This window comes from Sphaerisporangium sp. NPDC005289 (assembly GCF_040607455.1).
Lineage (GTDB): Bacteria > Actinomycetota > Actinomycetes > Streptosporangiales > Streptosporangiaceae > Sphaerisporangium > Sphaerisporangium rhizosphaerae.
This window is the reverse complement of record NZ_JBEXGS010000025.1, coordinates 1-57,671: the sequence shown is the minus strand read 5'-3', so window position 1 is coordinate 57,671 and position 57,671 is coordinate 1. Positions and strand designations below refer to the sequence as shown.

Genomic DNA, 57,671 nt, shown 5'->3' with positions numbered 1-57,671 from the left:
GACCGTCATCTTCCCGGCGCTGGTGGACGGCTGGAGCAGGAACCTGGTCACCCGGCGGGCGCAGGAGCACCTCCAGCGGCAGGTGAAGGACCCGGAGTTGCGGGCCAAGCTGACGCCCGGCTATCCCATCGGCTGCAAGCGCATCGTCATCGACAACGACTTCTACCCGGCGCTGACCCGCGCCAATGTGGACCTGGTCACCGACCCGATCACCCGGGTCGTCCCTGCCGGCGTCGAGACGGCCGGCGGCCGGGTGCGCGAGGCCGACACGCTGATCTTCGCCACCGGGTTCCACGCGACCGACTTCCTGGCCCCGATCGAGATCACCGGACGGGACGGCCACCGGCTGGCCGAGACGTGGAAGGGCGGCGCGGAGGCGTACCTGGGCATCGCCATGCCGCGCTTCCCCAACCTGTTCCTGCTGTACGGGCCGAACACCAACCTCGGCCACAACTCGATCATCCTCATGATCGAGTCGCAGGTCCGGTACATCATGGGCTGCCTGACGCTGCTGCGGGCGCACGGCCCGATGGAGGTCCGGCAGGCCGCCATGGACGCCTGGCGCCGGGCGCTCGACACCGCCATGGAGCGCACGGTGTGGCAGGCGAGCTGCCACAGCTGGTACAAGAACGACGCGGGCCGGGTGACCAACAACTGGCCGCGGCCGACCACCGTGTACCGCCGCATCACCCGCGCGCCGCGCCGCGAGGCGTACCGCTTCGGGTGACCCTCGCCGGGTCCCGTCCGCGGATCCGGGAAGGCGTCGAACGCCGCCCGGGAGGTCGCCGCCGGCCGGCCGCGACTCCGGGGAGGTTCGTCCGGCCGGCGCCGTCCCTCCCGGCCCAGGTCATCTCCTCGTCCGGCCCCTGAACACCGGTGGTACCGGCGTGCGTATACCGTCGGAGCGAGGAGCGCGAGGGAGCGGCGCCGGCGCCGGGGAGGATCCACGTGTACGCAGACCTGCATCGGGACGCCATCGTGGCGGACACCCACAACGACCTGCTGATGACCGTCTCCGCGCGGCCCCCGGAGACGTGGGCGTCGTTCTTCCGCGAGCAGTGGCTGCCGCAGCTTCGCGAGGGCGGCGTGGACGTGCAGGTGCTGCCGGCCTTCATCGACGTGCACTTCCGCCCCGAGGGCGCGCTCCGGCAGACCCTGCGCATGATCGAGTGCGCCCACGTCCTGGCCGAGGGCAACGGCGACGAGGTGCGCGTCTGCCTCGACGGGAGCGAGATCGACCAGGCGCTCGCCGAAGGCAAGATCGCCCTGGTCATCGCCCTGGAGAGCATGCCCGGCCTGGACGCCAGCGTGGAGCTGCTGCCCACTCTGCACCGCCTCGGCGTCCGGGTGGCGTCCATCGCCCACTGGGGACGCACGCCGCTCGCCGACGGCAGCGGCGAGGACGACACCGAGAGCCGCCTGACCAGCCACGGCGTCGCGGTGCTGCGCGAGATGGAACGGCTGGGCATGGTGTTCGACGTCTCGCACCTGGGCGCGTCCGGCGTGGCGCACGTCCTGGAGATCGCCACCCGCCCGGTGATCGCGACGCACTCCTCCGCCCGCGTGCTGCGCGACCACCACCGCAACCTGACCGACGAGCAGCTGCGCGCGGTCGCCGCGGGCGGCGGGGTGGTCTGCGTCAACTTCCTGGCCGCGTTCCTGTCGGACCGGCCGGAGGGGTACACGATCGAACGCCTCGCCGATCACATCCTGCACATCGCGGACGTCGCCGGCGTCGACCACGTCGGCCTCGGCCCCGACTTCATGCGCGAGGTGCTGCTGGACGTGACCCCGCCCTGCGAGTCGTACAGCACGACGGGGCTGGACACCATGGCGACCATCCCCGGCCTGGACGGGCCGCGGGGCATGCCGCTGGTCACGCGGGAGCTGCTCCGGCGCGGGGTGGCCGAGCAGGACATTCGCAAGATCCTCGGCGGCAACGTCATGCGCCTGTTCCGCGCCGAGCTCGGCCGCCCGGCGGAGCACGCTCCCGGCGTGCCGGCGGCGGCCGGCGAGGCGCGCGCGCCGGGCGCGCCCGTGCCGCAGCGCGGGCCGGTGGCGGCCGGCGCCTCCGAGCACAGCCGGTGAACCAGGCCGGGAAGCCCGCAGACTCCTCCTCCGGGCGGGGCGACGCGGCCACCGGCCGGTTCGAGACGGCGGCCCGGCGGGCGGGCGTCCAGGTGCGCGAACTGCGGGAGATCGCCGAGTTCGAGCAGGTCGTCGAGCTGTACGACGGCATCTGGGAGACCGAGCCCGGCCACGCCCCGATCAACGTCGAGCTGCTGATCGCCTTCGCCCACAGCGGCAACTACGTGAGCGGTGCGTTCGCGGACGGCGGGCTGGTGGGCGCGAGCGTCGGCTTCTTCGCGGCCCCCTCCGGCCGGGCCCTGCACTCCCACGTCACCGGCTGCGCCCGCAGCCGGGGCATCGGGTTCGCCCTCAAGCTCCACCAGCGGGCCTGGGGCCTGACGCGCGGCCTCGGCGTGATCTCCTGGACCTACGACCCGCTGGTGCGCCGCAACGCGCACTTCAACCTCACCAAGCTCGGCGCCCGCCCGGAGCGCTACCTGGAGTCCTTCTACGGGGCCATGGGGGACGCCATCAACGCCGGCGACGAGTCCGATCGACTGCTCGCGGTGTGGCCGCTGGACGATCCGCGCGTCGAGGCCGCCTGCTCGGGCGCGGCGCGGCCGGTGGCCGTGCCCGGCGGCGCGGTGGTGGCGCTGGCGGAGGAGGACGGCCGCCCGGCGCGGGGCTCCACGGACGGCCGGACGCTGCTGGTGGGCACGCCGAGGGACATCGAGACGCTCCGGCCCCGCGACCCGGCGACGGCCAGGGCATGGCGGCACGCCGTCCGCGACGTGCTCGGCGGGCTGCTGGAGGACGGCGCCCAGGTGACCGGGTTCACCGCCGGGGGCCACTACATCGTGGAACGATCGTGAGGCGCGCGGCGCCGTCGTGCAACCGGTCGCCGAAGCCGCGGCGTCGTCGTGGAACGATCGTGACGTGCCGCGGCGCCGTCGCGCAGGGGTGTGTGGACGTGGGGGAGCGGACGTGAAGATCACTGGAGTGGAGCTGCGCAGGGTGGCGATGCCGCTGGTCGCGCCGTTCCGCACGTCGTTCGGCACCGAGACCGAGCGTGACGTGCTGCTGGTCAGGGTGGTCACTCCTGAGGGCGAGGGGTGGGGCGAGTGCGTGGCGATGTCCGATCCGCTCTACTCCTCCGAGTACGTCGACGGGGCCGCCGAGGTCCTGCGGCGCTTCCTGGTGCCCGCGCTCGCCGCGCTGCCCGGCGCCGGCGCCCACGCCGCCGAGCGGGCGCTGGCGCCGTTCAAAGGCCACCGCATGGCCAAGGCCGCCCTGCTGACGGCCGTGCTGGACGCCGAGCTGCGTGCCACGGGCACCTCGTTCGCCGACTTCCTCGGCGCCGCCCGCGACCGGGTGCCGTGCGGGGTATCCGTCGGCATCATGGACTCGGTCCCCCGGCTGCTCGACGCGGTGGCCGGGTACGTGGACGAGGGCTATGTGCGCGTGAAGCTCAAGATCGAGCCCGGCTGGGACGTGGAACCGGTACGGGCGGTGCGCGAGCGGTTCGGGGACGACCTGCTGCTCCAGGTGGACGCCAACGCCGCCTACACCCTGGCCGACGCCCCGCACTTGGCCCGGCTGGACGAGTTCGGCCTGCTGCTGGTCGAGCAGCCGCTGCCCGAGGACGACCTGGTGCAGCACGCGGCCCTGGCCCGGCGGCTGCGCACGCCGGTCTGCCTGGACGAGTCGATCGAGTCGGCGCGCGACGCCGCCGCCGCCATCTCGCTCGGCGCGTGCTCGATCATCAACGTCAAGCCGGGGCGGGTGGGCGGCTATCTGGAGGCCCGCCGCATCCACGACCTGTGCCGGGCGAACGGCGTCGCGGTGTGGTGCGGCGGCATGCTGGAGACGGGCCTCGGCCGGGCGGCCAACCTCGCGCTGGCCGCGCTGCCGGGCTTCACGCTGCCCGGCGACACCTCCGGCTCCCGCCGCTACTACGCCACCGACGTCACCGAGCCGTTCGTCCTGGACGGCGGCCACCTGGCCGTCCCCACCGGGCCCGGCCTGGGCGTGGACCCGCTGCCGGACGTCCTCGCCGAGGTCACCACCTCCACGCAGTGGCTTCCCGTCTGACCCCGGCCACGCCGCGCCCGATCCGCGAGCGGGTCCAGATCGACGTGCGCCGCCTCGCGGTCCGGCTGCGGCCCGCGGGCGTCGGGCGGGCCGGTGACGGGGAGTAACGTCGTGGACCGATCTTGCACCATGGAGGCACGACCATGACGCCCTTCACCCTTCCGCCCGCCGTCCTGCGGGCGGTGGACGCCGCCAACGCCGGCGACATCGAGGACTTCCTCGGCTCCTTCGCCGAGGACGGCGCCGTCGACGACTGGGGGCGGGTGTTCCGCGGCCCCGCGGCCATCCGCGGCTGGAGCGACAAGGAGTTCATCGGCGTCCGGGTGAGCCTGACCGTCACGGGCGTGCGCCAGAACGGCGACACGGTGGTCGTGTCGGCCATGGTCGGCGGCGACGGCTTCAACGGCCCCTCTGACTTCGCCTTCACCGTCGAGGCCGACCGCATCTCCCTCATGCGCATCACCGGCTGAGGACGACCGCGTCTCCCTCATGCGCATCACCGCCTGAGGCCGGCCGCCTCCCCTGCCGTCGTGACGGCCCCGCCCGGCGGGAAGGAGATCGACAGTTCCAGGCCGCCGTCCGGGTTGGGGGTGGCGCGGACGGCGGCGCCGTGCGCCTTGGCGATCGAGGCGACGATCGACAGGCCGAGGCCGCTGCCCTGTTCGCGGGTCGTGTGCAGGCGCCGGAAGGGCGCGAAGAGGTCGCCGAGACGTTCCGGCGGCACCTCGGGGCCGGTGTTGCGGACGGTGAGGACTCCTCGGGAGAGCGTGATCGCGACCGTTCCGCCGGGGTGGTTGTAGCGGACGGCGTTGTCGACCAGATTGGTGACCAGCCGGGTCAGCAGCACCGGGTCCCCGTCGACGACCAGCGGCTCCACGTGCGCCGTGACGCTCACCTCGCCGGTGCCGGCCTCGGCCGCGATCAGCCGCGTCACCTCGTCCAGGGCGACCGGCCCGGCGCCGTCCAGGCCGTGTTCCGCCTGGGCGAGCACCAGCAGGGCGTCGATGAGGTTCTCGGAGCGGCGGTTGTGGAGCAGGAGGGTGTCGCGGATCTCGCCGACGTCCTCGGGCAGGCCGATCTCGATCGCCGCCCGCTGGACGGCCAGCGGGGTCCGCAGCTCGTGGGAGGCGTTGGCGATGAACCGGCGCTGCGCCTCGACGGAGCGTTCGAGCCGGTCGAGCATCGCGTCGAAGGTGTCGGCCAGCTCCTTCAGCTCGTCCTTCGGCCCGGTGAGCGCGATGCGTTCGTGCAGGTTCGACGCCGACAGCCGGCGGGCGGTGGCGGTGATCCTGTGGACGGGCCGCAGGACGCGCCCGGCGACCAGCCACCCGACGATGACCGACACCAGCGCCAGCGCGCCGGCCAAGAGCGTGGCCATCTCCCACTGGTAGCCGACCACGTCCTCCACCAGCCCGGGGATCGGGTCCGGCGGTCCCTGCGGCACCAGGCGCGCCACCGGCCCGCCCGGCGCCGGCGGCGCGCCCGGCGCCACGGGGAGCCGCGCGATGTGTGACCGCAGCGCCTGGCTCACCAGCACGTTGACCGTGACCAGCAGCACCACCGAGGTGAGCAGGAACAGCCCCGAGTAGATCAGCGTGAGCCGCACCCGCACCGTCGCCGCGGCCGGCGACCTGACCGGGGTCACGGCATCCGCCCCGTTCGTCACCCTCGCGTACGGCCTGTCCGTCGCCGCGGCGGAGGGCCGGCGCGCGGTCACAGCAGGTATCCGGCGCCGGGGACCGTCTGGATGCACGGCGGGTCGCCCAGCTTGGCGCGCAGGCGGCTGACCACGACCCGCACGACGGTGGTGAAGGGGTCGGCGTTCTCGTCCCACGCCTCCTCGAGCAGCCGTTCGGAGCTCACGACCGCGCCGTCGGCCCTCATCAGCACCTCAAGGACGGCGAACTCCTTGAGCGACAGGCGCAGATGGCGGCCGTCCCGCGAGGCCTGCACCCGGTGGGCGTCCAGCACGATGCCGTGCCGGCTCAGCACGGGCGGGACCGGCGACCTGCTGCGCCGTCCCAGCGCCTGCACGCGCGCGACCAGCTCGGCGTAGTCGAACGGCTTGGGCAGGTAGTCGTCGGCCCCCATGCCGAGGCCCTCGACCCGCTCCGGCACCGACGCCGCGGCCGTCATCATCAGGATCCGCGTGCGGCTCCCCCGCGCGACCAGCTCGCGACACACCTCGTCGCCGTGCATCTCCGGCAGGTCCCGGTCGAGCACGAGGACGTCGTAGTCGTGCACCGCCAGCCGTTCGGCCGCGGCGGCTCCGTCGTACACCACGTCGACGGCCATCGCGTGGCGGCGCAGCCCCGTCGCCACGAGATCGGCGAGGTCGCGTTCGTCCTCCACCACCAGCACCCGCATGCCGTTGTTGGTACCCGATCCGGGGTAACAGCGGCGTTAACGATTCCGTTCATGGCCGCGCAACCCGCCTGCGGCGACGCTGGCCGCCATGAACACAACCCTGTGCGCCGCCGTGCTGGCCGCGGCCTGCTCCGTGTCCGCCCCCGCCGCGGCCGCGCCGCCCCACCCGAAGCCGACGGCCCCGCCGGCCCCCGCCGCCGCCGTCCTGGTGAAGCCGACCTCCGCGCCGGCTCCCCATCTGAAGCCGGCGACCTCACCGGCCCCGCACCTGAAGCCGGCGGCCCCGGCGGCCCCGGCGGCTCCCCTTGCCGCGACACCCGCCGCGACCCCCGCCGCGGGCGCCGGGTGCGTCCCCGCCACGGCGCCCCCGCAGGAACCCCTGCCGCCGACCACGGTCAACACGCTCCGGCAGGCGTACCACTGCGTGCTGGACAACTACTACAGCGGCCCGGTCATCGACCCCGGGACGCTGCTGAAGAACGCCCTCGCGGCCTACACCCAGGACCTGCAGCGGCGCGGCGCCGACCGCGCCGACCTGCGGCTACCGGCGCTGACCGGCGAGCGCGACGCCGACTGGACCGCCTTCGCGAAGGTCCTGGGCGCAGGCGACCCCGCCGCGGTGCGAGCCGCGATCACCGGCATGGTCGCCGGGCTGCAGGACGATCACGCCCGCGTGATGTGGCCCACCCCGCCCCCGGCGGGCGGCCCGGCCGGGACGGGCATCGTGGGCGCGTCGGCGCTGCGGGGGCCGCAGCTCGACCCGGCGGCCCGGCCGCCGATGTTCATCACCCGCGTCCTGCCGGACAGCCCCGCCGCCAAGGCCGGCGTGCGGCCCGGCGACATCGTGCTGAAGGCCAACGGCATGCCCCCGTTCGTCGGGACGAAGCCGAACCAGTCCATCATCGACGCCATCACCTCCCCGGTGCTGCGGCTGACCCTCAAGCGGCCGACCACGGGACGGGTCCGCACGGTCGAGGTGCACGAGGGGCCGGTCAGGGAGCCGTCCCGGGAGGTGACGTCCAAGGCGCTCCCCGGCGGGGTCGCCTACGTCCAGTTGCCCGCCTTCGCCGACGGCGCCGCCGACAAGGTCATCGCCGCCTCGCGGGAGGCGCGCAGGGCGGTGGTGCTGGACCTGCGCGGCAACGGCGGCGGGTCGCCCCGGGAGGTGACGCGCCTGCTCGGCGCCTTCGCCCACGGCAAGGTGACCAGCTACTTCTGCCCGCTCGTAGGCGAGTGCGCGCCCAACCGCACCGACGACACCGTCCCGCTGCTCGGCCTGCGCCTGGTCGTGCTCACCGACCGCGGATGCGCCTCCGCCTGCGAGGACTTCAGCGCGGCGGTCAAGGACAACGGCATCGGCACCCTCATCGGGACGCGCACCGCCGGAGCGGTCTCCGGCCCGGCACGCGGATACCTCCTCGACGACGGCGGCGTCGTGCTCCTGCCGCAGGTCCGGCACCTCGGGCCCGCCCGCGAGATCATCGACACGATCGGCGTGCCGGTCGACCACTATGTCCCGCTGACCGCCCTGGACGTCGCCACGGGACGCGACCCGGCCCTGGCCAAGGCGCTCGCCCTCCTGTGAGCACCCCGCACCCGCCCCGGCGGGCCCGGACGGCCGTCCGTCTCCAGAGGCGGGGATGGCCACGGAGGCCGCGTGGCGTCCGTCCGCGGGCGAGGGACGGCCACGGAGGCCGCGTGGCGGCCGTGCGGGGCGGCCCGCGCGGGGCGGCCCGCGCGGGTCAGCCCGCGGACGGCCTGCGGCGGTGCTTCGGGATCACGGAGACCGCCGCGAGCGCGATGGCCGCGTGGACCAGCGACAGCACCAGCAGGAAGAGCAGCCCGACCGGCCACAGGCCCTGGCTCCCGCCGTCCATCTCGTCGCGGATGACGACCACGGCGAACCAGGCCAGGAACGGGGCCGGCGCCACCATGCCCCACCAGAACCCCTTGCGCCCGGCCCACCACTCGACGAGCCCCGTGAGCAGCGCGAGCAGGAGGAAGACCGGGATCAGGTAGGGAGAGTCCATCAGGTCGGGGGAGGCGCTCGCCGAGACCTGGGGGGAGGTCGCCAGGGACGCCGCCACGCCCGCGGCTCCGGCGGCCACCAGGACCAGCACCGACAAGACGGTACCGACCGGTCGAGACGGCATGGCTCCCCCTTCATCCCGGCGGACATCGCACCGACCACGGCAGGAAGGTACGGGACGCATCCTCCCCCACCAGGACATCGCGATCAATCGCTCGTGACCATGATCCTTTCTCACCCGGGCCGCGTCCGGCCGAGGTGGTGAGGGTCAGCGGCCGTCGAGGTAGGCGTCGCGGACGCGGGAGCGGGAGAGCTTGCCGGTGGGGGTGCGGGGCAGTTCGTCGCGGTACTCGATGACCCGGGGGTGCTTGAAGCGGGCGATGCGCGGCTCGCAGTGGGCCAGCAGCTCGGCGGTCAGCTCCGGGCCGGTGGGTGTGCCGGGGGCGGGCTGGACCAGCGCGACGGCCTTCTGCCCCCACTCCTGGTCCGGGACGCCGACCACGGCGACGTCCGCGACGGCGGGGTGCTCCAGCAGCGCGGCCTCGACCTCGGCGGGGTAGATGTTCACCCCGCCCGAGATGATCAGATCGGTGCGGCGGTCGCACAGGAACAGGTAGCCGTCCTGGTCGAGGTAGCCGATGTCGCCGGGCGCGTACCACTCTCCGCGCCTGCTCGCGGCGGTCCGGGCGGGGTCCTTGCGGTACTGGAAGGCCCCCAGGGAGGAGGAGAGGTAGATCATGCCGGGCTCGCCGGGTGGCAGCTCGTCACCGTGCTCGTCCAGGACCCGCACCTCGAAGGACGGCGCGGGACGGCCGACGGTGCCCGGGTGGGCCAGCCACTCGCGGGGCTTGACGGCGAAGGCGATGGCGGACTCGGTGGAGCCGTAGTACTCGTAGAGCACCGGCCCCCACCAGTTCATGATCGCCTTCTTGACCGCCACCGGGCAGGCGGCGCCGGTGTGGACCACCTGGCGCAGCGAGGACAGGTCGTACCGCTTCTTGACCTCGTCGGGCAGGCGGAGCATGCGGTGGAACATGGTCGGCACCATCATCGCGTTGGTCACCCGGTGGCGCTCGATCAGCTCCAGGATGACCACCGGGTCGAACCGGGGGGCGATGACCACGGTGTGCCCGAGGTGGAGGGCGATCTGGGTGTGCGCGCACGGCGCCGAGTGGTACATCGGCGAGGTGACCAGGTGGACCTCGTCGCCGGGCCGCAGGTCGCAGACCTCGCCGACGAAGAACCTGGTGCCCGGGACGGACCGCTCGGGCGGGGAGGCCGGCAGCGGCCGCTGCACGCCCTTGGGGAAGCCGGTGGTGCCCGAGGTGTACCACATGACCGAACCGCTCGACCGGTCCGGCGGCGGACCGGCCGGCATGCCCTCGGCCAGGCCGGCGCACCCTGCGAAGGTCGCCTCGGCCGCGATCCCGGCGGCGGCGCAGGCGTCCTTGACGGTGCCCGCGAGCGCGCCGTCGGCGGTGTCGCCGTGGACGACGACGCGGGCGTCGCAGTCGCCGAGGATGTAGGCGATCTCGGCCGCGGTCAGGTGCCAGTTGACGGGCACGTAGTACAGGCCGATCTGCCCGATCGCCAGCAGCATGACCACGGCGTCGATCCCGTTCGGCAGCACGCCCGCCACGACGTCGCCCTTGACCAGGCCGTGGGCCCGCAACCCGTGGGAGACCTGGTTCGCGCGGGCCAGCAGCTCGCCGTAGGTGGTGACCGCGCCGTCGGCGTCGACGACGGCGCTGCGGCCGGGGTCGGCGGCGGCGATCGCGTAGAAGCCGGGCAGCTCGCTGATGTCCATGGGCGCTCCTCGTCGCGGGCGGTGGTCGAGGCGTGCGGCCGGTCCGCCCTCCCCGCTCCCCGTGCCGGGACGGTCGGCCGAGGCGCGGAGCCGGCTCAGATACTCCGTCCCCAGAACATTGCTCTCCTGAACCCCCGGAGCCCGTTGTACAGAACATCGCTCGGTCCGGTGGGACGCCGCAGACAGATCACCGCGCGACTCCGGCTCGGTGAGCGAAACGTCCAACCCGGCTTGCGCCCGTCGCCCAGACGGGCACGATGCGGAGACGTGAGCGACACGACCCCTTCCCCCGGCCTCTCCGGTTCCCCCGACACCTCTGGTCCTCCCGGCGCCTCCGGCGACCTGCTCGACGGCCGCGCCTTCGCCATGGTCAGCTCGACCGCGAGCGAGGTGAACGCCGACGAGCCCACGCGCTTCCACTACCGGGAGGCCAACGGGGTCATCTGGGGCGGCTACACCGGCGACACCGTCATCCACGGCCGCTTCGTCGGCACCCGGGACGACGACCGGATCGAGCTCACCTACGCGCACGCGCTCAAGGCCGGCGGCAGGGCGGCCGGCCGCAGCACCAGCAGGATCGAGTGGCTGCCCGACGGCCGCCTGCGCCTGGTCGAGGAGTTCGCCTTCGACGGCGACGACACCCCGCAGGTCAGCGTCTGCGAGGAGATCCGCCCGGCCTGAGGTCAGGGGTCCTTGTGGAGGTGGGCGCGGCCTTCGGCGGCGCCCACGAAGCGCATCTTGCCGAGGGGGACGTTCGACGAAGGCTGCGGGGCCGGGTCGGCGGCGGGCGGGCGGCGGGGGGCCTGGCGGGGGCGGCCGTCGGAGGGCAGCACGTAGGGCCGCTTGAGCACCTCGTCCAGGATGAAGACGGTCTCGGTGGCCTTGACCGCGGGGATGCTCGCCAGCCGCTCGGTGACCAGCGCGTGCACGGCGGCGACGTCGGGCATCCGCACCTGGATCATCGCGTCGTGCTGCCCGGTGGTGATCGCGCAGTACTCCACCTCGGGCATCTGGGCGAGCTGGGCGCGGAACTGCTTCCACATCTGCTGGCGCACGGTGACGAAGACCAGGGCGGTGATGCCGAGCCCGGCGCGCACGTGGTCGACCTCGGCGGTGAACTTCTTGATCACCCCGTCGGCGCGCAGCGCCTCGAACCTGGTGTAGGCGCTCGCCCTGGAGATCCCGACCCGTTCGGCGAGGGCGGCCACGGAGATGCGGCCGTTCTCCCGCAGCACCTGCAGGATCTTCATGTGGACGGCGTCGAGCTGCAGGCCGATGCCGATCCGTCCAGGGACTCCGGTCCCGGACGGTGGCGTGCTTGACATTTCGGTCATACATCGTTCCCATGCGCTCTATCCGTCTCGGCCCTCTGCCATGAGCTGGACGTTTTATCGGACAATCCTGGACCACACGCTAACAATCGTCTACATAGCCCAATTCCGGAGGACACAGAATGGCGACCCGCTCGCGGCGCCGTACGGCATGGCAGGCGAGGGCGGCTCTGCTGCCGGTCCTGCTCACCGGCGCGCTCTCCCTCGCCGCCTGCTCCGGTGGCAGCACGTCCACCACGTCGTCGCAGGGCGGCGGCGGCACGAGCAAGACCCTGGTGATGGACGCGTCCTTCACTCTCAAGACGGCCGACCCCGGCCGCAACTACGAGCCGACCGGACTGATCATCGGCAAGGCGCTCTACGACACCCTGCTGACCTTCGAGGGCTCGGACGTCACCAAGCCGGTCCCCTCCCTCGCCGAGTCCTACGAGCAGTCCCCGGACGGCAAGACGCTGACGCTGAAGCTGCGCCAGGGCGCCACGTTCTCCGACGGCTCCCCCGTCACCGCCGACGACGTCGTCTTCTCCCTCAACCGCGTCCGCGACCTGAAGGGCAACCCGTCCTTCCTGCTGGACGGCGTCGAGGTGGCCAAGACCGACGAATCGACGGTCACGCTGACCTCCAAGACGCCGCGGCCCGAGCTGCCGTTCATCCTGCCGAACCCGGCGCTGGGCATCCTGAACTCCAAGGTCGTCAAGGAGCACGGCGGCACCGCCGACTCCTCCGACAAGGCCGAGCAGTACCTCAACGGCGCCTCCGCCGGCTCCGGGCCCTACGAGATCGAGTCCTTCAACACCTCCTCGCAGGTGGTGCTGAAGGTCAATCCGAAGTACTGGGGCGCCCGCAAGCCCACCTACACCAAGGTGGTCATCCGCAACGTCGAGTCGGCCACCCAGAAGCTGAACGTCCAGCGGGGCGACAGCCAGGTCGCGCTGGACCTGTCCGGCGACCAGGTCAAGGGCGTCCCCGCGAACCTGCCGACCGTCAAGACCGCCTCGGCCAACGTCGTGTTCCTGCTGGCCAACCAGAACCCCGGCGTCAGCGCGGTCACCAGCAACCCCAAGATCGTCGAGGCCGTCCGCAAGGGCGTCGACTACCAGGGCCTGCTGGAGCTGGCCGGCGAGGGCTCGGTGCAGGCGCCGGGCGTCATCCCGACGATGCTGCTGGGCGCGCTGCCCGCCGACCAGGCGGTCAAGCGGGACGTCGAGGGCGCCAAGGCCGCCGTGGCGGCCAGCGGGGTGAGCAACCCGACGATCAAGCTGGAGTACCCGAGCGACCTCACCCTGCAGGGCCTGTCGTTCCAGCCGTTCGCCGAGCGGATCCAGGCCAACCTCAAGGAGGTCGGCATCACCGTCGAGCTGGCCCCCGGGCCGGTGGCGACCGCGCTGGACAACTACCGCAACGGCAAGGAGGAGCTGGGCCTGTGGTACTGGGGCCCCGACTACCCGGACCCGACGGACTACCTGGCCTTCCTGCCCGGCAAGACGGTCGGCCTGCGCGCCGGCTGGAAGGACGGGGCCGACAAGGACCTGTCGGCCCTGGGCGACAAGGCGGCCTCGACGGTCGGCGACGACACGCGCAAGCAGCTCTACACCGACATCCAGAACAAGCTCAACGCCTCCGGTCCGTTCATCCCGCTGATCCAGCCGAGCCAGAACATCGTGACGGCGGCCTCGGTGACCGGGCTCCAGTTCCACCCGGTGTGGACGGTCGATGTCGCGGCCCTCGGCGCCAAGTGACGACCCGGCGGGCGGCGCGGCGCGAGGCCGTGCCGCCCGGCCGGGCGACCACGACGACGGCGGCGCACGTCCCGGCGACCACGACGGTGGCACCGGTCCGGACGCGCGCGATGACGGCGCGAAGCATGACGACGGCGGCGCCCGCGTGAACGACGGGGGCGGCCCGCGGGCGGGCGGGCGCGGTCGCCGGCGGCATCCCCTGGCGCGGTTCCTGGCCCGCCGGATCGCGGTCGCGGTGCTGCTCGGGTTCGGCATCACGCTGGTCACCTTCGTCCTGACCAACCTGGTCCCCGGCGACCCGGTCACGGCCAACCTCGGCCAGCGGGCCCTCGGCGACCCGGCGATCGTGGCGCAGTTCCGGGCCGAGCACGGCCTGGACAAGCCGCTGCCGGCGCAGTACCTGACCTACCTCGGCGGGCTGCTGCACGGCGACCTCGGGCTGAGCCAGCAGAGCCACCGTCCGGTGCTGGACGACCTGGCGGAGTTCGTGCCGGCGACGATCGAGCTGGCGGGCGGGGCGATCCTGATCTCGCTGGTGGCGGGCGTCGCGTTCGGCGTGGTCGCCGCGCTGCGCCGCGACCGGCTGTCGGACCAGGTGCTGCGCGTGCTGAGCCTGGTCGGCATCTCGGTGCCGACCTTCTGGCTGGCCCTGGTCGCCTTCTACGTGTTCTTCTTCCGGCTGCAGATCACCCCGGGCAGCGGCCGCGTCGCGCCGGACCTCAGCGCGCCGCCGGCCGTCACGGGGCTCTACACGCTCGACGCCGCGATCGCCGGCCAGTGGGACGTGTTCGCCTCGGCCGCGGGGCACCTGATCACCCCGGCGCTGGTGCTGGCCGCCTACACCATCGGCCTGCTGACCCGTTTCACGCGCTCGGCGGTGCTGGAGGTGCTCGGGCAGGACTACGTGCGCGCGGCGCGGGCCAAGGGCCTGCCCGGACGGGTGATCCTTTTCCGGTACGTGCTGCGGTCGGCGCTGGTGCCGATCATCACGGTGGCCGGTCTGGCGTTCGGCAGCCTGCTGTCGGGCACGGTGCTGGTGGAGTCGGTCTTCGCCCGTCCCGGCATCGGCCAGTACGCCTACAAGAGCGCCACGACGCTCGACCTGCCCGCCGTCATGGGCGTCGGCCTGGTGGTCGGCCTGGTGTACGTCCTGATCAACCTGGTGGTCGACGTCCTGTACGGGATCATCGACCCGAGAGTGAGGCTGTCGTGATCGCCCGCGTCCGCCGCGGAGGGGGGCCGGCGTGAGGATCCTTCCCGGCCCGCCGGACAGGAAGGGCGTGCTGGCGCGCCTGCCGGAGGCGTGGCGGCAGCCGCTCGCCGTCGTGGGCGCGGTGGTCGCGCTCGCCTGGCTGGTCGTCGCCGTCGCGGCCCCGCTGCTCGCGCCGCACGACCCGCTGGCGCAGGACCTGCCGAGGCTGGCCTCCCCCGGTCCCGGGCACTGGTTCGGCACCGACCAGCTCGGCCGCGACATCCTGTCCCGGGTCATGTACGGGGCACGGGTGTCCATCCCGCTGACGTTGCTGCTGGTGGTGCTGTCGCTGCTGATCGGCGGCGTCCTCGGCGCCTGCGCCGGATATTTCGGTAGATGGGTCGGCGAGGGGATCATGCGGCTGGCCGACCTGGTCTTCGCCTTCCCCACCGTCATCCTCGCCATGGTCGTCGCCGCCGCCCTCGGCGCCAGCCTCACCAACGCGGTGCTGGCCGTGCTGGTGGTGGCCTGGCCCGCCTACGCCCGGGTGACGCGCGGCCTGGTGCTCGGCATGCGCGAGCGCGAGTTCGTGCTCAGCGGCCGGCTGCTCGGCTTCTCGGCCTGGAAGTCGCTGCGCGTGGACGTGCTGCCCAACGTGACCGGCCCCATCCTGGTGCTGGCGACGCTGGACATCGGCACCGCGCTGCTGCTGCTGTCGGGCCTGTCCTTCCTCGGGCTCGGCGCCAAGCCGCCCTCCCCCGAGTGGGGCGCGATGGTCGCCTCCGGCGTCGAGGTCTTCGACAGCTGGTGGGTCGCGACCTTCCCGGGCCTGGCCATCCTGACCGTGGTGCTCGCCTTCAACTTCCTCGGCGACACGCTGCGCGACGCCCTGGACCCGCGCACGGCGCGCGCCATCAAGGAGCGTGCGCTGTGACCGTGAACGACCGCCCGAACGACCGCGAGGACGCCGCGCCGGTGCTGAGCGTCGAAGGGCTGACCGTCTCGATCGGCGGGCACGAGATCCTGCGCGGGGTGGACCTGCTGCTGCGCCCGGGACGCGTGCACGGGCTGGCCGGCGAGAGCGGCTCGGGCAAGACGATGACCGGGCTGGCCGCGCTCGGGCTGCTGCCGCACGGCGCCCGCGCGGGCGGCCGCGTCGCGCTGGAGGGCCGCGACCTGCTCGCCCTTTCGCAGCGCGACCTGAACGCCGTGCGGGGACGCGACATCGCCATGGTGTTCCAGGACCCGGCGACGAGCCTGCACCCGATGCTGACCGTCGGCCGGCAGATCACCGAGCACATGCGGCACCATCTGCGCCTGGGCAGGGCCGAGGCGCGGGCGCGGGCGGTCGACCTGCTCGGGAAGGTGCGCATCCCCGGTCCGGCGGCGGCCTTCGACCGCTATCCGCACCAGTTCTCCGGCGGCATGCGCCAGCGCGTCGCGATCGCGATCGCCCTGGCCTGTGGCCCGAAGGTGCTGATCGCCGACGAGCCGACCACCGCGCTGGACGTGACCGTCCAGGCGGGCGTGCTGCGCCTGATCAGAAGCCTGTGCGACGACCTCGGGCTCGCCGTGCTGCTGGTGACGCACGACCTCGGCGTCATGTCGGCGGTCGCCGACGACGTCAGCGTGATGCGGGAGGGCCTGGTCCTGGAGACCGGCCCGCGCGGCCGGGTCCTGCGGGAACCGGAGCATCCCTACACCCGGGCGCTACTGGACGCGCTGCCGAGGGAGGAGTCATGAGCATGCTGGACGTGCGGGACCTGGTCGTGGACCACCGGACGCCCGGCAGGCCGGCCGTGCGGGCGGTCGCGGGGGCCAGCCTCAGCGTGGCGGCCGGCGAGGTGGTCGGCCTGGTCGGGGAGTCAGGCTGCGGTAAGTCGACGCTGGCCCGCGCCGTGTGCGGGCTGGTCCCGGCCGGCGGCGGCACCATCGCGTTCGAGGGCGGCCCGGTCACCCCGCTCGGCCTGCGCCGCAGGGACCCGGCGCTCGCCAAGATCCAGATGGTGTTCCAGGACCCCTACGCCTCGCTGAACCCGCGGCGGCGGGTCGGCGCCCAGATCGCCGACGGCCTGGCGGCGGCCGGCGACCGCGAGACCACGCCCGCCGGCATGCTGGAACGGGTCGGCCTGCCCGGGCACATGGCCGAGCGCTACCCGCACGAGTTCTCCGGCGGGCAGCGCCAGCGCATCGCGATCGCCCGGGCGCTGGCGGCCCGCCCGTCGCTGCTCATCGGCGACGAGCCGATCTCGGCGCTGGACGCCTCCGCCCAGGCGCAGGTGGCCACGCTGATGCGCAACCTCGCGGTGGAGTCGGGCGCGGGGCTGCTGTTCATCAGCCACGACCTGTCGGTGGTGCGGCTGATCGCCGACCGCATCGCGGTGATGTACCTGGGGAAGATCGTGGAGACCGGGCCGACCGCCGAGGTCTGGGCCGAGCCCCGCCACCCCTACACCCAGGCGCTGCTGCGGGCCATCCCCGAGCCGGACGGCCTCGGTCGGCTTCCGGAGGAGCTGCCCGGGGACGTGCCCGACCCGGCGGACCCGCCGTCCGGATGCCGCTTCCATCCGCGGTGCCCGGTGGCGATGGACGTGTGCGCCGAGAAGGAGCCGGCGTTCGAGCCGGTGGCGTGCTGGCTGCATCCGCCCGCATGACCGGGGAGGTCATGGAGGCCGTCCTCGCGCGGATGGCCGAGGCGGGCCTGGACGCGCTGGTGCTGCGCCCCTCGCCCGACCTGCGGTACGTCGCCGGGCACGACGCCTCGGGGTTCCTCGTGCTGGTCCCCGGCCTGCCGCCGGGGTTCGCCTCCGACGCCGCCGAGGCGGCCGGGCTGATCCCCGCCTCGGTGTCGCGGGTGGGGGTGGACGCGCAGATGCGGGCGCACGAGCTGTTCGTGCTGCGGGTGGACGCCGACCTGGTGCTGGCCTCGGCGGTGCTGGACCCGCTGCGGATGCGCAAGCGCCCCGAGGAGGTCGCCGCGATCGAACGGGCCGCCGCGGCGGCCGACCGCGTCCTGTCGGCCGCGCGCGAGCCGTCCTGGTTCGGCGCCACCGAGGAGGGCATGGCCCGCCGGCTGGCCGCGGAGGCGGGCGGCGAGGCCCGGGTCTCGGTGGTGGTGGCGGCCGGCGAGAACACGGCGCGGCCGCGGCACGTGCCCTCCGGCCGCGTCATCAACCCCGGCGACGCGGTGGCGGTGCGGGTCACGGCGCGGTCGGGCGGCTACCACGCGCACGCGAGCCGCGCGTTCGTCGTGGCCGAGCCGCCGGAGGACTTCGAGGCGCTGCACGCGGTGCTGCTGTCGGCCCGCGACGCCGCCACCGAAGCCGTGCGGCCGGGCGCGACGGCCGCCGAGGTGGACGCGGCCGCCTGGAGAGTGCTGGACGAGAGCGGGTACGGGCCCTACGTCACGCGGGCGACGGGGCAGGGCGTCGGGCTGGAGCCGCAGGAGGGCCCCTGGCTCACCGCCGCCGACCGCACCGTGCTCGCCCCGGGCATGACCCTGACGGTCGAGCCGGGGATCCAGGTACCCGACCTTTACGGAGCGCGAGTCGGAGACGTAGTGGAATGCACCGAAAGTGGGGTGCGGACGATGAACCACGCACCCCGCACACTACATGTCCTTGATCCATAGTTTGTGTCATCTTGCCCTTTCACTGGCCTGACCTCGAATGATGCGGATTTAGGGTGATCACGAGGCGGACAAGGGGGCTCAGTGAGGCTCTGGCGCGACTGGTCCGTGCGGACCAGGCTGACGTGGGTCGCCAGCGTCATGACGGCCTTGCTATGCGTGGGCGCGAGCGTGCTCGTTTTCATCGGACTGTACCGGCTCGCGGAGTCCCACCAGCGCCAGGAGATCGTGGCGAACCTCATGCACGTCTCCCGCATGCTCCACGAGGGCAGGATGAGGTCCGTCCTCCCGCCTGAGGGCCAGGCATGGCACATCCAGGTCGTGGACAACTCGGGCCGCGTGCTGGCGGCGACCCCCGATCTGCGGGGCCTGCCGCCGATGGCCCGGTTCGTCCCGTCGGAGAAGGCCGTGGTCGCCTTCCAGAGGGTCTGCTCACCGCCGGGATTCCCGGACAGGTGCCCGGACGTCGTGGCGCTGCGCGTCTACCGGCCCGAGGGCGACTACACGATGTACGGCGTCGGGGAGCCCATCCCCTGGTATGTGAACCCTGTCCTGTTCCTGCTGGTCGGCAGCGCCTGCCTCGCGCTGACGGGGGCCACCGCGATCGGGACGCACCGTCTTGTGCGCTGGGCGCTCGCGCCCGTCGAGAACGTGTGCCTCGAGCTGGCCGAGATCACCGTCTCGGATCTCAGCCGCCGGGTGCCGGTCTCCGCGCGCCACGACGAGCTGAGCGCCCTCGCCGTCACCGTCAACCAGACCCTGGACCGCCTGCAGCAGGCGGTCGAGCAACAGCGGCGCTTCGCCTCCGACGCCGGCCACGACCTGCGCAGCCCCATCACCGCCATGCGCACGCAGGTGGAGGAGGCCCTGCTGCACCCGGAGGACGCCGACTGGATGAAGATCGCCGAAGCTCTGGTCTCGAGCCTGGACCGGCTGCAGGCCATCGTCACCGACCTGCTGGTGCTGGCCAAGCTCGACGCCGGTGAGAAGATCTCGCGCAGCTACATCAACCTGGCCGAACTGGTGCGCACCGAGGTCGGCCGCCGCCCCCGGCGCAGGCGCGTCGTGCTGCACCTGCGTCCCGGCGTGGTCGTCAGCGGCGACCGGCTCCAGTTGCTGCGGCTGCTGACCAACCTGCTGGACAACGCCGAGCGGCACGCCACCTCCACGGTGACCGTCATCGTCGAACGTCACAGCGCGACCGCCGAGCTCCAGGTGATCGACGACGGGGAGGGCATCCCTCCCGACAAGCGGGAGCTGGTGTTCCAGCGCTTCACCCGGTTGCCCTCGGGCCGCGAGAAGGACAAGCAGGGCACCGGCCTCGGGCTGGCCATCGCCCGCGACATCGCCCAGCACCACGACGGGACGCTGGTCATCGAGGACTCCCCGGTCGGCACCCGCTTCGTCCTGCGGCTCCCCCTGCTGAGCGGCCCCTGACCCCGCCCCGCCGGCGGCCGCTAGTGCCGGAACACGAAGTAGCTCTGGGTGTCCGACTGCAGATAGCCGTGGAACTTCGGGGCCTTCGCGGCGGCCGCCCTGGTGGCGGTGACGACCGTGACCACCACGTAGTTCCCGGTCTGGCCCCAGCGGATCTTGCCGTAGGCGTAGCTCGCGTGCGTCTGGTCCCGGCGCCATCTCACCGCGTCGGACGAGAGCTTCTGCAGCCGGGCGGCGACCGTCTTGGCGTCCGTCTCGGCGGAGAAGGCCAGCAGGATCTGCACGGCCTTGAGGTTGCCGCCGTAGGCGGAGTAGGCGACCTGGACGGCGCGGTCGCAGCCGTACCTGGCCAGCACGCCCTTGCCGTCGACTGAAGCGCAGCTGTCGTAGTCCCAGCCGCCGACCTTGCGCGCGCTGTACTTGACGCTCCCCAACTTGAAGTTCCAGTCGTCGAACTCCGCGCTGGTGAGCCGGGTCCCCGGCTCGGTCCGGCGCGACGTCGCGGTCTGGCTGGGAGCCGCCGTCGGCTCGCCGGGCTCACTCGCGGGCGACTCCTCGGCGGAGGGGTCGGCGGACGGCGCCACCCGGTCCGTGGGCGGATCGAAGGTCGGCACCTGCACCGCCACGTCGCGCCTGGCCGGCTTGGAGTTGGCGTAGATGACCGCCAGCACGGCCCCGCCGCCCAGCAGTACGACGGTGAAACCGATGATCAGCCCGACGAGCACTCCCTTACCGCTCTTGACGGGCGGCGGCGGCCCCTGGCCCGGCATCGGATATCCCCCGCCCGGATAAGGCCCTCCGCCCGGCATCTGGTACCCCTGCTCGGGATACGGCCTTCCGCCGGGCATCTGGTGCCCTTGATCGGGATACGGCCCTCCGCCCGGCAACTGGCGCCCCTGCTCGGGATACGGCCCTCCGCCGCTCGGCGGGTACCCCGCACCGGGATACGGCGCCCCGCCCTGGGACGCCCCCGCGCCCGGCGGGTACCCCCCGTCGGCGGGCGACCCTCCACCCGGAAAAGGCCCTCCACCTGGATACGGCCCTTCACCTGGATAAGGCCCCCGACCCGGATACGGCCCGCCGGCCTGGGACGTTCCCGCTCCGGACGGGTACCCCCCCTCGATGAGCGTCCTCCCGTCCGAGTACGGCCCCGGGTACGACCCTCCACCCTGGGGCGCTCCACCCTGGGGCGCTCCTCCGCCCTGGGCCATTCCTTCACCCTGGAATGGCCCTGCTCCCGATGGCGGATAACCCTGGCCGGGGTACGGTCCCGCCTCCGGCGGCGGATATCCCGTCCCCGGGTGCGGCTCCGCGCCCGGCGGCGGGTATCCCCCGTGCCCCTGCGGCGCATCGGCCGGCGAGCCGTATCCGGGTGGCGGCGCCGGGGGCCCTCCCATCGGCTGGTACGGGTCCTCATCCCTCGGCTGGGGCTGGGGCGACTGGGGAGGATAAGCCATATTTCCATTGTGGTGCACGTGATCCCATCAGACCCACCAGTACCGGAAATGGCATTGAATACTCGCCAGTAGAGGCTCCAACCCGCCCAAATCACGTCACCGAACGGCCCGGCACAGCGCGGCCGGCGCGGATACGCTCCTGCCCGGAATACTCTGAATACCCCGAAATAGCCTGGCCTGACGCGGTATTGCACGGTATGGCCGGGCCCGTCGCGGTACGCCTAGCCCGACCCCACTCCCGCCGGCGCGATGACCGCGAGCTTGTCCGGATTCATCACCCACAGGAGCCGGTCGATGCCCTCCGAGGAGGCGCTGATGGTCAGGAACGCGGTGACGTTCTCGCCCTGCGAGATCAGCACCGCGGGGCGCCCGTTCGCCTCGATCCACGTGATCTCCGTGCCCGGCCAGAACCTCGGCGCGAACGCGACCATGAACCTCGCGACCCGCGTACGCCCGGCCACGGGCACCCGGGCGACGTTCCGCATGGCCTTCCCGCTGTCGGAGTAGCTGACGACGTCCGCGGCCAGGAGCTCCTCCAGGGCGGCGAGGTCGCCCTTCCGCGCCGCCGCGAGGAACGCCTTCAGCAGCCGCCGGTGCGCGGTCGAGCTGACCGGCTTGCGGCGCTCGGCGGCGAGGTGCTTGCGCGCCCGGCTCACCAACTGCCGGGTGTTCGCCTCGCTGAGCCCGAGGATGCCCGCGATGTCGCCATAGGGGTAGTCGAAGGACTCCCGCAGGACGTACGCCGCCCGTTCCGTGGGCGAGAGCCGCTCCAGGAGGAACAGGACGGCCAGCTCCAGCTCGGCGCCCTGCTCGGCTCCGGTCTCGGGGCCGGAGCCGGTGTCCACCGGTTCGGGCAGCCACGGGCCGACGTAGACCTCGCGCCGCTTGCGAGCGGACATGGCGACGTTGATGGCCAGGCGGGTGGTCGCCGTGGCCAGGAACGCCGCGGGGTCGGCGACGACGTCGCGGTCGGTGGTCTGCCACCGCACCCAGATCTCCTGCACGACGTCCTCGGCCTCCGTGGTGCTGCCGAGCACCCGGTAGGCGATGCCGAACAGCCGGGGACGCAGTCCGGCGAAGACCGAAACGGCCTGGTCGAGCTCACCGGCCGCCCGCGGATCTCCGGACTGCATGATCGTGCTCGCCTCCCCGCTTCCCGTCTCCCCTCCACAAAGCACCCTATAAAGGGCCGACACCGCCACCTCCACCGGAGCCACGCGAACGCCGCCCCCCCTCGACGACACCCGTGCATGCCGACTCACCCCACAGAGAGCCTGGGAGACACCTCGGCCGACCACCAAGCAGATGGGACGAACGGCCACCACCGTCACGGCAGATCAGCAGGCCTCCGGGATCGGCCGCCGAGCGGACGGGACGGACGGCCATCTCCGTCACGGCGGGTCAGCAGGTCCCCGGGGCCGGGCGGGCGGCCAGCGGGAGCCGGAGTACGAAGCGGGCGCCGCCGCCGGGCCCGTCCTCCACATGCAGGGTGCCCTCGTGCGCCCTCGCGATGTCGCGGGCGATGGCCAGGCCGAGACCGGTGCCGCCGGCGTCGCGGCACCGGGCGGCGTCGAGGCGGGCGAAGAGCTCGAACACCCGTTCACGCTCATGGGCGGGGATGCCCGGCCCGTCGTCGGTGACGGTGAGCTCGGCGATGGCGTCGTGCGGGCGGACCTGGACCTGGATCCACCGCCGGGCGTGCTTGCGCGCGTTGTCGAGCAGGTTGGCGAGCAGCCTGCCGAGGTGGGCGGGAACCACGTCCACGGTCACCGCGGCGACGGTGCGCAGCCGGACGTCCGGGCCGCCCTGCCTCGGGACGACCTGGTCGCGGACCGCCGCGGCGAGGTCGACGGGCTGATGGGGGGAGGGCGCCTCCGCCGCCACCCGCGTGAGCAGCAGCAGGTCGCGGACGATCGCCTGGAGCCGGTCGACATCATCGAGCGCCGCCTCCATGAGCGCGGGCAGGTCGGTCTGCTCGGGATGAAGTCCGGCCTCCTCCAGCTTGACCCGCAGCCCGGCGAGGGGCGTGCGGAGCTCATGGGCGGCGTCGGCGGCGAACCGGCGCTGCCGGACGAGGTCCCGCTCGACGGCCGGATCCACACATGTCATGGTCATCATGCACTCCCCCAGAGATCCCGACGATGCCAACGGCCTAGGCGGGCGGTACGGCCCGCAGATCACGGCCTCCCGCCCTTCCGCCCGGGTCGAGTCCCCGCTCGGGTCGGCGCATCATCGGCCGGTCACCCACTGAGACCGAACACCCCCCACATTCGTGACAGCCCCGCCCCCTTCCCAAAGCTTGCGCCCCATCAACCGGCGCGGCTCTTCACCCAGGCATGTGCTGGAGGTGATCGGCGCCGGGTCGGCGAGTCGTGGTACGGCGAGGCCGGCGCCGTCTACGGCGCCGGACCCGTGCGCGTGCGGGGCCGGCGCGCACTCGCTAGGCGAGGTTCGCGGCGTACACCGACACGTCTGTGCCCTCGACCTCCTCCGCGCCCATCGCGCGGGCCAGCTTGCGGTAGCGGTCGGCCTCGTCGTGGCGGCTGCGGCGCTCCAGGGTGCGGGCCAGCACCTCATGCGCCCAGCCGTTGGCCGGGTCGAGCTCCAGCAGGCGACGGAAGCTCTGCTCGGCGCGGCCGAGCTGGGCGCTGTGGAAGTAGGCCCTGCCCAGCAGCTCGACGGCCGCCCGGTTGCCCGGCTCGGCGGCCACCACCGGCGCCAGGATGCGCGCCGCCTCGGCATAGTCCCTGGCCTCGAAGAACAGGCACCCGCGCTGGTACTCCTCGTAGCTCATCGACCTCTCCCCTCGCGGCCCCCGGCGCCTCGCCGGACACCCGACCCCCCACAACGCCCCCACCCCCCTCTCTCTTCCGGGTACGCGACCAGCGCCCGCCCCTTCCGCCGAGCGCTCTGCGGATCAAGGCGGACATGCAAGTCCGAGCAGACTGAGAGCGATGCGCGGGGAACGTGCGATCGGCGCGTTCACCCCCTGTCTCATGGCCACCGACATGTCACGGGCGCGCCTCGGATGATCGCCATCACCCACTCGGAGCCGTCGGCGACCGCAGTCGCCTACTCCTCCCTACAGAACGGATCAGCCGAGTGGGCATCGGATACGATCACCACACTCGCCGCACTGTCGACAGATGGGATGTTGTCTGATGAAGGTGGCAGTTCTCTTAGCCGGGTTCCTGGGTCTGCTCGTCGGAGCGCCGGCCGCCGCGACGGCGGAGACAGGAGCGAGCCCCGGAACGTCCCCGACCTCCGTCTCCGGAACCTTCACCCCCGCGGGCGGGCCGGCTCACCAGGCCTATCCGAGCGAGTTCCCTCTCCCTGACGGCTTCCCGCCCGAGGGCATCGCCATCGGCCCGGGCCCTGTCGCGTACTTCGGCTCCCGCGCGACCGGCGAGATCTACCGGGCGGACCTGCGCACGGGCCAGGGCCGCGTCATCAGCCCCGGCCCGGGCACCCCCTCGCTCGGCCTGAAGATCGACCCGCGCGGCCGGCTGTTCGTCGCCGGCGGCACCGGCGGCGACGCCCGCGTGATCGACACCCGCAGCGGCGCGGTGCTCGCGAGCTACCGCCTGGCCACCGAAGCCTCGTTCGTGAACGACGTCGTGCTCACCCCTGACGCGGCGTACTTCACCGACTCGGTCAACCCGGTGCTGTACAAACTGCCGTTCGGACGCGGCGGAGCGCTGCCGACCGAGGTGGTTCGGGTGCCCCTGACCGGCGACATCGTCTACACGGCCGGCTTCAACGTCAACGGCATCGCCCCCACCCCCGACGGCACGGGCCTGATCATCGTCCAGTCGGGCACCGGCAAGCTGTTCCGCGTCGCCCCCTCGACCGGCGTCGCCACCACGATCGACCTCGGCGGCGAGTCCCTGATCGACGGCGACGGCCTGCTGCTGGACGGCCGCGTCCTGCACGTCGTGCAGAACAGCCTGAACACCGTGACGTCCCTGCTCCTGGACCGGGGCGCCACCTCAGGGAAGGTGGTGCGCAGGCTGGTGGACGACCGCTTCGACATCCCCACCACGATCGCCGCCTTCGGCGACCGCCTCTACCTCCCCAACGGCCGCTTCACCACACCCCCCACCCCCACCACCCCGTACAACGTCGTGGCCGTCGCCCGCACCTGACCCCCCGCACCACCGATGACCCCCCGCACCACCGAGCTCCGGTTCCAGGCGCACCACCCGGCGACCCGTACGCCTGGAACCGGAGTTCGCGCGCAAGCCGCTCGACGGGTGCCCGCTTCCAGCGGAGGCCTTCGGGTCCGGCCCGCTCACGGTGTCGGCGTGCGGAGCGCACGGCCGCCGGCCTGCTCGCCTCCCGCGTTGTCATGCCTGGGAGCGCTTCGCCGCGAAACGGCGTGCCAGTTCCCTGCCGCGTGCCACCTGTACCTTCTTCGCCTGGCTCGTCGCGAATCGCAGCAGCCCGAAGGGCGCCGACAGCCGGTAGTGGTCGACCACCCGGGTTCCACCGGGCACCGGGTCGATGCGGTAGCCGTAGGCCACCCGGACGCCGCCGGGGCTGACCACGTCGCCGGTTATGGCGCCCTCGGCCAGGTGCAGGGTGACCTCGATGACGTTGTCGTGACGCAACGGCCCCAAGGTGAACCGCTCGACCGCCGTGAAGTGCACCGCGTCCGGCCCGCGGCGGACGTCGCGGACCTCGACGACCAGCGGGGACAGGCCAACGTGGTTGTCCGGGTCGGCCAGGTGCTCGAAGACCTCCTCGACGGCCGCGGACAGGATGGTCGTGGTGCTGAACTCGACGCTTTTCATGCGGCATCCCGGTGAACGAGGGTGAATGCGAAGACGGCGTGGCGTTGGTGTCACGCGCGCGGAAGGAGCTGGTCGAGGACGGCGTCGATCTGGACGGCGTCCGGGCCGAGGAGCAGGCAGTCCGTACGCATCCCCTCGATCGTCTGCGACAGGATCGTGGCGGCGACCGAGGGGCGTGGGACGTCCGCGCGCTCGAACTGTTCCCTGAGCAGATCGAGCAGGATCTCCCGCTGCGCGCGGTAGTGCTCGGCGAAGCCCGGGTGATTCGTGGCGTGCGACACGAACGCCATGGCCACGCTCGTCTCGGCGGCGCGCTCCTCATCCAGTGGAAGCAACGCCGTGACGATCGCGGACAGCACCTGACGCGGGGATCGCGTGTCTTCTCCTGACTGGGCCCGGAGCCGGTCGGCGCAGCGCCGGCAGTGGTGTTCCAGCGCGTACAGGAGCATCTCCTCCTTGGTGCTGAAGTGGTGTTGCAGGGTCCCGGTCGTCACCCCGGCCTCGGCGGCGATCTCCCGCATGCCGGGGAACGTGCCGTGGCCGCGCATCAGAAGCCTTCCCACCGCGTCGGCGACCGCGGTGCGGCGCGCATCAGGCATCCACCGTTCTCGCATGCCCACCTCCATTACAATTGTAATGTAGCAGCCGTGGAGCACGCGCCCCGACCACCGCGGACGGGCGATCACCGCCGCGAGTCGTTCAAGCGCCGGACCGGTCGGACGTCGGCGGGCCGGCGAGCGGAAAGTCGTCCCGGCTCGCCGACCGGTGGGCCCTCGGTTTATGGGTATTTATCCCTTTTGGATGGGCGATCAGGGGACATAAGGTCGGGCCGTACATCTGGCCCGATCCACCCCCAGGAGATCATCTTCATGTTGCGCCCGCTCGCCGTCACCGCGCTCGTCGCGTTCTGTGCCGTCGCTCCTCTCACCGGATCGGCTCAGGCGGCCGCGCCGGTGGCGACGACCGTGACCTCCCCGTCGACCGCGGGTTCCGCGACGTCCGGGGCCAGGGTGATCTACGGGTTCGCGTGGGCGGACGGGAAGGGCGTCCTGCGCGTCAGGCCGCTCAAGGCCACCCTCCACACAAAGGGCGGTCCTCCTCGCTACACCTTCGCTCCCATCGCGGGCGCCAAGGAGAAGCGCGTCGCCTACGCGCGTGCCGACGTCCGCAGGGTCACCTCGGCGTGCGGTCTGAAGGAGACCGAGGGCGTCGTCAAGGTCGACGCCAAGGGGCTCGGCACCACCCGCTGCAAGCCCGCCGACCTGACGTTCGCGCTCGGCCTCGGGCCCACGCCGGTCAGGATCTCGCTGGGCGCCACCACGCGCGTCTACGAGGTGCTCGCCATGCCCGGCTCGCCGAAGACCGCCTACGGCACGATCAAGCGGGTGAACGACACGACGGTCATGTTCACCCGGGGCGGGAAGTCGATCAAGCTCGGGTACACGGGGCTGTCGTTCAGCCGCACCACCCGCTCGTGCGGCGCCGCCTGGGCGGCCGACCGCCATAACGCCCAGAAGAACGGCCTCGGCCACAAGTACTGCTCGACGGCGGACTTCACCAAGGCCCTGAGGTCCGCGAAGCGCCCCGTCGCCGCCAGAATCGACTACACGCCACTGAGCGGTCAGCTCAACCAGGTCTGGGAGACCAGCGCGCGTTGACCATGGCCGCCTGACCCGCCGGCGCGGCGGGCAGGACGTCGACCCTGCCCGCCGCGCGGCGGCCTGTCTCGCGGAACTCCGTGGCCGGTGGCCGCGGCTCGCCTACACCCGGCTCCATCGCTGGTTCGCAGCGGAGCCACAGGTCCACAGGATCACCGTGGTGCCGTTGGCGGTGTTGTTGTTGTAGACGTCCAGGCACAGGTTGCTGAACTGCACGCTGCGGATCGTGCCCTCGGCGGTGAGGTTCCACTGCTGGTTGGTTCCGCCGTTGCAGTCCCAGATCTGCACCTTCGTACCGGCCGTGGCTCCGGACGGCGCGTCCAGGCACTTGCCGAGAGCCTGGATGCTCTGCCCGCTGAACGTCCAGCGCTGGTTCGCCTGGCCATTGCAGTCCCAGATGACCGGCTGGGTGCCGTTGGTGGTGCTGCTGTTGGGCACGTCCAGGCAACGACCGGACGCCGCGCTGACCAGCGTGCTCGACGGCGTGCTCGACGGCGTCGGGGACGGGGTGACGGTGCCGCCGCCGCTGACGCGGTACACCACGGTGCCGTGCGCCGGGACGCCGGCCGAGATGGAGCCGGTGCTGCTGGTGGTGGCGTTGGTCCAGGCGTCGGTCAGGGTGAACGAGCTGCCCGACTTGCCGATCGCGGAGGCGGTGGTGGAGATGGTGGTGGTGCTGCCGCTCTGGTTGAACAGGGCGACCGCGACGTCGCCGTTGCTGAGCTTCTTGGCCAGTACGCGGCGGGTGCCGTCATTGCTGATCTGGGTCGCCTGCAGGCCGAGGGTGTCCTGGTTGATCGCGATCAGGTTCGCGTTCTTCAGAATCGTCTGGGTGGCGGAGTCCATGTTGCGCACATCGTTGCCCATGATCAGCGGGGAGGCCATCATCGCCCAGAGGGCGAAGTGGCTGCGCATCTCGGTGTCGGTCATGCCGCCGCGGCCGATCTCCATCATGTCCGGGTCGTTGAACGCCCCCGGCTTGGCGTAGGAGGCGAGCGGGACGGTGACGTTGACGATGTTCTGGATGCCCATCGGGTAGCCGTTGGTCTGACCGGTGTCCCACTTGTTGGTGATGTCCTCGGTGGTGCGCCAGATGTTGGCGACATCGCCCCAGTTGCGGCGCGGCCCGGTCTTGTCGTGCACGCTGTTGGAGTTGATGCTGTAGAGGATCTGCCGCCCGGAGGACGCCAGCGCGTCGCGCATCTTGGCGAACGTGCGCACCTGGTCGTCGATGGTGCCGCTCGGCGAGCACCAGTCGTACTTCAGGTAGTCCACCCCCCAGGCGGCGAACTGCCTGGCGTCTTGGACCTCGTGCCCCTGGGCGCCGGTGGCGCCGGGGTAGCTGTTGAAGTACTGCGCGCAGGTCTTGTCCAGCGGAGCCTGGTAGATGCCGAACTTCAGCCCCTTGCCGTGCAGGTAGTCCCCCAGCGCCTTCATCCCGCTGGGGAACCGCGAGGAGTTGGCCTGCAGGTTCCCGGCGGAGTCACGGGTGGAGTTCATCCAGCAGTCGTCCACCACCACGTACTGGTAACCCAGATCACGCAACCCCGAATTCACGATCGCGTCGGCCATCTGCTTGATCAGCGACTCGCTGATGTTGCACCCGAAGGTGTTCCAACTGTTCCAGCCCATCGGCGGCGTACGCGCCACACCGTTCTCCAGGGCCTGCGCCGGCGCGGCGGCGGTCACGGCCGCGGCACCCGACGCCAGGACCAGGGCCGCGGTGGCGACCGGGGCGAGAATGGCGCGTATCCGTTTGCTGTGCAAAGAGGCTCCTCGGGGGTGCGGGGCGGCCGGTTCGGTCCGGCAGGCTGGACGAGCGCCGTCCGGACCGGCGGCTTTCGGTTGTTAGCGCTAACAACCGATCGCCGGGTGGGTCACGGACGCAAGGGCGTAGGTGGTCCAGTGGAGAGTGCTTCGGCACTGGATCTCTGTCAAGCATGGGACGAGCCGTGATCACGCGAGCTGCGCCGACGCCGCATCCCGTCTGAAAGTTGCAGCCCGGACCCCACGGTGTGCGCGGGACCGCCGCGGTCCACCGGGCGTCGCGGACGAGAGACGCGACCACGATCCCGCCGCGGCCGCCGGCCGATGCCCCGCCGGCGGCCGGAGTGACTCAGTGCTCCGGGAGGGGGAGGTACTCGAACCAGTCGAAGTCGGCGACGTTGCCGGTGGGGTGGTTCTCGCCGCTGAGGTACATGCCGATGTAGGCGCCGATGAAGCCGCCCGCCATGCTGCTGCTGAGCACACGCCCGTCGACCGGCTCGCCGAGCCGGCGCCACTCGCCCGGCCGGGTGCCGTACAGCATCTGGTACTCCTGCCCGTGGGCCTCCACGCCGAGCCACAGCCGGCCCGGGGGCACGTCGGCCTGGACCATGGTGTGGTCCACGCCGTCCTGCCTGCGGATCACCGTCAGGCCGGAGGCCGTCATGACGAGCAGGATGTGGAAGTCGTCGTTCTGCACCAGGGCCAGCCCGGCCCGCTCGCGGTTCTCCGGGACGAACTCCATGGCGGTGTGCACGGCGAAGTGCGCGTGCTCCTGCCGCCGGGCGATGAGGCTGGGGTTGGTGCGCTCGGTGATCGACTCGGGGCGGCCGCGCAGCCGCAGGAAGCCGGGGCGCTCGGTGAGGGTCCAGTACGGCTCGCGGGGCGTGCGCAGGTGGTTCCACTGGGGCATCAGCCGCGGGGTGTCGAAGTTGTCGCAGGCCGGCGGGGCGGGCCAGCGGCAGGGCGGGACGGCGGGGGCGTCCCCGGCGGGCTCGACGAGGCCGGCGACCGGCCAGCCGTCCTCCCAGCGCACCGGGGTCAGGAAGGTCTCCCTGCCGAGGTTGTAGTGGTAGCCGCCGTACGGGCGCATGGCCAGCAGCACCATCCACCAGTCGCCGCCGGGGGTCTGCACGAGGTCACCGTGGCCGGTGCCCACGATCGGGTGGTCGCGGCCGAGGTTGCGGTGGGTCAGGATCGGGTTGCGGGTGCTGCCGGTGTAGGGGCCGGTGACCTTGCCGGCGCGGGCGACGCTGATGGCGTGGTCGTGCTCGGTGCCGCCTTCGGACACCAGCAGGTAGTAGGCCCCGCCGATCTTGTAGAGGTGCGGCCCCTCGGCCCAGACGGCGCCCTTGACGGCGCCGTCCCACAGGATGTGCTCCTCGCCGACGAGCTTCATGCCGTCGAGGTCCAGTTCGCGGAGCCAGACCTCGGTGTGGCCCTCGTGGCGCCGCTGCCGGGCGGGGCGCGCGCCGTGCACCCACGCCCGGCCGTCGTCGTCGAAGAACAGCGACGGGTCGAAGCCCTCGGTCTCGGGCAGCCAGTAGGGCTCGCTCCACGGCCCGGCGGGGTCGGCGGCGGTGACGATGAAGTTGCCCGACTCCATCAGCCCGTCGACCAGCGTGGTGATCATGTAGAAGAGGCCGTCGTGGTGGCGCAGCGTGGGCGCGTAGATGCCTCCGCTGGGCCGTACGCCGTCGAGGGGCAGCTGCGACGCCCGGTCGAGCACGTGACCGAGCTGCCGCCAGTGCACCAGATCCTTGCTGTGGAAGATCGGCACCCCGGGGAACCACTCGAAGCTCGATGTCACCAGGTAGTAGTCCTCGTCCACCCGGCAGATCGAGGGGTCCGGATGGAACCCCGGCAGGATCGGGTTGCTGAAGCGCACCACGGACGGCCTTTCTCGTTGCGATCTGTACGATCCGGGCTACTTGCCCAGTTCGAGCACTCCCCATCCTGCCGTGCTCAGATAGGACCGGCCGGAGGAGTCGTTCCACGTGACGGCGCCGGTGCGGGCGGCCCCTGTCGCGTCGTTGACCTGGACGTCGAACCCCAGCAGGTCCCCCTTCGCGGGGGTGATGGTCGGCAGCGCGATCGACGCCTCGACGACGTACCCGCCGGGCACGACCTTGGCCGCGCTCACCAGGTTGTTCTTCACGCCCGCGGCGTCGAAGGTGCCCCCGATGGTCTGCCGGCCGGAGAAGGAGACGCGGTACTGCCCGTCGTCATCGTCGTATCCCTTGCTCTTGCCGTTGTTCGGGTCGACGAAGATCTCGACGGAGTCCTGCTCCCACGCGTTCTGCGACTCCTCGCTGAGCGCGGGGTCGGTGACACGGGCGAGCACGTACAGGTGCCCGGCGTCCCACAGGGCCCGCACCTTGGCGGTCGCGCCGGAGCCGCCCTGGATCCAGGTGGCGGTGGTGACCTCGGGGGCCCTGGACCAGGCGGCGTCGGCGACGCCGTCGACGACCGGGGTGCCCTTGGCGGCGGTGGTCGGCTTGACCGGCGCGGTCAGCGTCAGCTCGCCCTTCCAGGAGACGTCCTTGCCGCCCTTGGCGTCGTGGGCGACCAGCTCGAACGGCAGCTTCCCGCCGAGCGCGGCGGAGGCGGGGAGCAGCGCCTCGGCGCGGTATCCGCCCGTGAGGGCGGCGGTGCGGTACCAGGAGGCGCGGCCGTCCCGCGCGACCACGCGGGCGGCGCCACCGAGCCGCAGGGTGAGCGTGTCGGCCTTGTCGCAGGTGCGGTCGTCCACCTCGGCGAGCACGGCCAGGCCGGCGGCCGACCAGCGGGCCTGGAAGCGGGCGGCCAGGTCGCCCACCCGGGCGATCGGCGTGTCGGGCAGCAGGTTCCACTGCTGCTCGCGCTCGGCGTCGATCTTCACGCTCGCCTGCGGCGCGTCCAGGCGGCGGGTCAGCGGCGGCAACTGGGCAGGGTCGACGATGCCCCAGTACGCCGGCTTGGCCTGCAGTTCGTCGTCGAACGGCAGCGGCGCGTTGAGCCGGGTGATCGGGAAGGTGGACAGCCAGGTGCCGTCGTCGGCCAGGCCCCAGAGCGTCACCGAGGACAGACGGGCGGCCTGCCGGCGGAAGACGTCGAAGATCTCCTTGTAGCGGTACCCCTGGAGCGCCAGGACCTCCGGCGGGACGGTGGTGTAGGTGGAGACGAAGTCGGTGTAGACGCTCACGTCCAGCTCGGTGACCTGCTGGTCCACGCCGAGCCCGGCGAACAGCTCGATGGTCTTCTCGATCTCGGCGGCGGCGGGCTGCTCGATGTTGACGTGCAGCTGGTGGCCGACGGCGTCGATCGGCACGCCTTCGGCCCTGAGCTTCTTGACCAGGTTGAAGACCGCCTGGCGCTTGCGCGGCAGCTCGGTGTTGTAGTCGTTGAGCACCAGTTTGGCCGCCGGGTCGACCTCGCGGGCGACGCGGAAGGCCGTGCGGATGAAGTCGTAGCCGGTGACCTGGAACCACGGGCTGCGGCGCATGCCGTCGGGCTGGTTCTCGTCCACGACCTCGTTGACGACGTCCCAGGTCTGGATCCTGCCCTTGTAGCGGCCCATCACGGCCCTGATGTGGTTCTCCAGCCGCTTGAGCAGCAGGGCCTTGTCGGCGGGGGTGGCGGTGAGGGGCCGGTCGCCGTCCTTGAACACCCAGTCGGGGGTCTGGCTGTGCCAGGCGAGGGTGTGCCCGCGGAACCGCAGGCCGTGCGCCGCGGCGTAGTCGACCAGGTAGTCGCCGTCTGCGAAGGTGAACTCGCCCTCGCGGGGCTCGGTGGCGTCCCACTTCAGCGCGTTGCCCGGGGTGACGCTGTCGAAGTGCCGGGTCAGCAGTTCCTCATGGCCGCCGAGGGTCTGGGCGCGGGAGATGGCGGCGCCGACCTGGAACGGCAGCGTGTCCTTGACCGCCGGGATGTCGGTCTGGATGGGCTTGGCGGGCACGTACGTCAGTGTGAAGTCGTCGATGTAGAACGGGAAGGTTCCGCTGGACGACTCGACGTAGACGCTGAGGAAGTCCACGTCGTAGGCCAGGGTGTATGAACCTTTCAGCTGCGTCCATCCGCCCGCGGCGATCGCTGTGGGCGCGGCGACCTGGTCGTAGCTCGCCGTCCCGTTCAGCCGGCGTTCGACCGACAGCCCGAGGTCGCCGGCGGTCGTGTCAGGTCCGAGCCGCACCCACACCGACAGCGTGTACTTCGACCCCTTGGTCATCTTGCCCAGGACGCTCCGCGCCGGGCCGTCCCAGGAGGCGCTCCTGGCGGTGGAGAGCAGGGCGGCGGTCCCGCCGTGGGCCTGGTCGGTGGCGACGGTCAGCGTGGCCGAGGCGCGCGGCGACCAGCCCTGGGCGGTGCCGGTCTCGAAGTCGGTGGTCACGCCGGACCGTCCGGGGTCGGTGTCGGCGGTGATGGTGACGTCGTCGAGGTAGAACGAGGCGGTGGCGTCGGAGCTCTCGGCGTACAGCAGCAGGTCGGGCGAGTCGGTGGTGAAGGAGTAGGTGCCGCTGATCTCCACCCAGGCGGCGTCGGTGACGGTGCCCGCGCCGACCCGCTCGTAGGTGGTCGTGCCGCCGTCGGGCGTGCGCTGCACGGTCAGGGCGATGGTGTTCGCGGACGTCCCGGCGGTCAGCCGCGCGTGGGCGGTGACGGAGTAGGTGACCCCCTTCTCCAGGGGCGGGGTGACGGAGGCGCCGTTCCAGGTCTCGGTGCGGCCGGTGGTCAGCAGCGACGCCGAGCCCGAGTGGGCGGCGTCCTGGACGGCCGCGACCGACACCCCCGAGCCGCGCGGCGACCAGCCCTGGGCGGTGCCGTCCTCGAAGTCGTAGCTCGCTATCGTCACCGGCGCCGCGGCCTGTGCCGTCCCGGCCGTGATGCACGGCGACAGGGACAGCGGGAGGCATAACAAGGCGGCCGCCGCCCACGAGCGCGGGAAGCGCATGACTGGTCTCCTCAGGGTCAGGCCGAGTAGGGCCATGGATGGAGCGGGCCGGTCAACAGTGATCGCCGGGGCCGGCGTCGGCCCCGGCGATCATGCGCCGGATATACGGGCGGTCCTGCTTCTGGCGCCTCCCCCGAGGTCAGGTGCCGGAGGAGCGCGGGGAACCGGTCGCAGGAGTACTTCGGGTCGTGGCGGGTCCCGCGGTCAGGCGGCGCCCGAGGTGAGGTTGGCGGTGAGCAGCTCGATGAGCCGGTCGCGCCGCGCGCAGCCGGCCAGGGCGAAGGAGTCGGCCAGGGCGAGCAGCTCGCTGTCGTCCAGGCCGCCGAACAGCGAGGCGTACTCCGGCACCAGCGCCTGGGCGACCAGGATGTGCCGGAGCAGGTCGTCGGTCTGGTAGCGGGCGCCCCACGGGTAGGGCTCCCAGTGCGGGAACTCCTCCTCGACCAGCCGGTGCAGCGGGGCGAGCACGTCGGAGGACTCCTCCATCGTGGAACCCCAGCGGTCGGCGCCCAGCCGCTTCTTCTTGGCCACGAAGTCGCCGAAGCGCCGCAGGTAGGGCCCCTCGGGGTCGGCGTGCACCAGGCCCTGCAAGCCGACGTCCTTGTAGGTCCACAGCGACCAGCCGGCCTGGTAGCCGTCGAAGATCTCCAGCTGGTCGGCCAGGATCTGGTAGCGCTGCGCGTCGATCGCGGGGTCGCCGGTGTAGACCGGGCCGAACTCGCCGACCCACAGCGGGGTGCCGGTCTGCCGCTGGAAGGTGGTGCGCTTCTCGAAGGCCCGTTCCAGCTCGCCGCGGTCCACCCACTCGCCGCGCGTGTACCCCGGGTACGGGCCGCCGTGGGCGAACCCGGCGAGCGCGTAGTCGTGGCAGACGAACACCGTGTTCTCGTACACCTCACGGAAGATCGAGAAGTCGGTGGAGTAGGTGTTGCCGTCCAGGAACAGCACATGGGTGGGGTCCACGGCGCGCAGCGCCTTGACCAGGCGGTCGTAGAACGGCCCGATGACCCGGCCGCCGACGTCGCCGGGCTCGTTGATCGGGTTGTACCCGGCGACCCACGGGTTGTCCTTGTAGCGGTCGGCGATGACCTCCCACAGGTGGACCGCGCGGTCCTGGAAGTGCCGATGCCGCCAGAACGACGCGACGTGGGTGGGATTGTCGGAGTGCCAGTGCTGGTTCTGCGCGCCGGGCAGGGCGTGCAGGTCGATGACGCTGTAGATGCGCCGCTCGGCCAGCAGCCCGATCACGCGGTCGAGGTGGCGGAAGCCGTCCTCGATGATCTCCATCGGCCGGTCGTCGGACTCGAAGTGACGGTAGTTCACCGGAATCCGAACGCAGTTGGCTCCCATGGCGGCGAGCAGGGCGGCGTCGTCGGGGCCGAAGAATGAGGTGAGCAACCGGTCGAAGAACAGCGCCGCCCGCTCCTCCCCCAGCACGTCGCGCACGGCGTCGCGCATGGTCGACTCGTTGGCCGGGTAGCCGGTGATGAAGTTCTCCATGTTCATCCAGCCCCCGAGACCCACTCCGCGCAGCCGCACCGGGGTACCGTCGGCGGCGACTAACTGGGGTCCGGACACACGCAAGGTCATCAGCGCTCCTTCGGAGATGGCCTTATCGGCCGTGGAAGCTCGGTATGTCGTTCGGGTCGGTCACCCCTTCGTCGCTCCCGCGGTGAGTCCGCCGATGAGCTGGCGCTCCGCCACGGCGTAGAACGCGAGGGCGGGCACCATCGCCAGGACGATGTAGGCGAGGATCCGGGCGGTGTCGGCGGAGTACTGCCCGGTGAACTGCTGCACGCCGAGCGGGATGGTCCACCAGTTGGGGTCGTTGAAGATCACCAGCGGCAGGAAGAAGTTGTTCCAGCTCGCCACGACCGCCAGCACCGACACGGTGGCCAGGGCCGGCCGGGCCATCGGCAGCAGGATGCGCCAGAAGAAGCCGAACGAAGTGCAGCCGTCGATCGTCGCGGCCTCCTCCACCTCCCGGGGGATGGTGCGGAAGAAGGCGCGCAGGATGATGATCGTCATGGGCAGCCCGAAGGCGGCCTGCGGCAGGATCACGCCGAAGGGGTTGTCCAGCAGCCCCAGGGTCCGCAGCAGGACGAACAGCGGCAGGATGGCCACGGCGAACGGGAACATCAGCCCCATCGCGAACAGCGTGTACAGGAACTCCCTGCCCCGGAAGGCGAACCGGGCGAACACGTACGCCGCCATGGCCGACAGCCCGACGACGATGAGCGTCGTGGCCACCGCGACGAAGATGCTGTTGACGAGCTGGCGCCAGAACGAGCCGGAGAAGAGCACGTCGGTGTAGTTCTCCGGGACCCAGGGCGAGGGCAGGCCGAAGGGGTTGGTCGAGAGCTGGCCGGTGTCCTTGAACCCGCCGATCACGGCGAACAGCAGCGGTACCACGACGAACGCGCCGAGGATGATCACGACCGTGTGCAGCGAGATGGAGCGGAGCATGCCGAGGCGGGGCCCCGTCCGCTCCCTGGCCTGCGCGGTCATCGCTGGTCTCCCATGGTGGTGATCGCTCCCTGTGTGTCGCGGCGCATGACGAACCGCTGATAGCCGAGCGCGAACACCAGGCTGATCAGGAACATCACGACGCTGATGGCGCTGCCGTAGCCGATCTGGGAGCGCTTGAAGCCGAACTGGAACATCGTGACGGCCATGGTCTCGGAGGAGTGGATGGGCCCGCCGGCGGTGAGCACCCACACCAGGTCGAAGAGCTGGATCGCCCCGATGATGGACAGGAACACGCTGATGCGGATCGTCGGCCCGAGCAGCGGCAAGGTGACGTACCGGAACTGCTTCCAGGGGCCGGCGCCGTCGATCGAGGCCGCCTCGCCGAGCTCCTTGGGGATGGACTGGCGGCCGGCCAAGTAGAGGATCATGTGGAAGCCGAAGTACTTCCAGACCATGACCAGGAACAGCGACATCATGACCGTGTCCGGCTCGGCCAGCCAGCTCGACTCCAGGCTCGAGAGGCCGATGGCGCCGAGGATCTGGTTGGCCAGGCCCGACTCCGGCGACAGGATCATGTTGAACAGCACACCGGTGATCACTTCGGAGAGCACGTACGGGGCGAAGAACAGCAGCCGGTAGAACGCCCGGCCGCGCATCTTCTGGTTGAGCAGCATGGCGATCGCCAGGGCGAGCGGGAGCTGGATCACCAGGGACAGGATGATCAGCACGGCGCCGCGGCGGAGGTCGCCGAGGAAGACGTCGTCGGCGAACATCCGGGTGAAGTTGTCCAGCCCGATCCAGTTCTGCGGCAGTCCGCCGAGCCCGTTCCACTTGTACAGGCTGGTGTACGCGGCCAGCACGATCGGCGCCAGCACCAGCAGCCCGAACAACACGAGCGCCGGCAGCAGGAACAGCGTGATCGTCGCCAGACCCCTGAACCGGCGACGGCGTGCGGAGGGCGCGGAGCCTGGGCCGGCCCGGCGCGGCAGGTCGGCCGCGGCCGCGGGCCTGTCGGTCAGCGCGGGTCGTGTCATCGTCTTCCTCAGCGTGGAGCCCCGGGCGCAGCCCTGGGGAAGAGCGGCGCGGTGCCGCTCGGTGGTCGATGGGGGGCGGGCCGCGGATGGGGGACCACGCGCGCCCGTCCCGGCGCGCGTGGTCCCCCGTCCACCTTCCGGCTACTCGGACTTGGCGGTCTCGGTGACGGCCTGGGTGACCTGCTCGGGGGTCTTGGAGCCGGCGATCAGCGCGGCCACGCTGTCGTTGACCTCCTGACCGACGGCCGGCGGGTAGGCCTGGTCGAGGTAGAGCTGGAACCCGGAGGCGCCGGCCAGCGTCTTGGCGACGACGGCGAGGTTCGGGTCCTTCACGACGCTCTCCTCGCCCTTGAGCACGGGCTGGATGCCTCCGGTCTCCACCGCCGCGGCGTGGACGTCCTTGCTGGAGAGGAACTTCAGGAAGTCGACGGCCGCGGGCGGGGCGTTCACGCCGACCGCGTACCCGCCGCCGCCGCCGAAGGCGTCGGTGGCCGAGCCCTTACCGCCGTCGACGGACGGGAAGGTGAAGAAGCCGAGCTTGTCGCCCAGGTCCTTCTTGCTCGCGTCCTTCTCGACGGTCGGCGCCCACTGGCCCATCAGCTCCATGGCGGTCTTGCCGTTGCCCATGAGGGCGGCCTGGCCGTCGGGCGTGGAGTAGGCGGCGCCGAGGAAGCCCTTCTGGAAGGGCTGCAGGTCGGCCAGCTCCTTGAGCTTCTGGCCGGCCGCGACGAAGTCGGGCTTGTTGAAGTCGTGGTCGACCGCGGCCTGCTTGAGCGCGTCCAGGCCCGCGATGCGCATGGCGAGGTAGGCCCAGTAGTAGTGGCCGGGCCACTTCTCCTTGCCGGCGAGGGCGATGGGGGTGACGCCCGCCGCCTTGAGCTTCTTGACGGCGTCGATGAACTCGGTCCAGGTGGCGGGCGCCGCGGCGATGCCGGCCTTCTTGAACAGGTCCTTGTTGTACCAGAAGCCGACCATGCCGATGTCCTGCGGGATGGCGTAGGTCTTCTGGTCGAACTGGTAGGCCGCCAGGGAGGCCGGAGTGAAGTCGGCGATCCAGGTGGCGGCCTCGGAGGAGAGGTCCTTCACCAGCCCGGCGTCGATCTGCTGCTTCAGCACGCCCCCACCCCAGGTGGTGTACACGTCGGGGGTCTTCCCCGACTGCGTCACCGTGGCGAGCTTGGCCTTGAACGCCTCGTTCTCGATGGGGACGTTCTTGATCGTGACGTTCGGGTGTGCGGTCTGGTACTCCTTGACCTTCTGCGCGTAGAAGCTTTTCATGGGTTCGGTGGTGGAGATGTTCCACCACTCGACGGTGACCTTGCCCGCCGACGCGGTCCCCGTCGCCGCGCCGCCCGTGTTCGTCTGCCCGCCGCAGCCTCCCGCCAGCAGCGCCGCCGTCGCGGCCAGTAAGACCACACTTCGCCGACTCAACGACATCCTCGTGGTTCCTTCCTCATAACGCACCCGCTGCGAGAGCTCCGTACTCCGCCCCGAGAACTTTGAAAGTTTCTTTGGCACCCCCGAATATTTCGTGACCCGGAGAGTACGTAAACCGCACGTAACACGTCAATAGCCACACAGGAACGGGTTCGCGATGCCGAGGACAGCATGGCGTCCCGAGGGCCGCACGGAACAGTGGCCCCGGCCGGGAAATTCCGAAAGCTTTCGGATACACTCCGTCGCATGTCAGCGAAGAGGCGGGTCACCATCGCTCTGATCGCCGAGGAGGCCGGAGTCTCGGTCCCGACGGTGTCCAAGGTCGTCAACGGCCGCCCCGAGGTGGCGCCCGAGACGCGCCGCCGGGTCGAGCGCCTGCTCCACGAACACGGTTACCGGCGCCGCACCGGCCAGGGGGACGGCCCGGTCGGCCTCATCGACCTGGTCTTCGCCGAGATAGAGAGCCCGTGGGCCATGGAGATCATCCGCGGCGCCGAGACGGCGGCCCGCGAGGCCGACGCGGCCGTGGTGGTCTCCGTGCTGCACACCCATTCCGGGCCGGGCCGCGACTGGCTCGACCGCATCGCCGCCCGCCGCACCGACGGCGTCGTCCTGGTCGCCTCGAAGCTGACCCGCCGCCAGCACGGCCAGCTCCTCGCGCGGTCCATCCCCTTCGTCATCGTCGACCCCGAGGGCGAGCCCGCTCCCGACGTCGCCTCGGTCGGCGCGACCAACTGGCACGGCGGCCTGGCGGCCACCCGCCATCTGCTGGAGCTGGGCCACCGCCGCATCGGGATGATCGGCGGGCCGGCCGAGATGCTGTGCAGCCGGGCGCGCATCGACGGCTACCGCGCCGCCCTGGAGACCGCCGGGGTGGCCGTCGACCCCGAGCTGATCCGCTACGGCGACTTCCTGGTCGACTCGGGCCACATCCACGGCAAGGCGTTCCTGGAACTGCCCGACCGGCCCACCGCGGTCTTCGCCGGCAGCGACATGCAGGCGTTCGGCGTGTTCGAGGCCGTGCGCCGGGCCGGGCTCCGCGTGCCCGACGACCTGAGCGTCGTGGGGTTCGACGACCTGCCCCTGGCCCGCTCGGCGTGGCCGCCGCTGACCACCGTGCGCCAGCCGCTGGAGGAGATGGCCGCGCTGGCCACCCGCATGGCCCTGGAGATCTCGCGCGGCGACTCGCTGGAGACCCGGCGGGTCGAACTGGCCACCGACCTGCTCATCCGCGACAGCACCGCCCGGCCGCAGCTCTAACGGCCCGTCGCGTCCCGTCCGTGAAACTTTCAGCCGTCCACCCCACGGGTGGACGGCCTTGACGTTTATCGCCCGGCCGTTTTAGGTTGCTGCCACGAAAACTGTCATAAAACTTCTGAAATGTTTCGGAGGGTCGGGTGCGCAGACGAGCGCGGGCCGCCACGTCTCGGACGGACGGCGCGTCCGGCCAGGCCACCGCCTGCGCGCGCGCACGCAGCGCGATCGCGCCCGCCGCCACCGTCCCCGGCGCCAGAGTCCCCGGCGGGACGCCGGCCGCGACGCCCGTCGCCGGCGGGACACGATCGGATCACGGCGGCGGAGAGCGGCACCTGCGCCGCCGTGATCTTCCAGCGCCGCTCCGGGACGGGGTCGCCACGGGCGCGTCCGAGGAGCGCCGGCAGGCCCGTCTCTCCGGGGACGCCGCCCGATGAGCGCGCACCGACGCCCGGGCGGGCACCCGGAAGGCCCCGGAGCCGGCGAGGCTCCGGGGCCGCGCGAATCCTCCGAGTCCCCGACGCCCGAAGGATCCCCGGCGTACGCGGAGTCCTCGGCCGGCATGGTCCGCGAGCCGGCCGCCCAAGACGTGGAGGGCATCTCAAGGGCGCTCGAGGTGCCCTCCACCATGCCCTCCACCATGCCCACCGTCACGCCCTCTGCCGTTGGCCCCGTCATGGGTCCCGTCATGGGCTTTCCCGGCGGCGTCGGCGTCTCGGGTCTGCGCGTCTACGACTGGCCCTCGGCCGACGGCGCCTGCGGCGGCTCCCCGCACATGCACCTGCTGTGCTCGGAGGCGTACGTCGTCGTGGAGGGCGCCGGCTCGGTCCAGACGCTGACGTGGGAGGGGTACGACGAGACCCCGCTCGCGCCCGGCGCGGTCGTGTGGTTCACACCGGGCACCATCCACCGGCTGGTCAACGACGACGCCCGCCTGCGCATCGTGGTCGTCATGCAGAACAGCGGCCTGCCCGAGGCGGGCGACGCCGTGTTCACCTTCCCGCCCGACGTGCTCGACGACCCGGCGGCGTACGCCGAGATGGCGGCGGTCACGGACGAGGCCGACGCGCGGCGGCGCAGGGACGTCGCCATCGAGGGGTTCCTCGCACTGCGCGAGCGCGGCCAGGAAGGGCTCGCCGCCTTCCACCGGCAGGCGGCGCGCATCGTGTCGGGCAAGCTCGGCTCCTTCGAGGAGCGGTGGCGATCGGGGGCCCTGCGGGCGGCCGAGGCCACCGGCGCCCACCTGCGGGCGCTTCGCGACGGCGACACCGCGCACCTCAGGCAGGCGCGCGTCATGTCCGCGGCCGCCGAGCCGCGTCTCGGCATGTGCGGGCGCCTTGAGACCTACCAGCTGGGCGAATGAGCGATCAGGGAACAGCGCGGATCTTCCACACCAGCCCGGCGCCGAGCAGCGTCAGCGCGGCCGCGGTGAGGTAGAGCACCGGATAGCCGCCCAGGCCCGACACGATCGGGCCGGCGATCACCGGCCCCAGCACCTGGGGGCCCGAATTGGCGATGTTGATCACGCCCAGGTCCTTGGCCCGGCCGGTCGCCGCGGGCAGCACCTGGGTGACCAGGGCGTTGTCCACCGCGAGGTAGATGCCGAAGCCGATGCCCATGATCACGGCGGCCGCCACGACCATCGGCCACAGCGGCCAGAACGCCATGATCACGAAAGGCACCGCGCTGATCGTGCCCGAGACCGTGACGAGCATCTTGCGCCGTCCCATCCGGTCGGAGACCACCCCGCCGGCCACGGCGGTGACCACCACCGCCGCGGTGTAGATGAGAATGAGGACCAGCAGGCCGTCCTCGGCCCTGCTCCCGGGGAACAGCCGCTCGTAGCCGACCGCGTCGGTGAGGAAGTACAGCAGGTACAACAGCGCGACGGCGTTGCCGAGCTGCATCAGGAAGCGGGTCAGCCAGGCCCAGGCGAAGTCGGGGTGCGCGCGCGGGCTCACCCACAGGCCGCCCACGAACCCCCTCAGGCTGAACGGCGGCCGCAGCCGCGCCGGCAGAGGCGCGTCCCGGGTGGTGAGGACGAACGGCAGCACGCCCAGCGGCACCAGGGCGGCGATCAGCAGGTATCCGGCCCCCGTGGTCGTCGCCACCATCGTCACCAGCACCACCGCCAGCACCACCCCGAGCGTCTGCGGCACGCCGATCCACCCCGACACCTCGCCGCGCTGGCCCACCGGCACGTGGTCGGGGACGCCGGCCGTCAGCGCGGCCTGCATGGCGTTCAGCCCGGCCTGCGCGAGGCACCAGCCGATGAGCACGCCCGCGAACGAGCCCTGGAAGGCGAGGAAGGCCAGGCCGAGCCCACCGGCCACCGCACCGAGCAGCGTCCACGGGTGGCGTCTGCCGAAACGCCCGGCGGTGCGGTCGGACAACGCCCCGGCCACCGGGTTGAACACCATCGCCACGGCGGCGCCGGCGCCGGTCACCCACGCCAGGGCGCTCTCTTTGCCTCCCAGGTCCGTCACCAGCGCGATCTGCCGTGGCAGCAGCACCTGGAGCGGGCCGAAGTACGCCATCCACAGGACCAGGTTGGCCAGCGAGATGAAGGCGACCCAGCGCGGGCCGACCCTCCTGACCGGCTCGGCCAGGGCGAGAGGCGGGTCGTACGGCGGGGTGACGGGGGGAAGGGTGCTCACCGGCGCGGCTCCTGAGTGACGAGGCGTGCCCGGATGGTAGTCGCCGCACCCCCCTCCGATAAAGACCCACTTCTCCCCCGAACCGACGGCGTCGTCAGGACCCGGAAGGCGGAGGGCGGCGGGCGGTGAGGACCTCGGTGGTGAAGCGCTCCTCCCAGACGCCGCCGGGGTTGGCGGCCGCCAGGGCCGCGCCCAGGGCCTCGACGAAGTCGAGGGTGCGGTCGCCGAGCCGGGCCGGCGTGGAGTAGGAGAACGACAGCTGCAACCCCACCACCTGCTCGGTGTCGCGCCGCACCACGCGGTCGAACCGCGCCGTGGAGATGTCGCGGAACGCCGACTCGGCCACCACTTCCCTGTGATGGCGCCCCGACTGCCGGAAGGACTCGTCGTTCACCCGCCATTCGAGGCCGAACCGGTTGCGCACCGCCTGCACCACCGGCTCCCACGGCGGTTCCACCGGATCGCGGGTCGGCCCCACGAGCACGACGGCCCCGTCCGGCGGGAGCATGGCGTCCAGGTCGGCCAGCACCCGCGCGCGCCGCATCCAGTGGAACGAGCGGCCCATGACGACGTGGTCGACACGGCCGAGCGGCAGCCCCGCGAGACGGGTGGAGTCACCCTGCATCCAGTGGACGCCGGACGGCGCCAGGCGCGAACCCTCGGCGAGCATGTCCTCGCTCGGGTCGACGGCGAGGACCGTGCCGGCGAAGCGGGACAGCGGGATGGCCAGCGTGCCGGGACCGCAGCCGAGATCGAGCACCCGGGAGCGCTTGCCGAGGGCCAGCACGCGCGCGATGTAGGCGATGACCTCGTCGCCGTATGCGTTGCGGTAGCGGCGGTAATGCGCGGCCGCGCCGTCGTACAGCAGCCTTGGCTCCACCAGCCAATCCTAGCCACGCCCTCGGCCGCCTCACCGGGACTCATAGGTGGCACCATGGCAGCGTCCGGTGGAAACGACGGAAAGGTCAAGTCAATTGAGGTCCTGTCACGGCCGGAGCGCCGAGTGAGACGACTGCTGACGGTCCTGGCGGTGGCCTTCGCGGCGCTCGCGGTGGCGGTCGCGCCCGCCCTGGCGCACAACGTGCTGACGGGCAGCGACCCCAAGGACGGCGCCCGGCTCGCTTCCTTGCCCGCCCAGGTGACGCTGACCTTCGACCAGCCGGTGCGGGCCGACTTCGCCCAGGTGGCGCTGACCGGGCCCGACGGCAGGGTCGCCAAGGCGGCCGTGCACGTCGTGGACGCCAAGGTGACGGCCGAGGTGCCGGCGTCGGTCGCGGCGGGCGCGGCCGGCGCGTACGTCATCGGATACCAGATCGTCTCCAACGACGGGCATCCGGTCACCGGCAAGATCGGCTTCACCGTCGCCGGCACCGGGTCCGCGGCTCCCGTCTCCCCGTCCACGACGCCCTCCACCGGCCCCGCCGGACCCGGCGGGACCACACCGGCGACCGGCTCCGGCGGAGCGGGGGAGCCACCGACGCCGTCCGGGGTAGCGGGGCAGGCTCCCCCAGCCGCGCAGCCGATCGCCGGCGCGGCGGCACCGGGGACGAGCGGCGGCGGCTGGGTATGGGGGCTGCTCGTCGCCGCCCTGCTGCTCTCGGGCCTCGGCATCCTCGTCGTGGCCCGCCAGAGCCGCCCGGCGCCCGGAGGCGACGCGTGAGCCCCGCCGACGAGACCACCAGCGCGACCGTCCCCCGGCACTCCGGCACCGACCGGACTCCCCCGCCCGTCGACCCCCGCGCGGATGACGGGCCCGGAGGGGGGAGGGACACCGCCGGGCGTGGCGTCGCGACGGCGTCGCAAGGAGCACGGCGGGGGCCGGTGTGGGGGCTGGCCGGGGCGGCGCTGGTGGCGGTGGTGGTGGCGACGTGGTGGACCTCGCCTGACAGCGTTCCCGGCATCGCGATCCCGGGGCCGCTGGTGAAGTACGGCCTGCCGGTGACCCGCCTGGCCATGAATCTGTGCGCCCTGGCCGCCATCGGGCTCAGCCTGCTGCCCAAGCTGGTCGGCTTCGACGACCCGGGGCGCACCGAGCCCGTCCTGTCCACGGCTCGCACCTGGGCGGTGCTCGCGGCCTTCGGCTGGGCCGTCACGGCGCTGGCCGCCATGGTGCTCAGCGCGGCCGAGCTCTCCCCCGGCCGAGTGCCCGACCCGGCGGCCTACGTCGAGGCCATCGGCTCGGGCCAGGGGCTGGTGATGAGCGCCGCGTGCGCCCTGGCCTTCACCTTCTTCGGCCTGCTGGCCGTGCGCTTCGGCGAGAACGTGCCCGCCGAGATCCGGGTGGTCGTCGCGGTGTTCGGCCTGCTCCCCCTGCCGGTCAGCGGGCACGCGTCCAACTGGTACTGGCACGAGCTGAGCATGGTCTCGATGGAGTTGCACGTCGTCGCCGCCGCGATGTGGACGGGCGGCCTGGTGGCGATGGCCGTGCTGCTCGCCCGGCACCGCGACCTGCTGGCCCGGGCCCTGCCGAGGTTCTCCCGGCTGGCCACCGTGGCCCTGGCGGTAGTGGCCCTGTCCGGGCTGTTCAACGGGCTGGTCGAGCTGGCCTTGTCGCCTACCACGCGGCTGCCCGGGTCGCTGTTGACCACGCACTACGGCCAACTGGTGATCGTCAAGGTCCTCTGCGTGGGCGCGGTCGCCCTGCTGGGGGCCAACATCCGCTGGCGCCTGCTGCCGGCCGTCGTCCAGCGGCGGGCGACGGCGTTCGCCGCCTGGGCGGCGCTCGAGGTGACGGTGATGGGCGTCGCCTACGGCGTGGCCGTCGCCCTCACCCGCGCCCCCGTGGCCTGACGCAGGACCGCGGGACCCGTTCGGCGCGAAGGCACAGGACGACGCCGGCCCGGCCTCTCGCAGGAGATGCCGGGCCGGGGTTGTGTCAGGGGGTCGCCGGGCCGGGGGCGGCGGGGGTGCCGAGGGGCAGGGCGGCGGGGGTCTCGGGCTCGCCGGAACGGCGGCGGCGGTACCACTCCACCCCGTACCAGGCCGCACCCAGCGCGACGAGGGTCACCGGGGCCGAGGCCAGCAGGTACGGCGGGGCTTCCAGCAGCCGGTCCTGCACGGCGAGGCCGCCGTAGACGCCCACGGTGACCAGGGCGGCGCCGAGCGCCGCCCGCGCGACCGGCAGCCGCAGCAGGAACGCCACGTCCACGCAGACGGCGGCGGCGAGCAGGAAGAACGGGACGGCCGAGGGCGGGAAGCCGGTGAAGTACAACATCGGCCAGATGAGGGCGCGGTAGCCGACGTAGACGCCCGCCACCGCGGTGGCGGTCCACCGGTGGCCGACCAGCGCCCGGGCCATGACCAGCACCAGCACCGCGGCGATGCCGAACCACATCGGGTACACCCAGTCGGGCACCGGAAGCGAGAACTTCTCGGCCATGGTGACGTCGATGGGCCGGCCCATCTGCTTGGCCGCGAAGTCCAGCAGTGTCGGCTCGGCGTACGGCGCCCCGCGGACGAAGGAGGCCAGCTCCAGCACGCCGTACTCCTGGTGCTCGCTCGGGAAGAGCGTGTTCTCCAGCATGAAGACGAACAGGGCGCCCAGCACGACCGTGCGCGCCCTGCCCTCGGGCGCGTAGAGGTACCAGCCCCGGATCACTCCGGCGATCATGAACGCCGTGCCGATGTACAGCAGCATGTGCGACGGGCTCCACGAGGTGATGTCCACCCCGTTGATCCGGTGATTGATCAGGTCGATGGGCACCGCGATGAGGAAGGCGCCGGTGCCCCACTGGACCAGCCGCTGGGCGGTGCGGTCGACGCCGTACCCCGTGTAGCTGTGCACGATCGTGAGGGCCAGCACGATGGCCGTGCCCGCGCTGTTGAGCAGGTGCGGCGGCGCCAGGTCGTCGCGCAGCCACTTGAAGTGCCACGACACGTCCCACGAGGCCCCGAGGACCTTCAGGACGAACGCGGCGACCCAGCTCAGGTAGAGGACGCGGAGCAGCTCCGGCGGCGTCTCACGGCCGGCCTCCCCCCGCGTCCAGTAGGGGCGGGCCCATTCGAGGGCTTCGACGGCCTTGCCCCTGCCCCACCGCCATGGGGAGGGCGCGCGACCGCCCGTCCGGGTGGCCTCGGCCTCGTTACCTGCGCCTTGCTTCACGCCAAGCATGATGCCCGTCACCGGACATGCTCCGCAATCGGGAGTTACCCCGAGATAACCCTGTATCCACCTCGGGGATGGCGTCTCAGCGATCTCTCAGCGGCGGGTAAGTAGGCTCTCGGCATGAGGGTTCGGGGGAGACCGCGGGTCGCGCTGGCGGCCGTGGTGGTGGCGGTGATCGGCGCGGTGGCGTGGGCGGTCTGGCCCTCACCGGCGGTGCGGGCGTTCGACCAGGTGATTCCGGTCGCCGACGGCCCCTCGGGCGACCAGCACGTGCTGCTGGACACCACCTTCTTCCCCCCGGCCACCGGGGGCAGGGGCCCGGTCGTGCTCCTCGCGCACGGCTTCGGCGGCAGCAAGCGCAGCGTGCGCGACGAGGCCGTGCGGCTGGCGCAGGAGGGGTACGCCGTTCTCACCTGGTCGGCCAGGGGCTTCGGCGCCTCCACCGGGCAGATCGCGCTCAACTCCCCCGACTACGAGGTCAAGGACGTCAAGCAGCTGATCGACTGGGTGGCCCGCCGTCCCGAGGTCCTGCTGGACGGCCCCGGCGACCCCCGGCTCGGCCTGGCGGGCGGCTCGTACGGCGGGGCGATCACGCTGATGGCCGCCGCCTACGACGGCCGCGTCGACGCCATCGTCCCGCAGATCACCTGGCACGACCTGGCCGACGCGCTGTTCCCCGACGCGACCGGCGCCGGCCCGGCCGAGGGCGTCTTCAAGCGCATGTGGGCCGGCCTGTTCTTCAGCCGCGCGGCCGACTCCCCCCTCGCCCCAGGCGCCGACGGTCGAAACGTGCCCACCGACCCCACCCAGCCGACCACCACCTCGAGCGCCCCGCCCAACGGCACCACCAGCGGAACGTCCGGCGGCACCTCCAGCGGAACGCTCCCTGGAACCCCCGGCGCCGCTTCCAGCGGAACAGCCGGTGGCGCCTCCAGCGGAACATCCCCTACAACCCCGAACGCCACTCCCAGCGAAACAGCCGATCGCACCTCCGGCGGAACATCCCCTGCAACCCCGAGCGCCACTTCCAGCGGAACAGCCGATCGCACCTCCAGCGGAACGTCCGGCGGAACGTCCGACAAGACCTCCTCCGGCACCTCCGGCGGGATCTCAGACGGGGGGACGGGGCCGGATGCCGGGGCGCGGGAGGCGCAGTGCGGGCGGTTCCTGCCGGCCATCTGCGACATGTACCTGCAGGTGGCCGAGACCGGGCGCGCCACCCCGGCGGCCGTCGAGACCCTGCGCAGGTCGAGCCCCATCTCCGTGCCGGGAAAGATCCGCGTGCCCACCCTGCTCATCCAGGGCGAGCACGACTCGCTCTTCCCGCTCTCGCACGCCGACGCCAACGCCCGGGCGATCGCGGCGACCGGCGCCCCTGTCCAGGTGGCGTGGTTCGACGGCGGCCACGACGGCGGGGACGGCGAACCCGACTGGGTGGCCGAGCGCACCATCGCCTGGTTCGGCCACTGGCTGAAGAAGGACGGCACGCCGCTCGGCGACGCCTTCACCGTCACCCGGGACGGCGGCCGCGATCCGGGCACGCGTCGTCCCGTCCTGGTGCACGCCGCGGCGAGCCGCTACTCCGGCCCGGCGGGCGCGTCGTCCGCGTCGGTGCGGCTCGCCGGCCCCGACCAGCAGGTGGCGGGCCCGCCGGGCGGCTCGCCTGCCGCGATCTCCACAGTGCCGGGCATGAGCGGCCTGCTCGGCGGGCTCGCCGGCGACGGCGTGGCGATCGACATGCCTGGCCAGGCCGCGGCGTTCGAGTCGGCGCCGCTGGCCGCGCCGCTGGAGGTCACCGGCGCGCCGTCGGCCACGGTGAAGGTGTACGGCGAGGGCGAGGTCACGCTGTTCGCCAAGCTGTACGACGTGGGCGGGCAGCGCCCGTCGCTGCCCCAGGGCCTGGTGGCGCCCTTCCGGGTCACGGCGACCCCCGCGGGCACGCCGGTCGCGCTCACCCTGCCGGTCATCGACCACCGGTTCGACGCCGGGCACCGGCTGCGCCTGGTGCTGAGCACCACGGACATGGGATACGCCTCCCCCACCGCGCCGGCCGTCCACCGCGTCGGGCTGGCCTCCCCGACGCTGACCGCGCCCACCGACCCGGCGCTGCGCGCGGCGGGCGGCGGTCTCGGCTGGTGGACCTGGGCCCTGCCGCCGGCCGCGCTGGCCGTCGCCGCCGCCATCGCGCTCACCGGGCGGCGGCGCCGCGCGGACGACCTCGACCCGGCGCTGGGCGGGGTGCCACTGCGCATCACCGGCCTGACCAAGAGGTACCGCGACGGCGATCCCGCCGTGGACGAGCTGTCGTTCCAAGTCGACCGGGGGCAGGTGCTCGGCCTGCTCGGCCCGAACGGCGCGGGCAAGACCACCACCATGCGCATGATGATGGGGCTCATCCATCCGGACGCGGGCGAGATCCGCATCTTCGGCCACCGCGTCACGCCGGGGGCGCCGGTGCTGTCCCGGCTGGGCTCCTTCGTCGAGGGGCCGGGCTTCCTTCCCCACCTGTCCGGCCGGGAGAACCTCGAGCTCTACTGGCGGGCCACCGGCCGGCCGAAGGGCGACGCCCATATGGAAGAGGCACTGGAGATCGCGGGCCTCGGCGCGGCGCTCGACCGCGCCGTGCGCACCTACTCCCAGGGCATGCGCCAGCGCCTGGCCATCGCGCAGGCGATGCTGGGCCTGCCCGACCTGCTGGTGCTGGACGAGCCGACCAACGGCCTGGACCCGCCGCAGATCGCCGAGATGCGCCGCGTCCTGACCCGCTACGCCGCCGCTGGCCGCACGGTGATCGTCTCCAGCCACCTGCTGGCCGAGGTCGAGCAGACCTGCGATCACGTGGTGGTGATGCACCGCGGCCGCCTGGTCACCGCCGGCCCGGTCACCGACCTGCTCGGCGGCACGGCCCCCTCCAACGGCTCCAGGGGACGTCTCGAAGACGTCTTCCTCGACCTGATCGGAGACAAGGCATGACACCGCCGAAGGTCGAGATGTCCAACGGCTCCCAGAGACGTCCTCAAGACGTCCTCCCCAAGCCGACCCGGAGACACGGCATGACACCCCCGGAACGCCGGATGGCCAACGGCTTTCGAGGACGTCCTCAAGACGTCTTCTCCGGAGTTGACCGAAGACACGGCATGACAGCCCTGAAAGTCGAGATGTCCGACGGCTTCCAGGTACGTCCTCAAGACGTCTTCTCCGGAGTTGATCGGAGACACGGCATGACACGCCTGGAGGGCGGGATGGCCGACGGGTTTGGGGGACGTCTTGGAGGCGTCTTCTTCGGACTGATGGGGGACGTGGCGTGACGCCGCCGGGGGTGGCGGCCGGGGGGGCTCGTGATGTCCCGGCGGGCGTGTCGTATGCGCCGGGGCGCACGCTGCCGCTGCGGGTGGAGATCGTGCGCCAGCTCAAGCGGCGCCGGACGGCGGTGATGTTCGGGCTGTTGCTGGCCCTGCCGTGGGTGCTGGTCGTGGCGTTCTCGCTCGGCCCCGCGCCGACGCAGCAGAACTCTCTGAGGCTGTCCGATCTCGCCACACAGGGCGGGCTGAACTTCGCGGCGTTCACGCTGTCGGTGTCGGCCACGTTCCTGCTGGTGGTGGCGGTCGCCCTGTTCTGCGGGGACACCGTGGCGAGCGAGGCGAGCTGGTCGTCGCTGCGCTACCTGCTGGCCGCCCCGGTGCCGCGCGGCCGGCTGCTGCGGCAGAAGCTGTTGGTCGCCCTCGGCTTCTCCGCGGTGGCGGTGATCACCGTGCCGCTGATGGCCTTGCTCGCCGGCACGGTGACCTTCGGGTGGAACGATGTGCGCTTGCCCGGCACCGGGGAGGTCTTCCCGGCGACCGCGGTGCTGCCGCGATTCGCCATCGTCGTCGGGTACGCCCTGGTCAGCCAGCTCGTCGTGGCGGCGCTGGCGTTCCTGTTGTCGGTGAGCACCGACTCGCCGCTGGGCGCGGTCGGCGGCGCGGTGGGGCTGGTGATCGTCAGCAACATCCTGCAGGCGGTGGAGGCGCTCGGCGCGCTGCGGGAGTTCCTGCCGACCTTCTGGAACACCGCCTGGCTGGACGCCCTGGTCCCCGAGCTCGACTGGAGCGGCATGGCCAAGGGGGCGGCGCTGTCGGTGACGTACGCGTCGGTGCTGACGGCGCTGGCCTTCCGCCGCTTCCGTCACAAGGACGTCGTGTCCTGACCCCTCGCCCGCTCCGGCGCTCAGCGGCTCGGTAGCGGGGCCTCGCGGTGATGGTGACGTCGTGGAAGTGGGTGTGCTTCCCCCGATGGTGACCTCGTGGGAGTGGGTCGTGCTCGCCTGAAGGGGGGTGCGGGAGGGTCAGCCTTGGCGGCGACGCAGGGAGGGGGTGGTCAGTTCGGGGGGCTGCCAGCCGGCGTCGGCGGGGTTGATGGTCAGGCCGGGCGGCACGATCTCGTCCACCCGGTCCAGCACGTCCGCGGGAAGCGGGGCATCGGGGGCGGTGAGCTGGCTCTCCAGGTGCTCCAGCGTGCGCGGGCCGATGATGGCGGAGGTGACGGCCGGGTGCTGGAGCACGAAGCGCAGCGACAGCTCGATGAGGGTCAGCCCGCTGTCTTCGGCGAGCCGGGCGAGCGCCTCGACGGCGGCGAGCTTGCGCCGGTTCTCGGGGAGCTCGATGTTGTAGCGGGCGGGCAGGAGGGCTGAGCGCCTACTCTGGGGCAGCTCTGCCTCCTGCCGGTAACGGCCGGTGAGCCATCCGCCGGCCAGCGGGCTCCAGGCGAGCACGCCCAGGCCGTACCGCTGACAGACGGGCAGCAGGTCGGCTTCGATGCCGCGGGCCACGACCGAGTAGGGCGGCTGCTCGGCGGCGAACCGCTCCCTGCCGCGCCGCTCGGCCGTCCACTGCGCCTCGACCACCTGGTGGGCGGGGAAGGTCGAGGTGCCGATGGAGCGGACCTTGCCCGCCCGCACCAGGTCGGTCAGGGCGCCGAGCGTCTCGTCGATGTCGACGGTGGGATCGGGGCGGTGCACCTGGTAGAGGTCGATGTGGTCGGTGCGCAGGCGGCGCAGGCTGTCCTCGACGGCGCGCATGATCCAGCGGCGGCTGTTGCCGCCCTGGTTGGGGTCCTCGCCCATCTGGCCGTGCACCTTGGTGGCGAGGAAGACGCGCTCGCGCAGGCCGTTCTCGGCCAGGAACCTGCCGATCAGCTCCTCGGACTCGCCGCCGGAGTAGATGTCGGCCGTGTCGATGAAGTTGACGCCGGCGTCGAGCGCCCGCTGCATGATCTTCGCCGACTCGTCGTAGCCGTTCTCACCCCACCAGCCGAACATCATGCCGCCGAGGCACAGCGGGCTGACCTTCACGCCGGTGCGTCCGAAGGGGCGGTACTCCATGGGATCAGCTCCTCGATCGAACGAAATACGGATAGCAGTGATGTCTACTATCTTCTTGGTACGCTGACAAGCCCCACCGGGCTACTCCGGGGTCACCGCTGGAGGAATCGATGCGCATCGCCGAGCTGAGCCGGCGTGCCGACGTGCCCGTGCCGACGATCAAGTACTACCTCCGCGAAGGGCTGCTGCCTCCCGGCGAGCGCACCAGCCACAACCAGGCCCGGTACGGCGAGGGCCACCTGCACCGGCTCAGGGTGATCAAAGCGCTCATCGGCGTCGGCGGGCTCAGCGTCGCCGCCACGCGCGAGGTCCTCGGCCAGATGTACGCGCCGGGCATGAGCGTCATCGACGCGGCCGGCAAGGCCCAGTTCGCGATGACGACCCCGCGGCCGGTGATCGAGGACGAGGCGTGGGCGGCGGCCACCGAGCACACCGAGGCGCTCATCGAAGAGCTCGGCTGGCGGGTCCGCCCGGCCAACCCGGCACGGCGGACGCTCGCCTCGGCGCTCGCCACCCTTTACCGGCTCGGCCAGACCGGGCAGCTCGCGCTCCTGCCGGAGTACGCTCGGGCCGCACGCCAGGTCGCCGAGGCCGACCTCGGGCTGATCGCCCGGGAGACCGACCCGCACACGATGCTCGAGACCGCCGTGGTCTGGACGGCCGTCGGAGACCTCGTCCTCAGCGCCCTGCGCCGGCTCGCCCAGGAGGACATCGCCTACGAAGGGCGCCCGGCGGAGCACTAGGGCGGCCGGACGCCGCATGTCCCCGGGGGAAGGTCACCGCGGCCAAGGCCATGGGCGAACCCGCCGGCCATAGGGGAGCCCACCGGCCTTGGGCGAATCCGCTGACCCTGGGGGGGATCCCCCGGCCATGGGTGTACGCGCGGGGCGCCTGGGGCCGGTGTGCGGGGTGACTTTCCGGAGACGAATGCGCATTGGTGTGAACAACCCGGCGATATTCTGGAATGATCCTCTCGGTAATCCTGTCGGACATCGAGAATGACGGACAGAGCTGATGCCCCCCTTCGAGCAGATATCTACGTTCGCAGCCGAACATCCGGGTCAGACGGCCATCATCTGTGTGTCCGCCCTGGTCGTTTTGGTTCTGACTTTCTTCGTCCTTCGCACCGCCTACCGCGCTGGCTCCCGCGCCTACCGCAAGTTCGCCGAGAACCGCCCGGCGGAGGACATCCTCACCATCGTCGCCGCCAGCATCGCCACCGGCGTGTCCGCGCAGGGCATGTGGCGCTTCTCCGGCGACGTCCTCGGCTTCGACGGCCCGCTGCGGCTGCTGCTTTTCGCGTTCATCGAGGTCGCGGTGATCACCAGCGCGGTGCGCGCCCGCCGCAACATGCGCGAGAACTTCTCGGCCGGCATCGACGGCATCGCCGTGTGGGCGCTGACGAGCCTTTCCGCGGTGCTGTCCAGCCTGGACGCCCGCAGCATGGCCGAGGCCATCTTCCGTCTGGCCGCTCCGCTGGTCGCCGCGTGGCTGTGGGAGCGCGGCATGGCGATCGAACGGCACCGCATCACCGGCCGTTCCCGCATCAAGTGGCGGCTGACGCCCGAACGCGCCATGGTCCGGCTCGGGCTGGCCGAGGTCAGCGACCGCACCGCCAGCGAGGTCGACGCCCATCGCAGGCTCACCCGCGTCGCCCTGGCCGCCAAGCGGGCGCGCGCGCTGCGCGAGGCCGGCGCCCCCGACCGCAAGATGCGGGCCGCGCTCGCCAGGCTCGACCGCGTCATGGACCAGGCCGTGGAGCACACCGGCCTGGCGGTGGACGCCGGGCGCCAGGAGGCCCTGCTCCAGCAGATCGGCGCGCTGTACAACACCAGCGCCCTCATCGACCTGCGCCCGCCGGTGCCGTGGGGCCCGGAGCCGGAGGAGCGGCAGCACGCGCTGCCGGTGGCCGCCTCCCCCGTCGCGGCGTACATCGCCGACGACGACGAGGAGGCCGAGATCATGGAGGCCGAGTCCGCCCCGCAGGTGGTGGACACCGCCCAGCGTGCCGCCCTGCTGCGCGCGGCCCGGTCCTACTGGGACCGGCAGATCGAGCGCAAGATCGTCCCTCGGGCGGCCGACATCGCCAGGGAGATCGGCATCTCGCTCACCACGGCCAGGGAGTACCGCGCGCTGTGGAAGCTGGAGCCGCGCGCCCACGCGCTCATCGAGATCGCCTACAACGAGCACGGCATCGTCGACACCGGCACCTTCCCCGCGATCGTGGTGCCCGACAAGGCGGAGCGCACCGAGCAGCGTGAGCGCGTGCTCAGCGTGAACGGCTCGGCCCCGGCGGCCGACGCCGTCGGCGCCTGACCGCGCGGCCGGAAGGCGAAGGGAAGGCGGAGGAAGGAAGCCGGGGAAGACGGCGGCGGCCCGAAGGCCGGTTGAGAACCTTCGGGCCGTGACGGACAGGTGATGGGCTCCGCGAGCTGCGGAGCCCGGGCGACGATGTGAGTCCCCGGCACGAAGGCCGCTCCTCCAGGTGGCCGTTCGCGGGCCTTCCCGGCGTCAGCCCCAGTGGGGTGGGCGCTCTTCCAGCAGGTGGGACACATCGTCGGATGAGCGCCACTCGCCCCAACCGGAGTCGGTGTCGTCGCTCGTCTGGTCTGGCAGCACCGGCAGCCCCTCATCGAAGAGGTCCACCGGACGCAGGTCATCCGGCTCATGCACAGTCACGTGGACAATGCTACGCGGCCGGCGGGCGGTGCGATCGCCACCCCCAGGGGCACCATCGGTCCCAGATTCACCACCGGGACCACGCGCCGCCGTACATTCGCGGCGCAAGGACAGCCAACCGCTCGCACAGGTACGATGCGGAAGCAGGTAGCACGCCGGAACGACCCCCGTGAGGCGGCCCATGGCACCCCCGTCAGGATGGCGCAGAGAGGGCAACCTGCCCGCGGAGCTCACCAGCTTCGTCGGCAGAGAACGCCTGCTGGCCACCATCAGGCAGCGTCTCCAGGAGTCCCGCCTCGTCACGGTGACCGGCATCGGAGGCGTCGGCAAGTCGCGCACCGCGCTGCGCATCGCCCACCAGGTGGGTCCGCAGTTCACAGACGGCGTCTGGTACGTCGACCTGTCCCGGCTGCAGGACCCGACGATGGTGCCGCACGCCGTCAACGCCGCGCTCGGCATCGCCGACCAGTCCGCCCGGCCCGAGGTCGAGACGCTCACCGAGTGGATGACCCCGCGCGATCTGCTGGTCGTCCTCGACTCCTGCGAGCACCTGCTCGACCCGTGCGCGCATCTGATCCAGCAACTGCTGCGCGACGCCCCGCACGTCCGGGTGCTGGCCACCAGCAGGCAGTCGCTCGGCGTGCAGGGCGAGCAGACGATCCCGGTGGCGCCGCTGCTGGTGCCCGGCGACGACGGCGGCGAGAGCCCGTTCGTCAACGAGTCGGTCCAGCTGTTCACCGAGCGCGCCTGCGCGGTCCTGCCCGGCTTCACGGTGGACGAGGAGAACATCGCCGCGGTGTCGGAGCTGTGCCGCAGGCTCGACGGCATCCCGCTGGCCATCGAGCTGGCCTCGGTGCGCCTGCGCGCGCTGTCGGTGGAGCAGATCCTCACGTTACTGACCGACCGCTTCAGCCTGCTCGCGGGCGCCAGCCGTACGGCGCTGCCCCGCCACCAGACGCTGCGCGCGGCCATCGGCTGGAGCCACGAGCTGTGCGAGCCGGCCGAGCGGCTGCTGTGGGCGCGCCTTTCCATCTTCTCCGGCGACTTCGAGCTGGAGGCCGCCCGCTACGTCTGCGCCAGTGAGGACCTGCCCGCCGAGAACGTCATGGACCTCATCTCCGGCCTGGTGGAGAAGTCCATTCTGCTGAGCAGCAACGAGCGGGCCGGGGTCCGCTACCGCCTCATCGACACGCTGCGGCACTACGGCAAGGAGTGGCTGGACAAGCTCGGCGAGACCGACCGGGTCAGGCGCCGCCACCGCGAGTACTACCTGCAGCTCGCCGAACGGGGCGAGCACGCCTGGTCGGGGCCGCGGCAGGTCTACTGGTTCGGGCGCATGCGCCAGGAGCACGACAACATCCGCGCCGCGCTGGACTACTGCCTGAGCGACCCGGCCGAGGCGCGCACCGGCCTCGAACTGCTGTCGTCCCTGTGGTTCATGTGGGTCGCCTGCGGGTTCGCCCGCGAGGGCCGGCTGTATCTGGAGCGGGCGCTGCACGCGAGCCCCCAGCCCAGCAAGGAGCGCTGCAAGGCGCTGTGGGTCCTCGCCTACGTCCGCAGCGCCCAGGGCGACACCTCGGCGGCGCTGGACGCCGCCGAGGCGTGCGCGACCGACGCCGTACGCGTGGGCGACTCGATCGCGGTCATCCTGGCGACGAAGATGCAGGGGTCCGCCGCGTTCCTGCAGGGCGACCTGCACAAGGCGACGGCCCTGCTGGGGGTGGCCATCGAGTTCCACCGCAGCGGGCGCGAGCTGAACCCCGGCCTGCTCCCCGCCATCGTCGAGCTGGCGGTCGTGCTGACCCAGCAGAACGAGCTGACCGAGGCCGAGTCGCTGCTGCGCGACTGCCGCCAGCTGTGCACTGAGCGCGGCGAGCTGTGGCTGCGCTCGTACGCGGTGTGGGCGACCTCGGCGATCGAGCGGATGACCGGCCGCACGCACGACGCCGTGCAGAGCGCGCAGGAGTCGCTGCGCATCAAGCGGCACTTCCACGACGTACTGGGCGCCGTCCTGGCGATGGAGACGCTGTCGCAGCTCGCCGTCGACCAGGGCGAGCCGGCGAGGGCGGCGCGCATCCTCGGCGCCGCCCAGGCGAACTGGCGGCTGTTCGGCCTGCCGCAGTTCGGCTCGCCGTTCTTCGGCACCGAGCACGAGGCGTGCGTGAAGGAGTGCAAGCGGCTGCTCGGCGACGAGGACTACCTTGAGCACTACCAGCAGGGCTCTCTGATGAACTTCGAGGAAGCCGTCAGCTACGCCATGGGCGAGATCGACCCGGGCGAGGTCACCTCCTAGTGTCATGCGCCAGAAATCCGTCCCAAATATTTAGCGAGTGATTCGAGGATCTCTTCGGCGGTCTTGGTCCATACGAAGGGTTTGGGGTTCT

General features: G+C 72.1%; 49 protein-coding genes (1 of these 49 running past the window's edge). 26 read left to right on the top strand and 23 right to left on the bottom strand.

All coding sequences use genetic code 11. The features are described 5' to 3' along the window. From ABZT47_RS32750 to ABZT47_RS32725, 6 genes are all read left to right on the top strand, one after another. A protein-coding gene (locus ABZT47_RS32750) for an NAD(P)/FAD-dependent oxidoreductase (protein WP_354850884.1) crosses the window boundary here: on the top strand, positions 1 to 727 show its 3' portion. 716 nt of this gene lie to the left of the window's left edge; only the last 727 of its 1,443 coding nucleotides appear in the window; the start codon falls outside the window, past its left edge; the stop codon is at positions 725 to 727. A gap of 221 nt (positions 728 to 948) precedes the next feature. After that, a complete protein-coding gene (locus ABZT47_RS32745) occupies positions 949 to 2,088 on the top strand; it encodes a dipeptidase (protein ID WP_354850881.1) in 1,140 nt (379 codons plus the stop codon). Beyond that, positions 2,085 to 2,942 carry a GNAT family N-acetyltransferase gene (locus ABZT47_RS32740; RefSeq protein ID WP_354850878.1) on the top strand — a complete coding sequence of 286 codons (858 nt, stop codon included), beginning with the start codon at positions 2,085 to 2,087 and terminating at the stop codon, positions 2,940 to 2,942. Before ABZT47_RS32745 ends, ABZT47_RS32740 begins: the two co-directional genes overlap by 4 nt. Before the next feature lie 112 nt (positions 2,943 to 3,054). Beyond that, positions 3,055 to 4,161 (top strand): o-succinylbenzoate synthase, encoded by a 1,107-nt coding sequence (gene menC, locus ABZT47_RS32735; protein ID WP_354850875.1) that lies wholly within the window; start codon positions 3,055 to 3,057, stop codon positions 4,159 to 4,161. Beyond that, positions 4,146 to 4,268 carry a hypothetical protein gene (locus tag ABZT47_RS32730; RefSeq protein ID WP_354850873.1) on the top strand — a complete coding sequence of 41 codons (123 nt, stop codon included), beginning with the start codon at positions 4,146 to 4,148 and terminating at the stop codon, positions 4,266 to 4,268. The genes menC and ABZT47_RS32730 overlap by 16 nt, the downstream gene beginning before the upstream one ends. 36 nt (positions 4,269 to 4,304) lie before the next feature. Then, positions 4,305 to 4,631, top strand: a complete 327-nt coding sequence (locus ABZT47_RS32725; protein WP_354850870.1) for a nuclear transport factor 2 family protein — start codon at positions 4,305 to 4,307, stop codon at positions 4,629 to 4,631. Positions 4,632 to 4,657: 26 nt separating this feature from the next. Here the strand turns inward: ABZT47_RS32725 and ABZT47_RS32720 are convergent, their stop codons facing one another. Together ABZT47_RS32720 and ABZT47_RS32715 are read right to left on the bottom strand one after the other, a co-directional pair. After that, positions 4,658 to 5,806 carry an ATP-binding protein gene (locus ABZT47_RS32720; protein WP_354850867.1) on the bottom strand — a complete coding sequence of 383 codons (1,149 nt, stop codon included), beginning with the start codon at positions 5,804 to 5,806 and terminating at the stop codon, positions 4,658 to 4,660. 68 nt (positions 5,807 to 5,874) lie between these two features. Then, on the bottom strand, positions 5,875 to 6,528 hold the full coding sequence (locus ABZT47_RS32715; RefSeq protein WP_354850864.1) for a response regulator transcription factor: 654 nt from the start codon (positions 6,526 to 6,528) through the stop codon (positions 5,875 to 5,877). Positions 6,529 to 6,616: 88 nt separating this feature from the next. Between ABZT47_RS32715 and ABZT47_RS32710 the strand changes: the two genes are divergently transcribed. Beyond that, entirely contained in the window at positions 6,617 to 8,113 is a 1,497-nt protein-coding gene (locus ABZT47_RS32710) for a S41 family peptidase (RefSeq protein WP_354850861.1), read from the top strand. A 157-nt stretch (positions 8,114 to 8,270) separates the two neighbouring features. Here ABZT47_RS32710 and ABZT47_RS32705 read toward each other — a convergent pair whose 3' ends face one another. Together ABZT47_RS32705 and ABZT47_RS32700 are read right to left on the bottom strand one after the other, a co-directional pair. Further along, complete coding sequence (locus ABZT47_RS32705) at positions 8,271 to 8,648, bottom strand: hypothetical protein (RefSeq protein WP_354850858.1); 378 nt, start codon at positions 8,646 to 8,648, stop codon at positions 8,271 to 8,273. A gap of 177 nt (positions 8,649 to 8,825) precedes the next feature. Continuing rightward, the gene (locus tag ABZT47_RS32700; protein WP_354850855.1) at positions 8,826 to 10,364 is read right to left on the bottom strand and encodes an AMP-binding protein; all 1,539 of its coding nucleotides are present in this window, start codon (positions 10,362 to 10,364) and stop codon (positions 8,826 to 8,828) included. Positions 10,365 to 10,631: 267 nt separating this feature from the next. On the opposite strand from ABZT47_RS32700, the gene ABZT47_RS32695 reads away from it, so the two are divergent. Next, positions 10,632 to 11,045 (top strand): hypothetical protein, encoded by a 414-nt coding sequence (locus tag ABZT47_RS32695; protein WP_354850853.1) that lies wholly within the window; start codon positions 10,632 to 10,634, stop codon positions 11,043 to 11,045. 2 nt (positions 11,046 to 11,047) lie between these two features. Here ABZT47_RS32695 and ABZT47_RS32690 read toward each other — a convergent pair whose 3' ends face one another. Continuing rightward, complete coding sequence (locus tag ABZT47_RS32690) at positions 11,048 to 11,698, bottom strand: Lrp/AsnC family transcriptional regulator (RefSeq protein WP_354850851.1); 651 nt, start codon at positions 11,696 to 11,698, stop codon at positions 11,048 to 11,050. Positions 11,699 to 11,817: 119 nt separating this feature from the next. Here ABZT47_RS32690 and ABZT47_RS32685 point away from each other — a divergent pair, with 119 nt between their 5' ends. The 7 genes from ABZT47_RS32685 (at position 11,818) to ABZT47_RS32655 (ending at position 19,691) form a co-directional block, all read left to right on the top strand. Further along, complete coding sequence (locus ABZT47_RS32685) at positions 11,818 to 13,434, top strand: ABC transporter substrate-binding protein (protein ID WP_354850848.1); 1,617 nt, start codon at positions 11,818 to 11,820, stop codon at positions 13,432 to 13,434. Then, on the top strand, positions 13,409 to 14,647 hold the full coding sequence (locus ABZT47_RS32680) for an ABC transporter permease (protein ID WP_354850845.1): 1,239 nt from the start codon (positions 13,409 to 13,411) through the stop codon (positions 14,645 to 14,647). Before ABZT47_RS32685 ends, ABZT47_RS32680 begins: the two co-directional genes overlap by 26 nt. Positions 14,648 to 14,678: 31 nt before the next feature. After that, complete coding sequence (locus ABZT47_RS32675; RefSeq protein ID WP_354850843.1) at positions 14,679 to 15,560, top strand: ABC transporter permease; 882 nt, start codon at positions 14,679 to 14,681, stop codon at positions 15,558 to 15,560. Then, positions 15,557 to 16,369, top strand: coding sequence for an ABC transporter ATP-binding protein (locus tag ABZT47_RS32670; protein ID WP_354850840.1), 813 nt, complete (start codon positions 15,557 to 15,559; stop codon positions 16,367 to 16,369). The genes ABZT47_RS32675 and ABZT47_RS32670 overlap by 4 nt, the downstream gene beginning before the upstream one ends. Then, complete coding sequence (locus ABZT47_RS32665) at positions 16,366 to 17,280, top strand: ABC transporter ATP-binding protein (RefSeq protein ID WP_354850837.1); 915 nt, start codon at positions 16,366 to 16,368, stop codon at positions 17,278 to 17,280. Before ABZT47_RS32670 ends, ABZT47_RS32665 begins: the two co-directional genes overlap by 4 nt. Then, the gene (locus tag ABZT47_RS32660; RefSeq protein WP_354850835.1) at positions 17,256 to 18,257 is read left to right on the top strand and encodes a M24 family metallopeptidase; all 1,002 of its coding nucleotides are present in this window, start codon (positions 17,256 to 17,258) and stop codon (positions 18,255 to 18,257) included. The genes ABZT47_RS32665 and ABZT47_RS32660 overlap by 25 nt, the downstream gene beginning before the upstream one ends. 81 nt (positions 18,258 to 18,338) lie before the next feature. Then, a complete protein-coding gene (locus ABZT47_RS32655) occupies positions 18,339 to 19,691 on the top strand; it encodes a HAMP domain-containing sensor histidine kinase (protein ID WP_354850832.1) in 1,353 nt (450 codons plus the stop codon). A gap of 20 nt (positions 19,692 to 19,711) precedes the next feature. Here ABZT47_RS32655 and ABZT47_RS32650 read toward each other — a convergent pair whose 3' ends face one another. The 4 genes from ABZT47_RS32650 to ABZT47_RS32635 form a co-directional block, all read right to left on the bottom strand. Further along, the gene (locus tag ABZT47_RS32650; protein WP_354850829.1) at positions 19,712 to 20,461 is read right to left on the bottom strand and encodes a hypothetical protein; all 750 of its coding nucleotides are present in this window, start codon (positions 20,459 to 20,461) and stop codon (positions 19,712 to 19,714) included. 908 nt (positions 20,462 to 21,369) lie between these two features. Next, a complete protein-coding gene (locus ABZT47_RS32645; protein WP_354850827.1) occupies positions 21,370 to 22,281 on the bottom strand; it encodes an RNA polymerase sigma-70 factor in 912 nt (303 codons plus the stop codon). Between the two features lie 268 nt (positions 22,282 to 22,549). After that, on the bottom strand, positions 22,550 to 23,263 hold the full coding sequence (locus ABZT47_RS32640) for a HAMP domain-containing sensor histidine kinase (RefSeq protein ID WP_354850824.1): 714 nt from the start codon (positions 23,261 to 23,263) through the stop codon (positions 22,550 to 22,552). Positions 23,264 to 23,588: 325 nt separating this feature from the next. Further along, positions 23,589 to 23,942, bottom strand: a complete 354-nt coding sequence (locus tag ABZT47_RS32635) for a tetratricopeptide repeat protein (RefSeq protein WP_354850821.1) — start codon at positions 23,940 to 23,942, stop codon at positions 23,589 to 23,591. A gap of 373 nt (positions 23,943 to 24,315) precedes the next feature. On the opposite strand from ABZT47_RS32635, the gene ABZT47_RS32630 reads away from it, so the two are divergent. Next, a complete protein-coding gene (locus tag ABZT47_RS32630; RefSeq protein ID WP_354850819.1) occupies positions 24,316 to 25,293 on the top strand; it encodes a superoxide dismutase in 978 nt (325 codons plus the stop codon). A gap of 201 nt (positions 25,294 to 25,494) precedes the next feature. On the opposite strand, the gene ABZT47_RS32625 is transcribed toward ABZT47_RS32630, so the two are convergent. After that, entirely contained in the window at positions 25,495 to 25,941 is a 447-nt protein-coding gene (locus ABZT47_RS32625) for an SRPBCC family protein (protein WP_354850816.1), read from the bottom strand. 50 nt (positions 25,942 to 25,991) lie between these two features. Beyond that, positions 25,992 to 26,555 (bottom strand): TetR/AcrR family transcriptional regulator, encoded by a 564-nt coding sequence (locus tag ABZT47_RS32620; RefSeq protein ID WP_354850814.1) that lies wholly within the window; start codon positions 26,553 to 26,555, stop codon positions 25,992 to 25,994. A 255-nt stretch (positions 26,556 to 26,810) separates the two neighbouring features. On the opposite strand from ABZT47_RS32620, the gene ABZT47_RS32615 reads away from it, so the two are divergent. Continuing rightward, positions 26,811 to 27,599, top strand: a complete 789-nt coding sequence (locus ABZT47_RS32615) for a hypothetical protein (protein ID WP_354850812.1) — start codon at positions 26,811 to 26,813, stop codon at positions 27,597 to 27,599. A gap of 102 nt (positions 27,600 to 27,701) precedes the next feature. Here the strand turns inward: ABZT47_RS32615 and ABZT47_RS32610 are convergent, their stop codons facing one another. The 7 genes from ABZT47_RS32610 to ABZT47_RS32580 all read right to left on the bottom strand — a co-directional run bounded on the left by ABZT47_RS32610 (position 27,702) and on the right by ABZT47_RS32580 (position 39,233). Next, positions 27,702 to 29,366, bottom strand: coding sequence for a ricin-type beta-trefoil lectin domain protein (locus tag ABZT47_RS32610; RefSeq protein WP_354850810.1), 1,665 nt, complete (start codon positions 29,364 to 29,366; stop codon positions 27,702 to 27,704). Between the two features lie 349 nt (positions 29,367 to 29,715). Further along, entirely contained in the window at positions 29,716 to 31,254 is a 1,539-nt protein-coding gene (locus ABZT47_RS32605) for a glycoside hydrolase family 43 protein (RefSeq protein ID WP_354850807.1), read from the bottom strand. A 36-nt stretch (positions 31,255 to 31,290) separates the two neighbouring features. Beyond that, on the bottom strand, positions 31,291 to 34,293 hold the full coding sequence (locus tag ABZT47_RS32600; RefSeq protein ID WP_354850803.1) for an endo-1,4-beta-xylanase: 3,003 nt from the start codon (positions 34,291 to 34,293) through the stop codon (positions 31,291 to 31,293). 204 nt (positions 34,294 to 34,497) lie between these two features. After that, positions 34,498 to 35,883, bottom strand: a complete 1,386-nt coding sequence (locus tag ABZT47_RS32595; protein ID WP_354850800.1) for a cellulase family glycosylhydrolase — start codon at positions 35,881 to 35,883, stop codon at positions 34,498 to 34,500. A 60-nt stretch (positions 35,884 to 35,943) separates the two neighbouring features. Next, the gene (locus ABZT47_RS32590) at positions 35,944 to 36,801 is read right to left on the bottom strand and encodes a carbohydrate ABC transporter permease (protein ID WP_354850797.1); all 858 of its coding nucleotides are present in this window, start codon (positions 36,799 to 36,801) and stop codon (positions 35,944 to 35,946) included. Continuing rightward, positions 36,798 to 37,796 (bottom strand): sugar ABC transporter permease, encoded by a 999-nt coding sequence (locus ABZT47_RS32585; protein WP_354850794.1) that lies wholly within the window; start codon positions 37,794 to 37,796, stop codon positions 36,798 to 36,800. Before ABZT47_RS32585 ends, ABZT47_RS32590 begins: the two co-directional genes overlap by 4 nt. A 141-nt stretch (positions 37,797 to 37,937) precedes the next feature. Next, positions 37,938 to 39,233 carry an extracellular solute-binding protein gene (locus tag ABZT47_RS32580; RefSeq protein WP_354850792.1) on the bottom strand — a complete coding sequence of 432 codons (1,296 nt, stop codon included), beginning with the start codon at positions 39,231 to 39,233 and terminating at the stop codon, positions 37,938 to 37,940. A gap of 246 nt (positions 39,234 to 39,479) precedes the next feature. On the opposite strand from ABZT47_RS32580, the gene ABZT47_RS32575 reads away from it, so the two are divergent. Together ABZT47_RS32575 and ABZT47_RS32570 are read left to right on the top strand one after the other, a co-directional pair. Beyond that, entirely contained in the window at positions 39,480 to 40,493 is a 1,014-nt protein-coding gene (locus ABZT47_RS32575) for a LacI family DNA-binding transcriptional regulator (protein WP_354850789.1), read from the top strand. Between the two features lie 427 nt (positions 40,494 to 40,920). Further along, the gene (locus ABZT47_RS32570) at positions 40,921 to 41,850 is read left to right on the top strand and encodes a cupin domain-containing protein (RefSeq protein ID WP_354850786.1); all 930 of its coding nucleotides are present in this window, start codon (positions 40,921 to 40,923) and stop codon (positions 41,848 to 41,850) included. A 4-nt stretch (positions 41,851 to 41,854) separates the two neighbouring features. Here ABZT47_RS32570 and ABZT47_RS32565 read toward each other — a convergent pair whose 3' ends face one another. Both ABZT47_RS32565 and ABZT47_RS32560 read right to left on the bottom strand, forming a co-directional pair. Beyond that, positions 41,855 to 43,144, bottom strand: a complete 1,290-nt coding sequence (locus ABZT47_RS32565) for an MFS transporter (RefSeq protein ID WP_354850784.1) — start codon at positions 43,142 to 43,144, stop codon at positions 41,855 to 41,857. 94 nt (positions 43,145 to 43,238) lie between these two features. After that, positions 43,239 to 44,024: a class I SAM-dependent methyltransferase gene (locus ABZT47_RS32560; protein WP_354850781.1), complete on the bottom strand. Its 786-nt coding sequence runs from the start codon at positions 44,022 to 44,024 to the stop codon at positions 43,239 to 43,241. Between the two features lie 123 nt (positions 44,025 to 44,147). Between ABZT47_RS32560 and ABZT47_RS32555 the strand changes: the two genes are divergently transcribed. Together ABZT47_RS32555 and ABZT47_RS32550 are read left to right on the top strand one after the other, a co-directional pair. Beyond that, on the top strand, positions 44,148 to 44,804 hold the full coding sequence (locus ABZT47_RS32555) for a copper resistance CopC family protein (RefSeq protein WP_354850778.1): 657 nt from the start codon (positions 44,148 to 44,150) through the stop codon (positions 44,802 to 44,804). Then, positions 44,801 to 45,934 carry a CopD family protein gene (locus ABZT47_RS32550; RefSeq protein WP_354850775.1) on the top strand — a complete coding sequence of 378 codons (1,134 nt, stop codon included), beginning with the start codon at positions 44,801 to 44,803 and terminating at the stop codon, positions 45,932 to 45,934. Before ABZT47_RS32555 ends, ABZT47_RS32550 begins: the two co-directional genes overlap by 4 nt. An 85-nt stretch (positions 45,935 to 46,019) precedes the next feature. Here the strand turns inward: ABZT47_RS32550 and ABZT47_RS32545 are convergent, their stop codons facing one another. Further along, entirely contained in the window at positions 46,020 to 47,246 is a 1,227-nt protein-coding gene (locus tag ABZT47_RS32545; protein ID WP_354850772.1) for a hypothetical protein, read from the bottom strand. A gap of 123 nt (positions 47,247 to 47,369) precedes the next feature. On the opposite strand from ABZT47_RS32545, the gene ABZT47_RS32540 reads away from it, so the two are divergent. Together ABZT47_RS32540 and ABZT47_RS32535 are read left to right on the top strand one after the other, a co-directional pair. Further along, positions 47,370 to 50,222, top strand: a complete 2,853-nt coding sequence (locus tag ABZT47_RS32540) for an alpha/beta fold hydrolase (protein WP_354850769.1) — start codon at positions 47,370 to 47,372, stop codon at positions 50,220 to 50,222. Between the two features lie 382 nt (positions 50,223 to 50,604). Then, a complete protein-coding gene (locus tag ABZT47_RS32535) occupies positions 50,605 to 51,435 on the top strand; it encodes an ABC transporter permease subunit (RefSeq protein ID WP_354850766.1) in 831 nt (276 codons plus the stop codon). Positions 51,436 to 51,573: 138 nt separating this feature from the next. Here ABZT47_RS32535 and ABZT47_RS32530 read toward each other — a convergent pair whose 3' ends face one another. Beyond that, positions 51,574 to 52,608: an aldo/keto reductase gene (locus ABZT47_RS32530; RefSeq protein WP_354850764.1), complete on the bottom strand. Its 1,035-nt coding sequence runs from the start codon at positions 52,606 to 52,608 to the stop codon at positions 51,574 to 51,576. Positions 52,609 to 52,718: 110 nt separating this feature from the next. Here ABZT47_RS32530 and ABZT47_RS32525 point away from each other — a divergent pair, with 110 nt between their 5' ends. Beyond that, on the top strand, positions 52,719 to 53,351 hold the full coding sequence (locus tag ABZT47_RS32525; RefSeq protein ID WP_354850761.1) for a MerR family transcriptional regulator: 633 nt from the start codon (positions 52,719 to 52,721) through the stop codon (positions 53,349 to 53,351). A gap of 355 nt (positions 53,352 to 53,706) precedes the next feature. Then, on the top strand, positions 53,707 to 54,924 hold the full coding sequence (locus tag ABZT47_RS32520) for a hypothetical protein (RefSeq protein ID WP_354850759.1): 1,218 nt from the start codon (positions 53,707 to 53,709) through the stop codon (positions 54,922 to 54,924). A gap of 195 nt (positions 54,925 to 55,119) precedes the next feature. Here the strand turns inward: ABZT47_RS32520 and ABZT47_RS32515 are convergent, their stop codons facing one another. Continuing rightward, on the bottom strand, positions 55,120 to 55,287 hold the full coding sequence (locus ABZT47_RS32515) for a hypothetical protein (protein ID WP_354851080.1): 168 nt from the start codon (positions 55,285 to 55,287) through the stop codon (positions 55,120 to 55,122). Positions 55,288 to 55,468: 181 nt separating this feature from the next. On the opposite strand from ABZT47_RS32515, the gene ABZT47_RS32510 reads away from it, so the two are divergent. Continuing rightward, positions 55,469 to 57,580 carry an ATPase gene (locus ABZT47_RS32510; protein WP_354850756.1) on the top strand — a complete coding sequence of 704 codons (2,112 nt, stop codon included), beginning with the start codon at positions 55,469 to 55,471 and terminating at the stop codon, positions 57,578 to 57,580. The last annotated feature ends 91 nt before the right edge of the window (positions 57,581 to 57,671 follow it).

Coding starts and splice junctions, on each gene's coding strand:
- ABZT47_RS32725 (WP_354850870.1), top strand. CDS start 4,305: ATGACGCCCTTCACCCTTCCGCCCGCCGTCCTGCGGGCGGTGGACGCC.
- ABZT47_RS32715 (WP_354850864.1), bottom strand. CDS start 6,528: ATGCGGGTGCTGGTGGTGGAGGACGAACGCGACCTCGCCGATCTCGTG.
- ABZT47_RS32710 (WP_354850861.1), top strand. CDS start 6,617: ATGAACACAACCCTGTGCGCCGCCGTGCTGGCCGCGGCCTGCTCCGTG.
- ABZT47_RS32700 (WP_354850855.1), bottom strand. CDS start 10,364: ATGGACATCAGCGAGCTGCCCGGCTTCTACGCGATCGCCGCCGCCGAC.
- ABZT47_RS32690 (WP_354850851.1), bottom strand. CDS start 11,698: ATGACCGAAATGTCAAGCACGCCACCGTCCGGGACCGGAGTCCCTGGA.
- ABZT47_RS32685 (WP_354850848.1), top strand. CDS start 11,818: ATGGCGACCCGCTCGCGGCGCCGTACGGCATGGCAGGCGAGGGCGGCT.
- ABZT47_RS32680 (WP_354850845.1), top strand. CDS start 13,409: ATGTCGCGGCCCTCGGCGCCAAGTGACGACCCGGCGGGCGGCGCGGCG.
- ABZT47_RS32665 (WP_354850837.1), top strand. CDS start 16,366: ATGAGCATGCTGGACGTGCGGGACCTGGTCGTGGACCACCGGACGCCC.
- ABZT47_RS32650 (WP_354850829.1), bottom strand. CDS start 20,461: ATGCCGGGCCAGGGGCCGCCGCCGCCCGTCAAGAGCGGTAAGGGAGTG.
- ABZT47_RS32645 (WP_354850827.1), bottom strand. CDS start 22,281: ATGCAGTCCGGAGATCCGCGGGCGGCCGGTGAGCTCGACCAGGCCGTT.
- ABZT47_RS32640 (WP_354850824.1), bottom strand. CDS start 23,263: ATGACCATGACATGTGTGGATCCGGCCGTCGAGCGGGACCTCGTCCGG.
- ABZT47_RS32635 (WP_354850821.1), bottom strand. CDS start 23,942: ATGAGCTACGAGGAGTACCAGCGCGGGTGCCTGTTCTTCGAGGCCAGG.
- ABZT47_RS32625 (WP_354850816.1), bottom strand. CDS start 25,941: ATGAAAAGCGTCGAGTTCAGCACCACGACCATCCTGTCCGCGGCCGTC.
- ABZT47_RS32620 (WP_354850814.1), bottom strand. CDS start 26,555: ATGCGAGAACGGTGGATGCCTGATGCGCGCCGCACCGCGGTCGCCGAC.
- ABZT47_RS32615 (WP_354850812.1), top strand. CDS start 26,811: ATGTTGCGCCCGCTCGCCGTCACCGCGCTCGTCGCGTTCTGTGCCGTC.
- ABZT47_RS32600 (WP_354850803.1), bottom strand. CDS start 34,293: ATGCGCTTCCCGCGCTCGTGGGCGGCGGCCGCCTTGTTATGCCTCCCG.
- ABZT47_RS32595 (WP_354850800.1), bottom strand. CDS start 35,883: ATGACCTTGCGTGTGTCCGGACCCCAGTTAGTCGCCGCCGACGGTACC.
- ABZT47_RS32590 (WP_354850797.1), bottom strand. CDS start 36,801: ATGACCGCGCAGGCCAGGGAGCGGACGGGGCCCCGCCTCGGCATGCTC.
- ABZT47_RS32585 (WP_354850794.1), bottom strand. CDS start 37,796: ATGACACGACCCGCGCTGACCGACAGGCCCGCGGCCGCGGCCGACCTG.
- ABZT47_RS32580 (WP_354850792.1), bottom strand. CDS start 39,233: ATGTCGTTGAGTCGGCGAAGTGTGGTCTTACTGGCCGCGACGGCGGCG.
- ABZT47_RS32575 (WP_354850789.1), top strand. CDS start 39,480: ATGTCAGCGAAGAGGCGGGTCACCATCGCTCTGATCGCCGAGGAGGCC.
- ABZT47_RS32570 (WP_354850786.1), top strand. CDS start 40,921: ATGAGCGCGCACCGACGCCCGGGCGGGCACCCGGAAGGCCCCGGAGCC.
- ABZT47_RS32540 (WP_354850769.1), top strand. CDS start 47,370: ATGAGGGTTCGGGGGAGACCGCGGGTCGCGCTGGCGGCCGTGGTGGTG.
- ABZT47_RS32530 (WP_354850764.1), bottom strand. CDS start 52,608: ATGGAGTACCGCCCCTTCGGACGCACCGGCGTGAAGGTCAGCCCGCTG.
- ABZT47_RS32525 (WP_354850761.1), top strand. CDS start 52,719: ATGCGCATCGCCGAGCTGAGCCGGCGTGCCGACGTGCCCGTGCCGACG.
- ABZT47_RS32510 (WP_354850756.1), top strand. CDS start 55,469: ATGGCACCCCCGTCAGGATGGCGCAGAGAGGGCAACCTGCCCGCGGAG.